This window comes from Streptomyces sp. NPDC027663 (assembly GCF_055566415.1).
Window position 1 is genome coordinate 8,167 of the sequence record NZ_JBVHSK010000008.1, and the last position, 57,671, is coordinate 65,837.

Below are 57,671 nucleotides of genomic sequence, written 5' to 3' on the forward strand. Positions count from 1 at the left end.
CGGCGGACAGGCCGGGCAGCACCCGTCGCTCGGCGGACAGCAGCCCCTGACGCACCCGTCGCTCGGCGGACAGCCGGTACCGCAGCCCTCGCTCGGCGGACAGGCCGGGCAGCACCCGTCGCTCGGCGGACAGCAGCCCCTGACGCACCCGTCGCTCGGCGGACAGCCGGTACCGCAGCCCTCGCTCGCCCCGGGCACCGAGGGGGCCGGGCGCTCGTACGCCATAGGTGCCCCGGAACCCGACGCCGTCGAGGGTCCGGAGCCGCTGGACGGTCCCGGTGGGGCCGTCGAGGTCGCGGACACCCCGCGGCCGCAGCCGCTGGACGACGAGCTGCCGCCGGAGCCCCTGGACAATCCGCGCCGGCTGCTGGTGTGGCCCGCACCGGACATCACCACTCAGCAGGCGCTGAGCGACCGTGGCTACCGGCCTGTCATCGTGCACTCGCGCGAGGAGGTCGACGCACAGATCGCGGCCTTTCCCGCCGCGCTGTTCGTGGACCCGCTGACCGGGCCGATCACGCGGACGGCGCTGCAGTCGCTGCGCCAGGCCGCCGTGGCCGCCGAGGTGCCGGTGCTGGTCACGGCCGGGCTCGGGCAGGCGACGCGCGAGGCCGCGTACGGTGCCGATCCCGCCGTCCTGCTGAAGGCGCTGGCTCCGCGGGACAGCGAGCAGCATCCGCCGAGGGTGCTGCTCATCGAGGAGCACGCGGAGATCGCCCTCGCGCTGACCTCGACGCTGGAGCGGCGCGGGATGCAGGTGGCGCGGGCGGCGAACGACAACGACGCGGTGACGCTGGCGGGTCAGTTCCGGCCGAACCTCGTCGTGATGGACCTGATGCAGGTGCACCGGCGACGGGCCGGGATCGTCGACTGGCTGCGCGCGAACGGGCAGCTCAACCGCACCCCTCTGGTCGTCTACACCGCCGCCGTGGACCAGGCCGACCTGCCCCGGCTGGCCTCGGGCGAGACCGTGCTGTTCCTCGCCGAGCGGTCCACCAGCACCGAGGTGCAGAGCCGCATCGTCGACCTGCTGGCCCGCATCGGCACCAACTGAGGGGTCTCGTCCGCATCAGTCCGGGCCCGCGACGCCCGCCACGGCACCTCGCCGCGTCGGCAGTCCGGGCCCGCGACGCCCACCACGGCACCTCGCCGCGTCGGCAGTCCGGGCCCGCGACGCCCACCACGGCACCTCGCCGCGTCGGCAGTCCAGGCCCCCGACGCCCACCACGGCACCTCTCGCCGCGTCGTCGGATCACCTCCCGAGTACGCCCGGTACTCGGGAGGTCCTCCGCCTCGCGGGGCCCCGCACCGGACGCCGCAGCCTGCTCCGACCTGCTCCGGCCTACTCCGACCTGCTCCGGCCTACTCCGACCTGCTCCGGCCTGCTCCGGCCTGCCCCGGCCGACACTCGCCGGACGCCGACCGGGCGGCCGTACGCACGGCCGCCCGGTGGCGGTGTCGGAGCACGGCGTCCGTCAGATGCGGGTGACTTCCAGCTGGCCGTCCGCGTACTGCCGGCGCAGCACCTTCTTGTCGAACTTGCCCACGCTCGTCTTCGGCACCGACTCGATCACCGTCCAGCGCTCGGGCAGCTGCCACTTGGCGATGCGGCCCTCCTCGGCGAGGAAGGTGCGCAGGGTCTCGAAGTCCGCGGTGGCGCCCTGCCGGAGGACGACCGTGGCCAGCGGGCGCTCGCCCCACTTGTCGTCGGGTACGGCGACCACGGCGGCCTCGGCGACGTCCGGGTGGGACATCAGAGCGTTCTCCAGCTCGACCGAGGAGATCCACTCGCCGCCGGACTTGATGACGTCCTTGGCGCGGTCGGTGAGGGTGAGGTAGCCGTCGGGCGAGATGGTGCCGACGTCGCCGGTCCTCAGCCAGCCGTCCTCGCTGAACTTGTCGGCGGGGCGCAGGGGTTCGGCGTCGGGGCCGTTGTAGTAGGCGCCCGCGATCCAGGGTCCGCGCACCTCCAGCTCGCCCGCCGACTCGCCGTCCCAGGGCAGGCGTTCGCCGCCGGGGCCGGTGAGGCGGCCTTCGACGCCGGCGGGGAAGCGGCCCTGGGTGAGCCGGTAGCCGAACTCCGCCTCGGTGCCGACGGCGTGGGCCGGCGGGCGGGACACCGTGCCGAGCGGGGAGGTCTCCGTCATGCCCCAGGCGTGGCACACCCGCATGCCGAGCTTGTCGAAGGCCTCCATCAGGGAGGGCGGGCAGGCGGAGCCGCCGATCGTGACCTGGGTGAGCGAGGAGACGTTCCGGGGGCGTGCGAGGAGTTCGCCGAGCAGACCCTGCCAGATGGTCGGGACGGCCGCCGCGTGGCTGGGCCGCTCGCGCTCGATCATCTCGGCGAGCGGGGCCGGCTGCAGGAAGCGGTCGGGCATCAGCATGTTGACGCCGGTCATGAAGGTGGCGTGCGGCAGGCCCCAGGCGTTGACGTGGAACTGGGGGACCACGACCAGCGAGGTGTCCTGGTCGGTCAGGCCCATCGACTGGGTCATGTTCACCTGCATGGAGTGCAGGTAGATCGAACGGTGGCTGTAGGTCACGCCCTTGGGGTCCCCGGTCGTGCCGGAGGTGTAGCACATGGCGGCGGCCTGGCGCTCGTCCAGCTCGGGCCAGTCGTAGGCGGTGGGCCGGCCGGCGATCAGCTCTTCGTACTCGTGCACCTGCGCGCTCGCGTCCGCCAGCGGGCCGCGGTCGCCGGGGCCGGCGACGACGATGTGCTCCACCGTGGGCAGCTGGGGCAGCAGCGGCGCGATCAGCGGGACGAGCGAGCCGTTGACGATGATCACGCGGTCGGCGGCGTGCTGGATGATCCAGGCCAGCTGCTCGGCCGGCAGCCGCAGGTTGAGCGTGTGCAGCACCGCGCCCATGGACGGGATCGCGAAGTAGGCCTCGACGTGCTCGGCGTTGTTCCACATGAGTGTGGCCACGCGGTCGTCGGCACTCACTCCGAGTCCGTCCCGCAGGGCATGCGCCAGCTGGGCGCTGCGGGCGCCGACTTCGGCGAAGGTGCGGCGGTGCGGCTCGGCATCGCCGGTCCAGGTGGTCACCCGCGACGATCCGTGGACCCTCGACCCGTGGGTCAGGATCCTCGAGATCAGCAGCGGTACGTCCTGCATGGTGCTCAGCACGGCGTCCTCCCGGGCGACATCGCCAACGCGGTGGGTAGAGGTAGCGCTGATTCTGCGCACATACCGCGCGGTATGTCACTAGCCCAGGATGATCGATCACATGGCGTTCGGCGGAAATCCGCTAACGGGCCAGTACCAGCTCGGGGTCTTCGCGGAGTTTGCCGAGCGCGCGGGACACCGCCGACTTCACCGTGCCCACCGACACGCCGAGCACCTCGGCGGTCTGCGCCTCGCTGAGGTCCTCGTAGTAGCGCAGGACGACCATCGCCCGCTGCCGCGCCGGCAGCTTCAGGACCGCGCGCCACATGGCGTCGTGCAGGGCCTGCCGTTCGGCCGGGTCGTCGTCGCCGCGCACCGGCTCCGGCTCGGGCAGCTCGTCGCAGGCGAACTCGTCCACTCTTCGTTTGCGCCACTGCGAGGTGCGGGTGTTCAGCAGCGCCCGGCGCACATAGCCGTCGAGGGCCCGCTGGTCCTCGATCCGCTCCCAGGCCACGTACGTCTTGGCGAGCGCGGTCTGCAGGAGATCCTCGGCATCGCTCGGGTTCGCGGTCAGTGAGCGCGCGGTGCGCAGCAGGACCGGCTGGCGGGCCCGCACGTACGACGCGAACGACGAGTAGGTGCAGGTCTGCCGCGCTGGTGCGGCGGCGGCCGAGGCGCTGGTGCAGACGGGTGTGGTCATGCCTCCACGCTAGGAGCGGACCCCGCTCGGGCGGATCGGCCGCAGGTCCCGAAGCGGAGTCCCCCTCAGGTTGTAGGGGTGGGGTTCGCCGGACCTCCTGTAGGTGGAGTGCGGCTGTGTCCCGTCTGCGGGTCGGACCCCGAGAACTCAGCCGTCCGCCGTCAGGACCAGCCCCGATGTCGGCACCCCGGTACCGGCCGTCACCAGGGTCCGGGCGGCCCCCGGCAACTGGTTCACGGCCGTGCCGCGCACCTGCCGTACCGCCTCCGCGATGCCGTTCATCCCGTGCAGGTACGCCTCCCCGAGCTGCCCCCCGTGGGTGTTGAGCGGCAGCCGCCGCTCGGCCACGAACTCCGCCGCCTCTCCCCGGCCGCAGAAACCGAACTCCTCCAGCTGCATCAGCACGAACGGGGTGAAGTGGTCGTACAGGATGCCCACGTCGATGTCCGCCGGGCCGAGACCGGAGGTACGCCACAGCTGGCGGGCCACCGCGCCCATCTCCGGCAGTCCGGTCAGGCCGTCCCGGTAGAAGCCGGTCATCTGCTCCTGGGCCCGTCCGGCGCCCTGCGCCGCCGCCGCGACGACGGCGGGCGGATGCCGCAGCTCCCGGGCCCGCTCCACGGACGTGACGACGAGTGCCTGGCCGCCGTCGGTCTCCTGGCAGCAGTCCAGCAGCCGGAGCGGCTCGGCGATCCAGCGGGAGGCGGCATGGTCGGCGAGGGTGATCGGACGGCCGTGGAACCAGGCGGCCGGGTTGGTCGCCGCGTACTCCCGGTCCACGACGGCCACGTGCCCGAACGCCTCCGGCGTCAGACCGTAGGTGTGCAGATAGCGCTGGGCCGCCATGGCCACCCAGGAGGCCGGGGTGAGCAGCCCGAACGGCAGTACCCAGCCCAGCGCCGCGCCCTCCGCCGACGGCTCCCGGTGCTGCACGCCGGCGCCGAACCGGCGGCCCGACCGCTCGTTGAACGCCCGGTAGCAGACCACCACCTCCGCCACCCCGGTCGCCACCGCGAGCGCCGCCTGCTGGACGGTGCCGCAGGCCGCACCGCCGCCGTAGTGCACCCGGGAGAAGAAGGACAGCTCGCCCATCCCGCAGGCCTGGGCCACGGTGATCTCCGGGCTGGTGTCCATCGTGAACGTCACCAGGCCGTCCACGTCCGCCGGTGTCAGCCCCGCGTCGTCGAGTGCGGCGCGCACCGCCTCCACCGCGAGGCGCAGCTCGCTGCGGCCGGAGTCCTTGGAGAACTCGGTGGCGCCGATCCCGGCGACCGCCGCGCGTCCGCCGAGGGTGTCGCGGGTGTGCAGGCTCATCGGGCGGCCTCCGGGACCGTGACGGTCACCGTGCCCGTCACATGGTTGCCGAGGGCGTTGGCGCCGACGACGTGCACGGTGGCGGTGTCGCCGTCCACCGCCTCGATCCTGCCGGTCAGCACCATCGTGTCCCCCGGGTGGTTGGGCGCCCCGAGCCGGACGGCGACCTTGCGGAGCTGTGCCGTGGGCCCGAAGTGGTCGGTGATGTACCGGCCGACCAGGCCGTTCGTCGTCAGGATGTTCATGAAGATGTCCGGCGCACCCTTCTGCCGGGCCAGCTCGGCGTCGTGGTGCACGTCCTGGTAGTCCCGGGACGCGATCGCCCCGGCCACGATGAGGGTGCGGGTCACCGGGACTTCCAGCGGGGGCAGTTCGGCGCCCACGGTCAGTGCGGTCATGGCTCACTCCCCGCCCTCGACGACCCGGAACACGGGCAGGTCGAGCGCGCCGCCCGTGGTCTCGTACCGCCGGAACTCGACCCGTACGGGCAGCCCGATCCGCACCTTGTCGTACGGCACCCCCACCACGTTGCTCACCATCCGCACGCCCTCGGCGAGTTCGATCAGGCCGACCGCGTAGGGGCCCGCCGCGCCGGCGGCAGGATCGGTGAACGCCGGGAAGGACGGGTGGTGCATGACCACGTACGAGAAGACCGTGCCCTCGCCGCCGGCCTCCAGCGTGTCCCAGTCCGGACTTCCGCAGGCGTTGCAGCCCGGCAGCCACGGGTGGCGCAGGGTGCCGCAGTCCGTGCAGCGCTGGACGAGGAGCCGGTGCTCGGCCACGCCCTGCCAGAAGCCGGCGTTGTCCCGGTTGACCACCGGGCGGGGACGGGGCACCGGCGGTCTCCGGTGCGCGGGGGCGTACTTGAGGATGCGGAAGCGGTGGGTGCCCGCCGGCTCGCCGTTCGCCCGTACGTCCGTGCGGGTGGTGACGAAGTACCCGGTGCCCAGCTTCGTCGTCTTGCGGCCGGAGACCGCCTCGATCACCGTGTCGAACGCGATCTCGTCGCCCGGCCGCAGCGGCCGCAGGTATTCCTGCTCGCAGTCGGTGGCCACCACCGCGGTGCAGCCGGCCTCGTCCAGCAGGCCGAGGAGCCGGTCGTACGCGCCCGTGCGGCCCTGGTGTCCGGAGAGGCCGCCCATGGTCCAGGCCTGGAGCATGGTGGGCGGGGCGACGGCACCGGGCCCGGAGTAGGCCGGGTTGGTGTCGCCGAGCGCCTCGCACCAGTGCCGGATCATCGGCGCGTTCACGGGGTCCTTGCCCACGCCGGCGACGGCGGCCGGCTGTCCCTCGAACTCCTTGAGCCGGGCGCCGAGTTCGTCGTACGGCTCCGGCCGTTCCCCGGGTGTGTCCGGCTCCCCGCCCGCCGGACCCACCGCCTGCCCCGGGTCACCGCTCACCGCCACCCCCTTGCTCGTCGCTCCGGAACAGTTTCTGACTGTCCGTCAGATAAAGGAAGGTGTCAAGGCCGGCGCCCCGGCGGACCGTCCGTCCCGGAAAACGCCGGCGCGGCGGCACCGAAGCACCGCCGCGCGGACGTGTGACGACCCCGAAGCACACCCCACGAGCACCTCCTCAGGAAGGCACCCGCCCGAGGCTCACCAGAGGGGGGTGAAGTGGACGGCGACGTTCTCGTTGCCCTGCTGGACGGCCGTGAACGCGGAACCGTTGACCTGCGCGGTATTGCTCTGGTTCGAGGCACCGGTGCCGACCGCGTTCTGGTTCGTGGTGGACGAGTTGCCGTTGTTGTCGAGGCCGACCCCGCTGCCCAGGATGGCCGCCACTCCCGCGTTCGATCCGTCGTTCGCGAGGGCGCCGTTGTCCGCCGCCGCGACACCGGTGAAGAGGGCGGCTGCGAGCGGGAGAGCGGAGACGGCGGCTAGAACGCGAGCGGTACGGATGCGTGCCATGGTGTTCCTCCAGAACGAAGCACTTGGTGGCCGGAAGGCCGAAAGCATGTGACGTAGGGCTTGCGTCAAGGCAGTTGGCCGACCGCCTGGACTGTCGTGGACGACGTCGCGGAATCAGAGTTGCCCACCGCATCCCCGGCGAACCACCCCGGAAGCCGTGATTCGCACGCAAGCGTGATGACAAGTCGATAAACCCCTATTGCCACCTTTAGTGATCTCTCGCCCCGGCAGGGAGCAGCGCGAACTTTCATCCTGCGGGCGACACAAGGGGCGAATCGTTACGCCACTTTTCCGGCCAATCCGCCCCGCACCGGCGTGTCACTCCTGCCCGCCCTTCCCTTTTTCGAACGTACGTACGAACATGGAGTCATGGCCACCACCGACCGGCAGGCCACGACGCTGGCCCTCGCACACGCCCTGTCCGCCGCCGAACGCGGCCTGGCCGTCATCCCCCTGTCCCGCACGAAGCTCCCCGCCTTGCGCTCCCCCCACCACGACGACCCGGACCCGGCGGTACCGCCCTGCCACGGCGGGTGCGGCCGCTTCGGACACGGGGTGTACGACGCCTCCACCGACCCGGTGCGCATCCGCGAGCAGTTCGCCGCCGCACCCTGGGCCACCGGCTACGGCATCGCCTGCGGGCTGCCGCCGTACCACCTGATCGGCGTCGACCTCGACACCAAGTCCGGCACGGACTCCTCGGCCGCCCTGCGCGAGCTGGCCCTGCGCCACCTGTTCACGATCCCCGAGACGGTCGTCGTGCTCACCCCGAGCGGGGGCCGCCACCTGTGGCTGACCGGCCCGGCGGACGTCGTCGTACCGAACTCGGCCGGCCGGCTCGCCCCCGGCATCGACATCCGCGGCGCCGGCGGCTACCTCGTGGGGCCCGGCTCCCGCACCGACCACGGCGTCTACGCCACCGCCCCCGGCACCGCCGACCTCGTCCCCGCCCCCTGCCCCTCGTCCCTGCTGCGCCTCCTGGTGCCCCCGCCGCGCCCCAGCAGCCGTCCGGCACCGCCCGCCCACGGCGACCACGGCCGCGGGCTGGTCCAGTTCGTGCTCGCCGCGCACGAGGGCCAGCGCAACACCCGCCTGTTCTGGGCGGCCTGCCGCGCCTACGAGAACGGCATCGGCGCCGCCCTGGCCGACCCCCTCACCGAGGCGGCCCGCCACACGGGCCTGACGGAACGCGAGGCCCGGGCGACGATCGCCTCGGCGGCCCGCATGACGGGACACCGGCCGTAGTACGCATGGGCGCGAAAACCCCTGAAGGGGCGCCTCCTTCGGAGACGCCCCTTCAAGGACCAGCGGTGGGTGTGGGATTTGAACCCACGGTGACTCGCGCCACGACGGTTTTCAAGACCGTTCCCTTAGGCCGCTCGGGCAACCCACCTCGGCCCCGTCCCACCTGGGGCGGAGCGGCTACAGCCTACCGGCCGCGAGCGCCACGCGGGGGCCGTGGTCCACACGGGGTCCACCGGATCCGTCTCTTCGCCCATGGCACCGTTCCGCTCAGTACCCGAACGTTGCCGGCGTTCACGCCGGCCTGCCGACCGGGTCAGTTGTCGCCGACCCTCGAACCCAGCGTCAGTGTCACCGCGTGCTCCGCGCCGCCGCGCTTGTAGGTGATCGCCACCTTGTCACCCGGCTTGTGGGTCCAGATCTCGCCGATCAGGGTCGGGCCGCTGTCGATCACGTGGTCGTCGAGCTTGATGATGACGTCACCGGGCTTGAGGCCGGCCTTGGCCGCCGGGCCGCCCGACTCGACCGCGGCGGAGCCGCTCGCGCCCTGTTCGGTGATCTTGGCGCCGTCGGTGGAGTCCTCCAGGGAGACCGAGGCGCCGATGCGCGCGTACACCGGCTTGCCGGTCTTGATCAGCTGCTGGGCGACGTACTTGGCCTGGTTGATCGGGATGGCGAAGCCCAGGCCGATCGAGCCGGACTGGCCGGTGCCGAAGCCGCCGCTGCTGCTGGACTGGATCGCCGAGTTGATGCCGATGACCGCACCGGAGGCGTCCAGCAGCGGACCGCCGGAGTTGCCCGGGTTGATGGACGCGTCGGTCTGCAGGGCGCTCATGTACGACGGCTTGCTCGCGGAGCTGCCGTCGCTGGAGGCCACCGGGCGGTTCTTGGCGCTGATGATGCCGGTCGTCACCGTGTTGGACAGGCCGAAGGGCGCGCCGATGGCGATGGTCTCGTCACCGACGGCCACCTTGTCCGAGTCGCCGAGGGCGAGCGGCTTCAGGTCCGAGGGGGCGTTCTTGAGCTTGATGACCGCGACGTCGTAGCCCTGCGCGTGGCCGACGATCTCGGCGTCGTACTTCTTGCCGTTCGGGAAGGTCGCCGAGAGCTTGCCGCCGTCCACGGCCTCCGCCACCACGTGGTTGTTGGTGACGATGTGACCCTGCTTGTCGAAGACGAAGCCGGTGCCGGTGCCGCCCTCGCCGTTGTTGCTCTCCGCCTCGATGGTCACCGTGCTGGGCAGTGCCCGGGAGGCCACGTTGGCGATCGTGCCAGGCGCGCGCTTGACCTGGGAGGCGCTGCCGTCGGACGCCGAGACGGTGGTCGAACCCTGGTCGTCCCGGTCCTTGGCCAGGGTGTAGCCGAGGCCGCCGCCCAGGCCGCCCGCGACGAGCGCGGCCCCCAGGACCGCCGCCACGAGTCCGCCGCGCCCGCTGCGCGGCTTGGGGGCGGGCTGCTGGTACGCGGCGCCCCAGCCGGCCCCCGGGCCGCCGGCTCCGCCGTCGCCGTACGCCGGGGACGGGGGTGCCCCCTGCTCGAACGGAGTCGAGGGGTGGGGGGACGGCGGCGGGGGCGGCCAGGTGCCGTCGGGGGCCGGTCCGGGCTGATACGCCGGGACCTGGCCGGGCGCGGGAGCGGCCGCCGCCGAGGGTTCCTGGGGCACGGGCGGGAACTGCGCCGTCGGCTCGTTCCCCGCGGGCGCGGGGCCCTGCGGAGAAGCCGCGGGAGAGGCCACCGGCACGGGGGGTGCGGACGGGGCCGGAGGTACCACGTTGCCCTCGTTCTCGGTGCTCACAGGTCTTCTCCTCGATCCACGCCTGCTGTCGTCGGTCGCGCTGGTCTGCGGTCAGCTTTTCCCACGGGCCGTCAGAGCACCATAAGCGGTGGCTGTGGGTCCGGCGGTCCTCTTTATATAGGACCTTCAACGCAAAAGTTACATAAATGATCAGGGTGTACGCCCCTGTTCGTCACAGGGACGCATACGCGCCGCCACATGTACCCGGCGACGGTGGCACCATGACGCGGTGACCCACGCACCACAGCACTCCATCCAGGTCGTCGCCCACCGAGGCGCCTCCGAGGACGCTCCCGAACACACCCTGGCCGCCTACCGGAAGGCGATCGAGGACGGCGCGGACGCCCTGGAGTGTGACGTACGGCTGACCGCGGACGGCCACCTGGTCTGCGTCCACGACCGACGGGTGAACCGTACCTCCAACGGCCGCGGCGCGGTCTCCGCGCTGGAACTGGCCGATCTGGCCGCTCTCGACTTCGGCTCGTGGAAGACCCGCGAGGCCTGGCGCGGACGCGACGAGGAGCCCGACTGGGTGCACCGGCCGGAGGACCGCGAGGAGACCTCCGTCCTCACCCTGGAGCGGCTGCTGGAGCTGGTCGCGGACGCCGGGCGGCGGGTGGAGCTGGCCATCGAGACCAAGCACCCCACGCGCTGGGCGGGCCAGGTCGAGGAGCGGCTGCTGACCCTGCTGAAGCGTTTCGGCCTGGACGCGCCGGCCTCGGCAGCCGAGTCCCCGGTGCGCATCATGAGCTTCTCGGCGCGCTCGCTGCACCGGGTGCGTGCCGCGGCGCCGACGCTGCCGACGGTCTACCTGGTCCAGTTCCTCTCGCCACGGCTGCGCGAGGGGCGGCTGCCCGCGGGCGTGCACATCGCGGGCCCCTCGATCCGCATCGTGCGCAACCACCCCGGCTACGTGGAGCGGCTGAAGCGGGCCGGCCACCAGGTCCACGTGTGGACCGTGAACGAGCCCGAGGACGTGGACCTCTGTGTGGAGATGGGCATCGACGCCATCATCACCAACCGCCCGCGCGCGGTGCTGACGCAGTTGGGCCGCTGAACTCGTCGCGGACCCGCTGCCGGGAACTCGTTGGCCGACCCGCTGCCGGGAACTCGTGGCCGATCCGCTGCCGGGAATCCGACGCCGGCCACTGACCGGGAACTGGTCGCCGGCCCTTGGTGAACCGGTCGCCGATGGACCGCCTGTACGACGAGCGGGCCGCCTGTACGACGAGCGGGCCGCCGGTACGAACGGTCGATTCCGGCCAGGAACGAGCAGCCTCAGTACAGGCTCCATCACAGGGAGTGCTCCGGCGCGTTCGCTGTGTGCACGGCCGTTCCGAATGCGTCAGCGGAAGTGGATTGGCCGGTTTCCGGTTCAGGCCAATGGGGCATCCACACCGTGGCGTGGGGCAAAGGAGGTCTCGGGGGTGGCGTTGGTGGTGGCACAGGAGGTGCCGACGTCGTCGAGCATGGCCGTACCCCACGGCCCTGCGGGCGTGGGCAAGGCGCGGCACCGGATGCGGGCGCAGCTGCGCAGCGGTGGTGTGTCGGAATCGGTCATCGACGATGCCGTACTGATCCTTTCGGAACTGTTGAGCAATGCCTGCAAACACGGCCGGCCACTGGGCGACGCGCCGGCGGGGGACGGTGACGTCCGCGCCGCGTGGCAGGTGGACACGCGCGGGCGGCTCGTCGTGGAGGTCACGGACGGCGGCGGTCCCACCCGCCCGGCGCCGGCCACCCCGTCGGTCACCGCGCACGGCGGCCGCGGGCTGAACATCATCACGGCGCTCGCCGACGACTGGGGCGTCCGGGACGACGTCCGGGGCGAGGTGACGGTCTGGGTGCTCGTCCACGAGAACGTTCATGATCCCGACGCCGGGTGCCACCGCGACGCTTTCGCTACGCGCGTCACGCATTCCGCACTGCCGGACATGACCCTCACCGACCTCACGCCTGCGGACGTGTCGCTGCCCGATCTGAGCCGTCCCGATCTGGGCCGTCCCGGTCTGGGCCGTCCGGACGTGTCGCTGCCCGATCTGAGCCGTCCCGATCTGGGCCGTCCGGGTCTGGGCCGTCCGGACGTGTCGCTGCCCGGCATGACCGTGCCCGGTATGACCGTGCCGGACCTGTCCGGCCTGGACTTCCCGGACGCGTTCGAGGACTTCGACTGAGCCGCGGCGGCATCGGGCCGCTGTCCACACGTTCACACCTCCGGCGTCGAGCGCGCGTGCGTTGTCCACAGGTTCCCGTCGGTCATGGCTCGAACGGCTAGGCTCCCGCCGTACCAGAAGAGCCGTAACCGGGAGACCCCACCATGGCCAAGAAGCGCCCCCAGACGAAGGCCAAGCCGCAGCTGATCGACGGGGAGATCCCGGTTGTCGGCGCCCGCGAACCCTGCCCCTGCGGCAGCGGCCGGCGCTACAAGGCCTGCCACGGCCGGGCCGCCGCGCACGCCGTGACCGAGCTGGTGCAGCGCCCGTTCGAGGGTCTGCCGAGCGAGTGCGACTGGGTCGCGCTGCGCGAGCTGGTCCCGGCCGCGACGGTCGAGCTGGCCCTCGAGAACGGCCTGCCCGAGGGCGTCCCGTCGGTCACCCTGGCCACCGTGCTGCCGATGGCCTGGCCCGCACTGCGCCGCGACGACGGCTCGGTCCTGCTCGGCCTGCAGAACGACACGGCGTCCGGCGACATCAGCCGCGACCTCGCCGACACGCTGCTGCGCGCCCTGGAGGCCGAGCCCGGCACCCCGGTGCAGGGCCGCCGCGCCCCCGCCGACGGACCGCGGCTGCAGGACCTGCTGGATCCGCAGGGTGCTTTCGAGCCGGTCGTGCACAGCGGCTTCGAATTCTGGGTGCCGGACGCGGAGAACGCCACGCCCGAGGTGACCGCCTCCCTGGAGCGGGCCAACGCCGCCGCCATCCCGACCGTGAAGCTGTCCGGGGTGGACGCCGCGTACTGGTGCGAGACCCCGGAGAAGAACCACCTGCGCTGGGTCATGCCGCACCCGGAGGAGCAGCTTCTGGACGCTCTCGCGCGGCTGCACGCGGCGGGCGGCTCCAGCCTCGGCGAGGGCACCCGGCTCGTCGGCTCCTTCCGTGCTCACGGGCTCACGGTGCCGGTCTGGGACCTGCCGAGCGGGGTCACGGCCGAGGACGTGGAGAAGCCGGCCGGCGAGTTCGCCGAGCGCCTCTCCGTGGCCCTCGCGGCCACCGAGCCGCTCACCGCGGACGAGCGCCGGGCGCGCGGGGGGCTGACCAACCGGCAGGTCACGCTCAGCTGACACTCGGACGCGTGTCTCACGGCTGAACGGTCGGTCAGCCGTGAAGCCGGTCCGCACAACAGGTGACTCCTGTCACAACTCCCGGCTTCGTCTGGGAAATCGGTGTCCGAATAGGCAAGACCGAATTTGCGAACCGCCGATCTCTTGTTACCGTTCCAGTAGCCCGGTTGCTGGTGCATCCCCCGTCGCCAGCAACCGGGTCTTTCCATGTCCGCGCGCGGTGTACAGCGCGCCGCCGGACGTCAATGTCCCGGGACGCCGCAGGAGTTGCCGCCTAGGAGTTGCTGCCGGAACGGAGCAGCAGCGCCCCTTGTGCGCCGCGGGCCGCGAACTCGCTGACCGCCGTGTAGGCGTCCGGTCCGCCCAGACTGTGCTCGCGGGGCGTCTCGCAGGTGGCGGGCTCGTCGTCGGCCCCGGTGACACAGCGCATCTGCACGGCCCGGCCGCCCGGCCCCATCAGGCTCAGCACGGAGTCCAGCGACTCGCCGGTGACGTTGCGGTAGTAGGTGCGCGCCCAGGTGTCCTCGCCCTGTGTCAGCACGCAGGTCTGGGCCTCGATGCCGTCGGGTGAGGTGAGTTCCGGTCCGCAGCGGGCCGCGGTGGCGAGCCCGATGCCGAGCAGGAAGGGGGAACGGCCGGCGCTCTTCGGCCGGGGCTTGGCGTCGCCACGGGGAGCGGCCGGTGCGACGGCCCGCCGGCCGTCGCCCACCTGCCCCGCGGACGCCACGGCCAGCGGCAGCGCGGCCACGGCCACCACGACGCCCACCAGGGCGAGCAGACGAAGCCTTCGGGTGTCCCCTCCGCCGCGGTGCGGCTGTGGGGCGCGGTGTCCCCCGGAATGACGCAGCATGTGCGGAAGATAACGAGCGAGCGGGACGCGCCCGGCCCCGTCGCGCCCGACACCCTTACAACTCGGGCGCGCTCACACCCGTACGAGTGAGGGCGTCGACCACGGCGTCCACCACGGCCTCCACGTCGGGCACCCACGGCGAGGCCGAGCCGGGCAGCGGGGCACGCTCCCAGCGCACGGCGCCCTGACCGGTCTCGGACGGGGGCAGGGCGAGGTAGCCGCCCTCGCCGTGGAAGCGCAGCGAGCCGGGGACGAAGTCCTTGGCGTAGAGCAGTTCGCCGAGCTGCTCCATGGAGTAGGGCTTCACGAGCAGCGCCCAGCGGCTCGGCGAGGCGATCACCGGGCCGAGCCGCATGCCGCGCCGGTCGAGCAGGGCGAGGGCGCGGGCGGCGGCCGGCGCCGGCAGGCTGACCGCGCAGGGTGCCGTGCCGCCGGTGGCGAGGACGATCGGCGCACCGGGCCGGTTGGTCCACCACCAGCGCACCATGCGCGGGTCGGTGGTGGCCGCGAGCAGACCGGGGTCGAAGGGGTGGGCACCGGGCACCGTGCACTCCGGGTCGGGGCAGGCGCAGCGGGCCCGCCCCTGCGGGTCCGGGGCCACACCCGGGAGTACCGGCCACTGCCATTCCGCCGCGAAGGTCAGGGCCGCGCTGATCAGCTCAGGCCTCCCGTCGTTCCGCCTGGACAGGAGCCTGCGTCGCCTTCCGAGGATCTCGCGCATGAGCGCTCGTTCCTTTCCGTTGCACCGCTGGCAACACCGTGGACCACATCACACCATGTGTCGATCACTTCACTGTGCGTACCTATTGGCGCATCACGCCCCCGCGCACGGCATGGGGAACCCCAGGGGGTCGAGCGTTGGCCGCGTCCGCGTCCGTAGTGCGTCTATCAAAAGCACGGTTGCGGCGTGGGGTGGCGAAGTCTGGCGTTTTGCCGTCGCGCGTATTTCTCTCCGCCTCCGCCACGGGAGGATGGGGCTCGGCCGTCGGTGGCTATGACGCCCGGGTCCGTCGCCAGGTTCCGGGCGGTCCCCAACCACCCCTGGCCTTCTCCGAGTACGTACCCATCACGACCGCTGTGACGCTCCGTGGAGCAGGGCCAGTCGACCGCAATGAACCGCTACCTAAGGCAGTTTTGAGCCAACTTTCCAGTAACACAAGGGCTTACGGCGAAAACCCGCGCCCGCCTCATGGACACCAGGAATCCCCGCAGGACAATGCTGGACATCCCCTCACGAGTGCGTGTACATGTGGAGACACTGCTAGCGGCGCAGAATGACATGGGGGTTTGCGATGCTTCTGAGCAATACGCACCGGTCTGAAGGCCGGACGCCATGAACGCCCCGCACCCTCCGAAAGTGGCTGGAATCGATCCAGCGGTTCCCACTCCCGCACACACTGTCGCGCCCGCCCCTCCCGCCCCCGGCGCCGGTCCCGCCCCGGACAGCGCCCCGGTCCCCGCCCCTGACGCCCCCGCTCCCGGCACCCTCCTCCAGGACCGGCTGGCCGGCTGGGTCTCGGACCTCACGACGCTCCACGAGCTCACCGAGCGCCTCTCCCGCACCAGCGCCCTGGGCCCCGCCCTGCAGGAGCTGCTGCGTGCCGGAGCCGCCCTCGTCGGCGCCCGCCGCGGGATGGTCGTCCTGGAGCCCGGCGACGGACTCGGTCCGCGCACCACCCTCGGCCTCGGACTCGGCCACGCCGATCTCGGACACATGGAGACCGTGCCGCCCGGCGCCCTGCCGTACGACACGGGCGGCACCGCCGAGATCGTCCACCCCGACCTGTTCGCCGAGCACGACCTCGACCCCCGGCACCGCGAGGTGGCCGCCCGCCTCGGCTACGCCGCCAGCTACGCGATCCCGCTCGCCTCCGACTCCGCCGGCCGCCTCGGCGCCGCCGTCTGGTTCTACGACGAACCGGCCGAACCACACGAGCGCCGGCGCCATCTCACCCGCCTCTACGCCCGGCACGCCGGCGAGCACCTCGCCCGGCTGGTGGAGGTGGAGCGCACGCGCGCGTGCATGGCGACCATCACCGAGGAACTGCTGCCCTCGCGGCTGCCCCGCGTGGCCGGCGTGCAGATCGCCGCCCGGCACCGCACCGGTCCGCACGGCGGCGGCGACTGGTACGACGCGCTGCCGCTGCCGGACGCCGCCCTCGGCCTCTGCGTCGGCTCGGTCACCGGCTCCGGCCCCAGCGCGGTCGCCGCCATGGGCCGGCTGCGCGCCTCCCTGCGCGCCTACGCCGTGATGGAGGGCGAGGACCCGGTCGCCGTCCTGTCGGACCTGGAGCTGCTGCTCCGGCTGACCGAGCCCGCACGCTCGGCCACCGCCCTGTTCGCCTACTGCGAGCCCGCCCTGCGCAAGGTCACCCTGGCCGGTGCCGGGCACAGCCCGCCGCTGCTGATCGGCGAGCGGCGCACCGAGTTCGCCGAGACCTCCGTCTCCGCCCCGCTCGGCATGCTCGCCTGCTGGGAGGCGCCGAGCGTGGAGATCCAGGCGGAGGCCGGGGAGACGGTGCTGCTCTACACCGACGGGCTGCTGCACCGTACGGGCGACCCGATGGACCGCGCCTTCGCCCGGCTGCACGCGGCCGCCGCCGGCGTCCCGCGCGCGGCGCGCCACGACCCGGGCGCCGTCGCCGACCACGTCCTGCGCACCGTCCTGCCGGACGGCCCGGACGTGGGGGCGCCTCCCGGTCGAGCGCACGCGGGAGCGGGGGACGCCGGCGAGGAGGACGTGGTCCTGCTGGCGGCCCGCTTCGACTGAGACCTGCGCCGCGGCGGCTGGCATGACCGGGCATAGCAGGTCATCCGGCCCCCGCCCGTTCCCGGTGCGACCGTACGATGATGGAGGTCCCCGCTCGGCCACAAGCAGGAGCGTCGCGGGCCCCGGGGGAGATCACAAGGCGTATCGAGGAGGATCACGTGTCCGACGAGCTCAACCCGGCCGTGCCCGATTCCGCTACCGCGGAGGGCCCGGAGACCGAGTCCGAGGAGACCGTCAAGCAGCGGAAGAACGGCCTGTACCCGGGTGTCTCCGACGAGCTGGCCGAGAACATGAGGTCCGGCTGGGCCGACACGGAGCTGCGTGACCTGAAGCCGGTCGAGCAGGCCGGGCACACCGCGCGCCGCCGTGCCGCGCTCTCCGCCCGCTTCCCGGGCGAGCGGCTGGTCGTCCCCGCGGGCAACCTCAAGACGCGCTCGAACGACACCGAGTACCCCTTCCGCGCGTCCGTCGAGTACGCCTACCTCACCGGCAACCAGACCGAGGACGGCGTCCTGGTCCTGGAGCCCACCGAGGACGGGCACAAGGAGACGATCTACCTCCTGCCGCGCTCCGACCGCGAGAACGGCGAGTTCTGGCTCTCCGGCCAGGGCGAGCTGTGGGTCGGCCGCCGCCACTCCCTCACCGAGTCCGAGGCGCTGTACGGCATCCCGGCCGCCGACGTGCGCGAGCTGGCCGGCAAGCTGCGCGAGGCCACCGGCCCGGTGCGCGTGGTCCGCGGCTACGACGCGGGCATCGAGGCGGCCCTGACCGACAAGGTCACCGCCGAGCGCGACGAGGAGCTGCGCGTCTTCCTCTCCGAGGCCCGCCTGGTCAAGGACGATTTCGAGATCGGCGAGCTGCAGAAGGCCGTCGACTCGACGGTCCGCGGCTTCGAGGACGTCGTGAAGGTCCTCGACAAGGCCGAGGCGACCTCCGAGCGCTACATCGAGGGCACGTTCTTCCTCCGCGCGCGCGTGGAGGGCAACGACATCGGCTACGGCTCCATCTGCGCGGCCGGCCCGCACGCCTGCACCCTGCACTGGGTCCGCAACGACGGCCCCGTCCGCTCCGGCGACCTGCTCCTGCTCGACGCCGGTGTGGAGACGCACACGCTGTACACCGCGGACGTCACGCGCACGCTGCCGGTCAACGGCACGTACAGCGAGATCCAGAAGAAGATCTACGACGCCGTGTACGAGGCCCAGGAGGCCGGCATCGAGGCCGTCAAGCCGGGCGCCAAGTACCGCGACTTCCACGACGCCGCGCAGCGCGTGCTCGCCGAGAAGCTCGTCGAGTGGGGCCTGGTCGAGGGGCCGGTCGAGCGGGTCCTGGAGCTGGGCCTGCAGCGCCGCTGGACCCTGCACGGCACCGGACACATGCTCGGCATGGACGTCCACGACTGCGCCGCCGCGCGCACCGAGACGTACGTGGAGGGCGTCCTGGAGCCGGGAATGGTGCTGACGGTCGAGCCGGGCCTGTACTTCCAGGCCGACGACCTGACCGTGCCGGAGGAGTACCGGGGCATCGGCGTCCGGATCGAGGACGACATCCTGGTCACGGAGGACGGCAACCGGAACCTGAGCGCTGGGCTGCCTCGGCGCTCGGACGAGGTCGAGGCGTGGATGGCCTCCTTGAAGGGCTGACCTGAGTTTCGATGGCCGGGTACCGGGAAGGTGCCCGGCCATTCGTCCACGGGGCGGGCCGTGGCCGGTCCCGCCCACGCGGCGGAGCCGCACATCGGCACGGCGCCGCGCCCCTTCGGGGGTGCGGCGCACTCACGGGGGTGCGGCGCACTCACGGGGGTGGAAACGTGGACGACTTCTGGTCAGGTGTGGGTGTCGACCTGCATCTCGAGCCCGACGCGGCGGACGGGCGCCGCACCGGGCTCGAACGCGCCCTCAGGGATGCCGTACGGGACGGGCGGCTCGCTCCCGGTACCCGGCTGCCGGCCACCCGGCGGCTCGCGGCCGAACTCGGCATCGCACGCGGCACCGCGAAGGCGGCGTACGACCAGCTCGTCGCCGAGGGCTATCTGACGGCCCGGCAGGGCTCCGGCACCCGGGTCGCCGAACTGCCGGCCGTCCAGGCGGAGGAGCCGGAAACGTCCGCACACGCGCGTGCGCCGCGTTTCGATCTGCGCCCCGGCAGCCCGGACGTGGGCGCGTTCCCCGCCGCGGCCTGGCTGCGCGCCGTACGCCGCGCCATGGCCACGGCCCCCTCGCCGGCGTACGACTACGGCGACCCGCGCGGCCGGATCGAACTGCGCACCGCGCTCTCCGGCTACCTCGGCCGGGCACGCGGCGTGCTGGCGCCGCCGGAGCGGATCGTCGTCACCTCCGGGTACGTCCAGGGTCTCGCGCTGCTCACGCGCGTGCTGGACGGTGCCGCCGTCGCCATGGAGGACCCGGGGCTGCCCTTCCACCGGGAGGTGGTGCGGCACAACGGCGGCACGGTGCTGCCGGTACCGGTCGACGCGCGCGGGGCACGGCCCGAGGAGCTGGGGGAGGCGGCGGCCGTGGTGGTCACACCGGCCCACCAGTACCCGACCGGGGTGACCCTGCACCCCGAGCGGCGGCGGGCGCTCACCGACTGGGCACGCGCGCGGGGCGGTCTGATCGTCGAGGACGACTACGACGGCGAGTTCCGCTACGACCGGCAGCCGGTCGGCGCCCTGCAGGGCATGGCTCCCGGCCAGGTGGTCTATCTCGGCACCGCCTCCAAGACGCTCGGGCCCGCGCTACGGCTCGGCTGGATGGTGCTGCCGCCGCACCTGGCCGACGCGGTCGCCGAGGCCAAGCTGTACAGCGACCACCACACCGAGACGATCGGCCAGCTCGCGCTCGCCGAGCTGATCGACAGCCATGCCTACGACCGGCACGTACGGGCGTGCCGGCTGCGCTACCGGCGGCGCCGCGACCAGCTGCTGGCCCGGCTGGGCGCGCGCCGGAGCGTGCGCGGGATCGCGGCCGGGCTGCATGCGCTGATCGACGTGCCGGACGAGTCCGCGGTGCTCGCCCGCGCGGAGGCGGAGGGCCTGGCCCTCGGTGCCCTCGGCCCCCACTGGCACACCCCGGGCACCGACCGGCCCCAGGGCCTCGTCGTCGGCTACGGAACGCCCCGGGAGCGGGCCTACCCGGAGGCGCTGGAGGTACTGGCGAAGGTGCTGGAGGCACGCGGCTGAGCCGGCCGCACGAGACGCTCCCTCATCCGGCCGGATCCTCGTCGTGCAGGATCCGCTGGAAGAGCCGGCAGTCCCGCCAGGCGCCGTCGATGTGCAGGTACTTCGCGGCCTCGCCGATCTGTTCGAACCCGCACTTGCGCAGCACGCGCTGTGATCCGGTGTTGTCGACCAGGGTGGACGCCTCGATCCGGTGCAGCCCTGCCGCGTCCCGCCCGATCGTGCACATCCGCGCCACGGCGGCGCCGGCCAGGCCGCGGTTCTGCTGGTCGGCGGCGACCCAGTAGCCGAGGTGGGAGCTGCAGAAGGGGCCCCGGACGATGCCCGTCAGGGTGATGGTGCCGATGATCCGGCCGTCCGTCGCCTGCAGCACGCAGGGCACCGCCGTCCCCGCCGTGAACTGGCTCAGCAGCCCGGTGATCCGCGTCCGCTGCCCCTCGACGGTGAAGAAGGAATCCGGCCGCCGCGGCTCCCACGGTGCGAGATGCCCGCGGTTCGCGGTGTAGGCCACGGCCAGTGCTTCGGCGTCCGAGCGCCCGAGGAGCCGCAGCATCACCCCGGCCGCTATGTCCCCGCTCTCGATCTGCATGCGCTCACTATGCCGTCCGCACGAACGTGTCACGCCGTGAGCAGGGAAGGATCCTTCTTCCACTTGAGGATCTTGTCGAAGCTGACCACCGTCCCGGTCCGGCCCGGCTTGGCCCCGATGTGGACGTGGTCGGCGAGTTCCCGGATCAGGCAGAGGCCGCGGCCGTGCTCGGCGTCCGGGCGGGCGGGCCGCAGCTCCTGGGTGCGGGCGAAGCCCGGTCCGGAATCGGCCACCTCGATACGGCACTTCTCGCCGTCGAGGTACGCGGTCACCCGGTACGCCTCCGAGGTGCCGGGCCCGGTGTTCCCCCCGTGCTCCACGGCGTTCGCGCAGGCCTCGCTCAGGGCGACCGACAGGTCGTACGAGATCTCGGGGTCGACGCCCGCCGTCTCCATGGTGCCGATCAGCAGCCGCCGGGCGAGCGGCACGCTCGCGGCCTCGCGCCGCAGATGGAGTGACCACCAGATGCTCATGCTCCAGCCTCCTGGCTGCGGCTCGACATACCGTTACCTATTGCCGCCCGTAGGCGGACGTAAGCACTCCGTTGACGTGACTCCGCCCATACGGCCGATGCGCCGGGGGAGGAATCGGTGTATGAGGGATGGCTCAGGCGACCTGACGCGGGCGGCGGGCAGGAGCAGTGCGATGATGAGGCCGCCATGACTGCCCCCCACCCGCGCACGGCGCGTCCCGGAGCCGGACTCCGGATCCTGCGGGCCGCGGTGTTCGCCGCGGTCTGCGTCGCGCTGGCCGCGTGCGGGCACGCCCTGGCCTCCTGCACGGGCGTGCCGTGGTGGGCGCTCGGCGCGGGCTTCGTCGGCTCCCTGCTGCTCGTGGCACCGCTCGCCGGGCGGGCCCGCTCGATGCCGGGCATCGCCGCGCTCCTCGCCCTCGGCCAGACCGCGCTGCACACGGTGTTCGGGCTGGGCCAGCAGGCCGCGATGGCCTCCGGCGGGACGTCGATGCCGATGGGAGCGTCCGACGGCGGGGCGCTGAGTGGCAGTGCGCTGGTCGAGCGGGCCACCCGGCTCGTGTGCGGTTCGACGCCGGCGTCCCTCACCCCGGGGCACGCCTTCCGGCTGCTGCTCGACGCGCGCCTCATCGACCGCTCGGGCCGGCCGACGGCCGCGCTGGGCACTCTGGAGCACGCGCACGACGCCACCGGCGCCTCGGCCGGCCTGCTGCCCTCGGTGCCGATGCTGCTCGGGCATGTGCTCGCGGCCGTCGCCGCCGGCTGGCTGCTGCGCCGCGGGGACCTGGCCGTGCTGCGGCTGATCGAGCTGTCGGCGCACGGAGTCACGGAGGGGGCGCTCGTACGGTCCCTGCGCGCGGCGCTCGCGCTGACGCGCGCCCTGTGCGCCGGACTGCTCCCCGCCGCCGGACCCGGCCCGCGTTCCCGGCACACCGACCGGGACGAGACACCCGCCCCGCGCACCGCCGTACTCCAGCACACGGTGATCCGGCGCGGCCCGCCCGCCGCCGCCTTCCTTCTCGCCGCCTGAGGCGACCACCGCTCCACGGACCCGGTGGGCCGCCGACGTGCGGCACACGCGCGTGCGCGTTTTTCCGCGGTACGGCCAACACGCCGGCACCCCGCGCGCGTATCCCTCTTCACCACCGGATCTCACTCAGAGTGGAGCTTCCTTCCATGAAGGCTTCTCGCATCGCCGCCGCCGCTGCCGTCGCGGGCTCGGCCGTCCTCGTCCTGTCCGCCCCCGCCTTCGCGCACGTCAGCGTGCAGCCCGAGGGCTCGGCGGCCAAGGGCGGCTACGCGGTCGTCGACTTCAAGGTCCCCAACGAGCGCGACAACGCCTCCACCACCAAGATCGAGGTGAACCTCCCGGCGGACCATCCGATCGCCTCCGTGATGCCGCAGCCGGTCCCCGGCTGGAAGGTCGCGGTCACCAAGTCCAAGCTCGACAAGCCGCTGACGATGCACGGCGAGAAGATCGACGAGGCCGTCACCAAGGTCACCTGGACCGCCGACGGCAAGGGCATCGAGCCCGGCTACTTCCAGAAGTTCCCGCTCTCCCTCGGCGCCCTGCCCGAGGACACCGACCAGCTGGTCTTCAAGGCGATCCAGACGTACTCCAACAAGGAGGTAGTGCGCTGGATCGAGGTGCCGCAGGAGGGCCAGGAGGAGCCGGAGAACCCGGCCCCGGTGCTGGAGCTGTCGGCCGCGACCGGCGACCACCACGGCTCCGCGGGCGCCGAGGACGCCGATGACGCCGACGAGAAGTCCGGCAAGACCGAGAAGGCCGCCGCCGCGGACTCCGGCTCCGACGGCGGCAGTGACACCACCGCGCGCGTGCTCGGCGTGGTCGGCATCGTCGTCGGTGCCGCGGGCGTGGCCTACGGCGTCCTGGCGGGCCGCCGCCGGGCCGCCTGAGCCCTTCCTTCCGCAGCGCGTACCGGGCGTCGTGGGACGCTTCGCACGACCCCGGTGCGCGCCGGATTTCACACATCTGGGACATTTTTCTATGCGTAAGAAGACGTTCGCCGCGGCCGTGCTGCTCGCCGCCGCCACCCTGACCCTGTCCGCCTGCGGCAACGGGGACGACGGCGATGCGCCCGTCGCCGTGGTCTCCGGAGGGTCCGACGCCGGCAAGGCCGCCACCGTCCTCGACCAGCCGTTCACCAAGCCGGACCTGGTCCTCACCGACACGCACGGCAAGAAGTACGACCTCCGCAAGGAGACCGAAGGCCACCCGACCCTCGTCTACTTCGGCTACACGCACTGCCCCGACATCTGTCCGACGACGATGAGCAACATCGCCGTCGCGAAGAAGGCGCTGCCCAAGGCCCAGCAGGACGACCTGCGGGTCGTGTTCGTCACCACCGACCCCGGCCGCGACACCCCCGCCGAGCTGGGCAAGTGGCTCAAGGGCATCGACCCCGGGTTCATCGGCCTGACCGGCGACTTCAGCACGGTCCAGGCCGGCGCCCGGGCGCTCCACATCGCCGTGGAGCCGACGACGAAGGACAAGAACGGCAAGCTCGTCTCGATGCACGGCACCCAGGTCGTCGCCTTCTCCCCGAAGACGAACGCGGGTTACGTGCTCTACGGCGAGAGGGCCACGGTCGACGACTACACCAAGGACCTGCCCAAGCTCGTCGAGGGAGCCAAGCCGTGAGGCGGTGTGCCGCCCTGAGCGCGGGCGCGCTGGCCGGCGCCCTGGCCCTCACCGGGTGCTCCGGTTCCGGTTCCGGGTCCGCGTCCGGCAAGGCCGAGCTGTCCGTCAACTCCCCCTACATGCCCCAGCCGGTCTCCGCCGACATGGCGGCCGGCTTCCTCACGATCGACAACAAGGGCGGGGCCGGGGACGAGCTGACCTCGGTCAGCAGTGACGTCGCCGGGCAGGTCACCATGCACAGCACGGTCGGCGGGTCCATGGCGGAGAAGTCCTCCTTCGCCATACCGGCCCACGGCCGGCTCGTGTTCCGAAGCGGTGGCAACCATCTGATGTTCGAGGAACTGAAGCGCGCGCCGAAGCAGGGCCAGAAGGTCACCGTGAAGCTGACGTTCGCCAAGTCCGGGCCCGTCACCGTCGAGATGCCGGTGGAGTCCGCGACGTACCACCCGTCGACCGGACACTGAGGGAGGGACCACCGTGACCCGGACCATCACCCCCCGCCTGCGGACCCTGGTGCTGCTGTTCCTGGCCGTCACCGGCGCACTGCTGGCCGGCGCCGGACCGGCCTCCGCGCACGCGGCACTGACCGGCAGCGACCCCGCACAGGGGGTGGTGGCCGACAAGGCGCCCACCCAGGTGTCGCTCACCTTCTCCGAGAAGGTGGCGATGAACGACGACTCCCTGCGCGTCCTCGACCCCAAGGGCAAGCCGGTCCAGACGGGCGGCCCCGCCAACGTGAGCGGCACGACGTACGCCGTGAAACTCAAGAGCGGCCTGGCCAAGGGCACCTACACGGTCACCTACCAGGTCGTCTCGGCGGACAGCCATCCCGTCGCCGGCGCCTACACCTTCTCCGTCGGAGCGCCCTCGCAGACCGTCGTCACCGGCGCCGGACCGGAGGCGGGCGGCGGAGTCGTGGGCGGGCTCTACGGGTTCGGGCGGTACGTGTCGTACGCCGGCTTCATCGTGCTCGCGGGCGGTGCGACCTTCGTGCTCGCCTGCTGGCAGCGCGGCGCCGGGGTCAGGGCCCTGCAGCGGCTGGTCGTCGGCGGCTGGGTCGCGCTGACCGCGGCCACGCTGTGGCTGCTGCTCCTGCGCGGCTCCTACACCACCTCGGGCAAGCTCGCCGACGTCCTCGACCTCGATCTGCTCGGCCAGGTGCTGCAGACCAAGACCGGTGCCGCGCTGGTCTCCCGGCTGCTACTGCTCGCCGCCGCCGCGCTGTTCGTCGCCGTCCTCTTCGGCGCCTGGACCCGGCGCGCGCAGGGCCCGGAGAAGCGCGACCTCACCTTCGGGCTCGCCGTCGGCGGGGTGGTCGTCGCGGCCGGACTCGCGAGCAGCTGGGCCATGGCCGAGCACGCCTCCACCGGGCTCCAGCCGGGCCTCGCCATGCCGGTCGACGTGGTCCATCTGCTGGCCGTCGCCGCCTGGCTGGGCGGCCTGACCGCCCTGCTGGTCGCCCTGTACCGGGCGCCCGCCGACACCCCGCTCGAGGCCGCCGCCGTCCGCCGTTTCTCCCGGGCGGCCTTCGGCGCCGTCCTCGCGCTCGTCGCCACCGGCGTCTACCAGTCCTGGCGGCAGCTGGGCTCCTGGTCGGCGTTCACCGAGACCCGCTACGGGCAGCTGCTGCTGGCCAAGATCGGGCTGGTGTCGGTGCTGGTCGGCATCGCGGCGGTCTCCCGGCGGTGGACGGCCCGGCTCACGGATCCGGTCGCTCGCGGCGGGAAGGCCAGGAAGAACCAGAAGAGCCGGCTGGGGCAGAGCGACCAGAAGGCCCAGAAGGAGCAGGTCCCCGCGTCGAGGACGGCCGGTAAGGGCACCGCCGGCGGTACGGCGGCCGGAAAGGCTGCCGGTGACGGTACGGCGTCCGTTGAGGGGGCCGGAGACGACACGGCGGCCGGAAAGGGTACCGGTGACCGTACGGCGGCCGGAGGCGGCAAGACGGCCGGCAGTGGCAAGGCGGCCGGCGGTGGCAAGGGCGCCGGCGACGGTGACTCCCGGCGGGCCGCCCAGCTCGCCCGGCAGCGTGCGGCCGTCGACGCCGCCCGGAGAAAACGGCTGCGGGACGCCGACCCGAACCGCTTCGGCCTGCGCCGCTCGGTGCTCGCCGAGGCCGGCGTCGCCGTCGTGCTGCTCGCCGTCACCACCGCGCTGACCCAGACCGAGCCGGGCCGCACCGAGCAGGAGGCCAAGGCGGCCACCTCATCCTCGTCCGGTTCCGGCACCTCGTCCGCGTCCGGCGCGCTCACCCTGGACATGCCCTTCGACACCGGCGGCACCGACGGCAAGGGCGTCGTCAGTATCGACCTCGACCCCGCGCGTGTGGGGGGCAACGAGATGCACGTATACGTCCAGCGGCCCAACGGCCGGGCCTTCGACGTCCCGGAGGTGAAGGTCTCCTTCACCCTCGAAGCGAAGAAGATCGGTCCGCTCCCCGTGAACCCCGACCACATCACCACCGGCCACTGGTCGGCGAACGCGGTGCAGATCCCCATGGCCGGCGACTGGAAGATCGCCGTTTCGGTCCGCACCTCCGACATCGACCAGGTGACCGTCTCCAAGAACGCGCAGATCGGCTGAACCACACCATGCCCGACCAGTCCATTCCTCAGGCCCGTACGCCCGACGCCCCGGTGGCGGAGCCCGTGCCCGGGGCGCAGGGCATCTCCCGGCGGGCTCTGCTGGGTACCGCCGGTGCCACCGGCCTCGCGCTCGGCGCGGCCGGCGGGGCCGTGGGCTACGCGGCCGCGCCCGCCCGGGCCACCGCGCTGTCCTCGGTCGGAGCCGACCGGGTGATGTTTCACGGGAAACATCAGCCCGGCATCACCGAGGGCCTGCAGGCGCGCGGCCACCTCGTCGCCTTCGACCTGGCGGCGGGCGCGGGCCGCAAGGAGGCGGCGGCCCTGCTGCGCCGCTGGTCGGCGACGGCCGAGCGGCTGATGGCGGGCGAGGCCGCCCCGCACGACGACACCGATGTGGCCCGGGACGCGGGACCGTCCTCGCTGACCGTCACCTTCGGCTTCGGACACAGCTTCTTCGGCAGGACCGGCCTGGAGAAGCAGCGGCCCGGCGCCCTCGATCCGCTGCCGGACTTCTCCTCCGACCGGCTCGACAAGGCCCGCAGCGACGGCGATCTGTGGGTGCAGATCGGCGCGAACGACGCCCTGGTCGCCTTCCACGCCCTGCGCGCCATCCAGAAGGACGCGGGCTCGGCCGCGCGGGTGCGCTGGCAGATGAACGGCTTCAACCGCAGCCCGGGCGCCACCGCCCACCCCATGACGGCCCGCAACCTCATGGGCCAGATCGACGGCACACGCAACCCGAAGCCGGCCGACGCCGACTTCGACCAGCGGATCTTCGTGCCCGCGGCGGGCGAGCCCGCCTGGATGGCGAACGGCTCCTACGCGGTCGTACGCCGGATCCGCATGCTCCTGGACGACTGGGAGAAGCTGTCGACCTCCGCCCAGGAGCAGGTCATCGGGCGCCGCAAGGCCGACGGGGCACCGCTGTCCGGCGGCGACGAGACGACCCCGATGGACCTGGACAAGGCCGACGCCCAGGGCGGGTACGCCGTCCCGCTGAATGCGCACGCCCGGATCACCCGGCCCGACCGCAACGGCGGAGCGGCCATGCTGCGGCGCCCCTTCTCCTTCCACGACGGCATCGACGCGGACGGCACCCCCGACGCCGGCCTGCTCTTCATCTGCTGGCAGGCGGATCCGCTGCGCGGCTTCGTGCCGGTGCAGCGCAAGCTCGACCGGGGCGACGCGCTGTCGAAGTTCATCCGACACGAGTCCAGCGGACTGTTCGCGGTGCCGGGCGGCGCGGCGAAGGGCGAATACGTGGGACAGCGGCTGCTGGAGGGCTGAACGGGGTTCAAACCACACGGTCGAGTGGCATTCCTGAGACGCAGACGACGGGTCCCTCCGCGGCCATTAGGGTGAGGGACATGCCAGCGAGCTATGCCTATCTCGGCCCGGAGGGCACCTTCACCGAGGTCGCCCTGCGCACGCTTCCGGAGGCGGCCACGCGGGAGCTGATCCCGTACGTGTCGGTGCAGTCCGCGCTGGACGCGGTGCGGGCCGGCGAGGCCGAAGCCGCGTTCGTGCCGATCGAGAACTCCGTCGAGGGCGGCATCACCACCACCCTGGACGAGCTGGTCGCGGGTGAACCGCTGATGATCTACCGCGAGGTGCTGCTGTCCATCACCTTCGCGCTGCTGGTCCGCCCCGGCACGAAGCTCACGGACATCAAGACCGTCTCCGCCCACCCCGCGGCCCAGCCGCAGGTGCGCAACTGGCTGCGCACGAACCTCCCGGACGTCACCTGGGAGTCCGCCGCCTCCAACGCGGACGCCGCCCGTCTGGTCCAGGAGGGCCGTTACGACGCCGCCTTCGCGGGCGAGTTCGCCGCCGCCCGGTACGGTCTCCAGGCCCTGGAGACCGGGATCCACGACGCGGAGAACGCTCAGACCCGGTTCGTGCTGGTCGGCCGTCCGGCCCGGCCCGCCGCGCCCACCGGTGCCGACAAGACCTCGGTGGTGCTGTGGCAACGGGACGACCACCCCGGCGCCCTGCGCGATCTGCTCGGCGAGTTCGCCTCGCGCGGCATCAACCTCATGTTGTTGCAGTCCCGGCCGACCGGCGCCGGTATCGGGAATTACTGCTTCTGCATCGACGCCGAGGGGCACATCGCCGACCGGCGGATGGCGGAGGCGCTGACGGGACTGAAGCGGATCTGTCTCCAGGTGCGCTTTCTCGGTTCGTATCCGCGCGCGGGCATCGTGCCGGGAGACGCCCGGCCGACGCTGCCGGGAACCTCGGACGGAGAGTTCATGGCGGCGGCAGACTGGGTGACGCGCTGCCAGGACGGCCGGTTCTGACCGGTCGTACCTGCATACGAACGTTATCCACAGAAGTTATCCACAGGCGCTCTTCTCGACCTGGGGACAAGTCGACAGTGGGGCGTCATCTGGTCGACAAATCGCCCTACAGCCCTCAGGAGGGGCCGTCGGAGCGCGGGTCACCCTTCGTCCATCCGTTTCCTTTGGTTCATCTTTTGGGGCGACCGTTTTCCACCCGAAAGTGGGTGTCGACGGGCTTTGACCCGGGAATTCTTTCGTCGGCGCGAGCTTTCCGGAGTGATCAATTCCGACATCCACAGCTCTTCCACACAGCCTGTGGATAACTTTTGGGAGGGTGTGGATCTCTGTGGACAACCGGGCCGCCAAATCCCTTCCCCCCCAAGGGAATCCGGTCAACCAGGCGCCCGGGACCTGCCCCGTCCCAGGGAGTGAGACACTTTTCCTTGACACGCTCGGCAATTACCGCATAACGGACCGTAAGCCGCGAATCCGAACACCCGGGAATAGGGATTCGTGAGCGGCGACCCCGCACCGGTAGCCTTGGCCACGTGATTGACCTTCGCCTGCTCCGTGAGGACCCCGACCGTGTGCGCGCGTCCCAGCGCGCCCGTGGAGAGGACGTCGCGCTCGTCGACTCCCTCCTGTCTGCCGACGAGCGGCGCAGGTCCTCCGGCGTCCGCTTCGACGAGCTGCGTGCCGAGCAGAAGCAGCTCGGCAAGCTGATCCCCAAGGCCACCGCTGACGAGAAGGCCGAGCTGCTGGGGCGTGCCGAGCAGCTGAAGGCCGACGTCAAGGCCGCCGACGCGGAGCGCGACGCGGCCGACGCCGAGACCCAGGAACTGCTCCTCCGGCTCGGCAACCTCGTCCACCCCGACGTGCCCGTCGGCGGCGAGGAGGACTTCACCACGCTGGAGACGCACGGCACGATCCGCGACTTCGGCGCCGAGGGCTTCGAGCCCAGGGACCACCTGGAGCTGGGCCAGATCCTCGGCGCGATCGACGTCGAGCGCGGCGCCAAGGTCTCCGGTTCCCGCTTCTACTTCCTCACCGGTGTCGGCGCCCTGCTGGAGCTGGCCCTGGTGAACGCGGCGATGGCGCAGGCCACCGCGGCCGGCTTCACGCCGATGCTCACCCCGGCGCTGGTCCGCCCGCAGTCCATGGCGGGCACCGGCTTCCTCGGCCAGGCCGCCCAGGACGTCTACCACCTCGACAAGGACGACCTGTATCTGGTCGGCACCTCCGAGGTCCCGCTGGCCGCCTACCACATGGACGAGATCCTCGACGCCGACAAACTGCCGCTGCGCTACGCGGGCTTCTCGCCCTGCTTCCGCCGCGAGGCCGGCTCGCACGGCAAGGACACGCGGGGCATCTTCCGCGTGCACCAGTTCGACAAGGTCGAGATGTTCTCGTACGTCGCTCCCGGGGACTCCCAGGCCGAGCACCAGCGCCTGCTGGAGTGGGAGAAGCAGTGGCTGACCTCGCTGGAGCTGCCGTTCCGCGTCATCGACGTCGCCTCCGGTGACCTCGGCGCCTCGGCCGCCCGCAAGTTCGACTGCGAGGCGTGGATCCCGACCCAGGGCAAGTACCGCGAGCTGACCTCCACCTCGGACTGCACCGAGTTCCAGTCCCGCCGGCTGTCCATCCGGGTCCGCGACGGCAAGCAGGTCAAGCCGCTGGCCACCCTCAACGGCACGCTGTGCGCCGTACCGCGCACGATCGTGGCGATCCTGGAGAACCACCAGCAGGCCGACGGCTCCGTCCGGGTCCCCGAGGTGCTGCGCCCGTACCTGGGCGGCCGAGAGGTCCTGGAGCCGGTCGCCAAGTGACCGGTCTCCCCTACCGGCTGATCGCCACCGACCTCGACGGAACGCTGCTGCGCTCCGACGAGTCGGTCTCGCAGCGCACCCGTGACGCGCTCGCCGCGGCCACCGCGGCGGGCGCGGCCCACATCGTCGTCACCGGCCGCGCGGTCCCCTGGACCCGGCACATCCTGGACGACCTCGGCTACGACGGCCTCGCCGTCTGCGGTCAGGGCGCCCAGGTGTACGACGCCGGCGCGCACCGCCTGCTGACCTCGGTCACCCTGGACCGGCAGCTGGCGGGCGTGGCCCTGGCCAAGATCGAGGCCGAGGTGGGTCCGCTGTACCTGGCGGCCGGCCGGGACGGACTCGACGGCGAGGTACTGGTGGGCCCGGGTTACGCGGTCACGGGCACGCTGCCCGCCACCCCGTTCACGGACGCGGCCGACCTGTGGAGCGCCCCGCTGAACAAGATCTACATTCAGCATCCGACGCTGAGCGACGACGAGCTGGCGGACGCCGCCCGGCAGGCGGCGGGGGGCTTCGTCACGGTGGTGCTGGCGGGCGCGGGCATCGTGGAACTCCTCCCGCTCGGCCTGTCCAAGGCCACGGGCCTGTCCCTGGCGGCCCGCCGCCTGGGCCTGAAGGCCGCCGACACGATCGCCTTCGGTGACATGCCCAACGACATCCCGATGTTCGCCTGGGCCTCCCACGGCGTGGCCATGGCCAACGCCCACGAGGAACTGAAGGCGGTGGCCGACGAGGTCACGTCCTCCCACGAGGAGGACGGCATCGCGGTGGTCCTGGAGCGGTTGCTGGGCTGACGGCGGCCCTCGGACGATGGCCGGACCGACGGCGGCGGCCCTCCGGGCGAAGGCCGGTCCGACGGGCCCTGGGCGGCTGCAGGGCTGGGCGCCGCGGTGGTCGGAGCGATTGCTACATTCGGCAGCCATGCGATCACGAGAGTACGACCTCGACTTCCGCGACCGCTCCGCCCGGATACGTGCCTGGGGCATCGGCCTGCTGGCCGTGGCGGGGCTGCTGTGGACCTGGGTCGCCGTACTGCTGCTCACGCCGTACGAGGTGGAGCGCGAGCCGGGCGACCAGTACCCCGACAAGTGCGAGTCCCGCCTGTTCACGGACCGCGGCACCGCCAACGAGGGCCTCTACGAGGGCGACTACTGCGCCGACGAACGCGACTGGCCGGAAGCCCTGGTCATCCTGGGCCTGTCCGTCCCGGTCTCCCTCGCCGGCGCCGTCCTCTTCACCACGGGCTCGGTGAACCGCACGATGAGCGCCCACGCGGAGGCGATGCGAGAGCTGGACAAGATCGCGGACGCGCGGGGCGCCTGACTGCGGCCCGAGGCCGCCTGGCAACGTCGTGCGGAGGATGCACGGATCGAACGTGCGCGGGCCTTTCGGACCCGACCACGGTTTAGCAAACCGGTGCCTTACCACTCGGCCAATCCTCCGGGTGGGCGGCCCACGCGAGAGCGACATCGCGTGCTCGAAGCGGCCGCCCCGGGCAGCTCCCCGTGCGGGGCGGGCCTCACGGAGGGGTAGCGATCACCCCGGAGCCCCCCCGCCGGCTGCCCTGTCGGGAGCTGGGCGTACTGCCGTGCATGGACATCGCCCACCTCCACTCCCTGTGCATGGCGCCGGGACACTCCCGGCGGACGGGGCACAACCACTCTGCCCCGCCGCCGAGTTGGCCGCCACCGAATAAAGGTCCGAACGGCAGGGCCACTGCTGGTGCCGGCGCCGCTTCCTCCGCCGGGGGCGGAGCGGGGAGCGTCGGCGGCCTACTCCTCGCCCGCCAGCGTCAGCGCCCGCAGCTTCTGGCCGGCGAACCAGGTGGCGAGCACGGTGACCGCCACCAGCAGCACGGTGGCTGTCGTCAGGCCCACCTCCGAGGTGACCAGGTCGCCGCCGGCGAGCTTGTGGGCGACGGCCAGCGACCACTGCTGGACGCTCAGCGTGCGGGCGCCGGGCACCAGGGAGCCGAACAGCGCCTCCCAGACCAGGGCGTAGACGAGCCCGAAGACGACCGCATGCCGGGAGACCGTCCCCAGCAGCAGGAACAGCGCCGAGTAGGCGATGGAGGAGACCAGCGCGGCGACCGTGTAGGCGACGGCGATCTGCTGGCCGTTGCCGTTCAGGATCAGGCCCGCGATCAGCGTGGGCACCGCCGAGAAGACCATGGTCACGGCGATGGCGACGATGAGCTTGGTGAAGATGATCGTGGGCCGCTTGATCGGCTTGGACAGCAGGTAGACGACGGAGCCGTCGTCGATCTCCGGGCCGATCGCGCCCGTACCGGCGATGACACCGATGATCGGCACCATCGTGGCCAGCGCGAAGCCGCCCAGGACGTCGGCGGCCGTCTGGTCGTCGGCTCCGGTCAGGCCGCGCACGGCCACGGAGATCACGATCAGCAGCAGCGGCAACGCGCCGAGAATGAGGGCCCGGCGGCGGCCGAGCAGGGCCCGGTAGGTGAGCCGGGCGACGGTGGGGTCGTACATCTTTTCGGCCTCCTACGCCGCGACCAGGTACGAGAAGACGGACTCCAGGGACTCGTCGGACGGCGAGACCGTGAGGAGCCGGATGCCGTGGTCGCGGGCGACCTTGGGCAGCAGGGCGGTGAAGCGGCCGAAGTCCACGGCCTGGATGCGCAGCGCGCCCTCGGTCACGTCGACCTCGATGCCGGACGTGGACGGGTCGGCGATCAGCGCGGCCGCGAGGACGCGGTCGTCGCTGGAGCGCACCAGGTAGCGGTGCGGGCGGTCGGTCATCAGACGGCGGATCCTGCGGAAGTCGCCGCTGGCCGCGTGCCGTCCGGCGACGACGACCTCGATGTGCCGGGCGAGCTGCTCGACCTCTTCGAGGATGTGCGAGGAGAACAGCACGGTGCGGCCCTCGTCGCCCATTTTCCGCAGCAGGTCCATCAACTGCATGCGCTGGCGCGGGTCCATGCCGTTGAACGGCTCGTCCAGCAGGAGCAGCGACGGGTCGTGGACGAGGGCGCTCGCCATCTTCACGCGCTGCCGCATGCCCTTGGAGTACGTGGAGATCTTGCGGTCCTGCGCGTACTCCATCTCGACCGTGGCCAGCGCGCGCTGGGCGGCCTTGTCACCGAGGCCGTGCAACTCGGCGTTGGCGACGACGAATTCGCGTCCGGTGAGGAAGTCGTACATCGCCTCCCGCTCGGGGACGATGCCGATGTGCCGGTAGATCTTCTCGTTGCGCCACACCGGCTGCCCGTCGAGGGTGACCGTGCCGGTGGACGGGGCGAGGAAGCCGCCCATCATGTTGATGAGGGTGGACTTTCCGGCGCCGTTCGGGCCGAGCAGACCGGTGACACCGGGACCGATGGTCATGGTGATGTCGTTGACGGCGACGACGTTGCCGAACCAGCGGGAAACGTGGTCGATGGAAAGAGTGCTCATGGGCGCAGCCCATTCCTTGGAAGGGTCGTGGTGGGCGACGGGTGGGCGGTCACAGTCCCACCTTCTGGTAGCGGCGGATCAGGAGGCCGTAGCAGGCGGCGATCAGCCCGAGGGCGCACAGGACGTAGACCGCGCCCTCGCCGTTGGACGGGCCGACCCCGCCCGGGAAGGCGGAGCTGCCGCCGAGGAAGGCGGACTGCACGCCGTCGATGAGCGTGATCGGCGAGAACAGGCCGATCCACGGGATGGCACTGTTGCTGTCCTGGGTGAAGGCGATGGCCTGGAGGGTGGAGACCGCGCCGTAGGAGATGGTCATCACGGCGATCACGGCGGCGATGCCGAAGCCGCGGCGCGGGGTGACGGCGGCGACGACCAGGCCGATGCCGGCGAAGAGCAGTGAGAGCAGGGCCACGGAGACCAGTCCCTGAGCGAATTCCTTGGTCTGGTGGGCGAAGCCCATCTTGGACAGCAGCGCGCCCGCGTACATCACGAGCAGGGGGGCCGCGGTGAGGACGAAGAGCGCCGAGGCGAGCGCCGCGAACTTGGCGCGGACGTAGTCGGCGGTCTCGATGGGCCGCGAGAAGTACAGCGGCACGGTCTTGAAGCGCAGGTCGCGGGAGACGGCCTGGGGTGCCTGCGAGGCGACGTACAGGCTGATCACGGCCTGCATGATGATCGCGTACCGGGTGTAGGACACCGGCAGTTCGTGTGCCTTCGTGGCGACGGCCACGGCCACCATGATGGCGGCGGGGATGCACATCACCGCGAAGAGCAGCATGGGCAGCACCTTGGACTTCACCGAGCGGCCGAGGCCGTAGGCGCCGCGCAGGGACTGCGAGTACAGCGAGCGGCGGGCGTAGGAGCGGCCGAGGCGGGGGCCGTCGTAGCCGCGGTAGCCGATGTCGTGGATGCGGCTCTGGTCGCCGGCGGGCATTGCCGGGGGGTGCTCAACCGCCATGGCCGACGGCCTCCTTCCGCTGTTCGTCGCTGCTGGTGAACACCTCGGAGATGTGGTGCCGGCGCTGTTCCATGCGCACCAGTCCGAGCCCGAGATCGACGACCACGTCCCGCACGAGGTCGTACGTCTCGTCGCCGGTGGCGGTCAGCAGCAGGATGTGTCCGGCGCCGGGCAGCCCGCCGGCCTCCGCGTGCGTCTCCAGCCCGCGCACGTGCAGCGCCTCGCGGACCGCGCGGGTGCCGTCGGGGTGGGCGTCGCTGTCGGTGACCTCGATCGCGAGGGTGGTCGTGGTCTGGGTGAAGTCGGTGGTGGAGCTGGAGCGCAGGAGCTTGCCACCGTCGATGACGACGACGTGGTCGCAGGTGCGCTCCAGTTCGCCCAGCAGGTGGGAGGTGACCAGGACCGAGATGCCGAAGTCGGTGTGGATACGGCGGATCAGGCCGAGCATCTCGTCGCGGCCGACCGGGTCGAGGCCGTTGGTCGGCTCGTCGAGGAAGACCAGCTGCGGGTCGTGCACCAGCGCCTGGGCGAGCTTCACGCGCTGCTTCATGCCGGTCGAGTAGCCGCCGATGGGGCGGTACCGCTCCTCGTACAGACCCACATGGCGCAGGGTGTCCGCGGTGCGCTCGCGGGCGGCGGTGGGCGGCAGGCCGGACATACGGGCCATGTGGACGACGAACTCGGTGGCCGAGACGTCGGGCGGCAGGCAGTCGTGCTCCGGCATGTAGCCCACGCGTTCGCGGATGGCGGCGCCCTTGGCGGCGACGTCGAGGCCGAGCACCTCGGCGCGGCCCTCCGTGGCGGGGGACAGACCCAGCAGGATCTTGATCAGGGTGGACTTGCCGGCGCCGTTGGCTCCGACGAGTCCGGTCACACCGGGTCCGATGTCCACGGACAGCCGGTCGAGCGCGGTCACCCGGGGGAACCGCTTGCTCAGGCTTTCGGTCACGATCACAGTCACGTCCTCGACGGTAGTGATCCGGACCACGCCGGTCGTCAGACCTCAGAGCCGTTTCCTCGTCCGTCCCAGGTATTACGGGACCCTGAGGGATCCCCATCCGAGGGTGGTCCGCAGCTGCGGGCCGGGCGTCGTCCACAGCCCTTGATCCCGCCTATTGACGCCGCCTCTAACAACTGTCACATTCACCAGTGGCAAGTTACGGACGCGTACCGCGGTCGACGGTTCGGAGGAACGGCGAACGGTCGGCGGAAAAAGGGGCTCCGGGACGGCGGACGAGTCGGCGGAACGGGTCTCCGGGACGGCGGACGGGTCGTCAGGACTACGGGACGGGGCGGCATGACGACGGCAGTGAGCAGCGGAACCTCCGTGGAGCTGCGGGGGTTCAGGCACGTGCAGCGCCTCGCCTACGAGTGCGCGGAGGCGGTCGCGGCGCGCCTCGAACCGGGCGTGACCGAGCGTGCGGCGGCGCGGATGCAGCGGGAGTGGCTGCGCGAGCGCGGGGTGCGGGACTGGTTCCATCTCCCCTTCGCCTGGTTCGGGGACCGCACGGCGTTCGTGAACTTCCGCATCCCCCTGCAGTTCTTCCCGACCGACCGCGCGCTGGAGCCCGGGATGCCGTTCATCCTGGACATGGCCCCGGTGTACGAGGGGTACACGGCGGACATCGGATACTCCGGCTCACTGGGCCCGAACCCGGTGCAGGACCGGCTGATAGCGGACCTGGAGGCGCACCGGGAACTGATCCTGCGCGAGGTGCGCGAGGGGCGCCCGCTGCGCGAGATCTACGAGGATGTGGACCGGCTCATGGTCCGCCAGGGCTACGCCAACCGGCACCGCGCCTACCCCTTCGGCGTGATCGCCCACAAGGTGGACCGGGTGAAGCAGCGCCGCTGGTCGCCCCACCTGTTCGGGTTCGGTACGCAGTCGCTGAAGGGCCTGGTCGCCGACGCGCTGCACGGCCACCGCGAGGGCTGGTCCCCGCTGTGGTCCCCGTACCGCTTCTCGGACCATCCGCCGCAGCCGGGCCTGTGGGCGGTCGAACCCCACCTCGGGTTCCGCGGGACCGGGGCGAAGTTCGAGGAGATCCTGGTGGTCACCGACTCCCGGGACCCCGCGGAGAGCGCGTTCTGGCTGGACGACGATCTGCCGCACGTGCGGCGCTGGGCGGAGGAGAAGTGACACTGAAGGGCGCGCGTGAGCGCTGGGTGCGGACCGGCGGGGTCGAGCTGTGCGTGGCCGAGCTGGGTGACCCGGAACAGCCGACGGTGGTGCTGGTGCACGGCTACCCGGACAGCAAGGAGGTCTGGTCCGAGGTGGCCGTACGCCTTGCCGACCGCTTCCACGTGGTGCTGTACGACGTGCGGGGCCACGGCCGCTCCACGGCTCCGCGGCCGCTGCGCGGCGGCTTCACCCTGGCCAAGCTCACGGACGACTTCCTCGCCGTGGTGGACGAGGTCAGCCCGGACCGCCCGGTGCACCTCGTCGGCCACGACTGGGGCTCGGTGCAGGCCTGGGAGTTCGCGACGGTGGGCCGCACCGAGGGCCGTATCGCCTCCTTCACCTCGATGTCCGGGCCGTCCCTGGACCACTTCGGGCACTGGATCAACGCACGCGTGCAGCGCCCGACGCCCCGCCGGGTGGGCCAGCTCCTCGGCCAGGGCGCCAAGTCCTGGTACGTCTACCTGCTGCACACGCCGGTCCTGCCGGAGCTGGCCTGGCGCGGCCCGCTCGGCAAGCGCTGGCCGAGGATCCTGCAGCGGGTCGAGCGGGTCCCCGGCGGCGACTACCCGACCGGTTCCCTCCCCACCGACGCGGCACACGGTGCCTGGCTGTACCGGGACAACGTCCGCGCCCGGCTGCGCAGGCCGCGCCCGGACGCGTACGCACACGCGCCCGTGCAGCTCATCACACCCGAGCAGGACGTGTTCCTCTCGGAGCGGCTGTACGACGACCTGGACCGGTGGGTGCCGCAGCTGACCCGCCGCACCCTCCCGGCCAAGCACTGGATCCCACGCACCCGGCCCGGCCAAGTCGCAGCCTGGATCGAGGAATTCATCGTGTCCGTCGACGGCGGCCGACCCGCCCCGCAGCCCACCGGCCGCCATGCCGACCGGTTCGCGGGGCAGTTGGTGCTGGTCACCGGCGCGGGCAGCGGAATCGGCCGGGCGACGGCGTTCGCGTTCGCGGAGGCGGGCGCCCGCGTGATCGCCGTGGACCGTGACGCGGAGGCCGCGGCCCGAACCGCCGAGCTGTCCCGGCTGGCCGGTGCGCCCGAGGCCTGGGCCGAGCCGGCAGACGTCTCCGACGAGCAGGTCATGGAGAAGCTCGCGGAGAAGGTCCACCGCGAGCACGGCGTACTGGACGTCCTGGTCAACAACGCGGGCATCGGCCTGTCGGGCTCCTTCTTCGCCACGACGACCGACGACTGGCGCAAGGTCCTCGACGTGAACCTGTGGGGCGTGATCCACGGCTGCCGGCTCTTCGGAGCACGCATGGCCGAGCGGGACCAGGGCGGCCACATCGTCAACATCGCGTCGGCAGCGGCCTACCAGCCTTCACGTGTCCTGCCCGCCTACAGCACCTCCAAAGCGGCGGTCCTCATGCTCTCCGAGTGCCTGCGCGCCGAACTGGCCGGCCAGGGCATCGGAGTGAGCGCGATCTGCCCCGGCATCGTGAACACCGGCATCACCTCCACGGCCCGCTTCGCCGGCGTCGACGAGGCGGAGGAACGCCGCCGGCAGAAGAACTCCGCCCGGCTGTACGGGCTGCGCAACTACCCGCCGGAGAAGGTGGCCGGTGCCGTCCTGGACGCCGTGGCTCACAACAGGGCGGTGGTACCGGTGACGCCGGAGGCGCGCGGGGCGCATCTGCTGTCACGCTTCGCGCCCGGGCTGTTGAGGAGGGTGGCGCGGGTGGAGCCGCGGCTGTGAGACGGCGGGGACCGTCCACCCCGCCCCACCCCCGTCCGGTACCGGCCGAGGAACCCGAGGATGCCGGACCCCCGGACCACCCGCCCTGCCGCACCTACCGCATCGAAGACCTCGCGCACCACACCGACACCACGGTCAGGACCATCCGTGCCTACCAGGAACGCGGCCTCCTCCCCCGCCCCGAACGCCGAGGCCGCGCCAACCTCTACTCGGACACCCACGTCACCCGCCTCCACCAGATAGCCCACCTCCTCGACCGCGGCTACACCCTGGCCTCGATCAAGGAACTCCTGGACGCCTGGGACTCCGGCCGCGGCCTGGGCGGAGTCCTCGGTCTGGTCACCGAGGTGGAGGGCCCGTGGACGGACGAACAGCCCGCCCGCATCACCCGTACCGAACTGGACGCCCGTTTCGGCGGAGCACCCGACGACGACGCCGTGGCCGAGGCGGTCGATCTGGGCGTGCTGGAGCCGGTGGACGGTGATCCCGGCACGTTCCTGGTGCCGAGCCCCCAAGAGCTGGCGGTGGCAGCCGAGTTGCACGCCGCCGGAGTACCGCTGTCCGCGATCGCCGGTCACCTGAGGGAGTTGAGGGCTCAGGTCGAGCACATGGCGGTTCGTTTCCTGGAGTTCACCGCCGAGCACGTCTTCTCCCGCTACCTGGACGATCCCGCCCACCGCACGGACGCACACGCGGCCGAGGCCGCCTCCCTCGTCCGCCGGCTGCGGCCCCTGGCACAGCACACGGTGGACGCGGAACTGGCCCGCGCCATGCGCGCGTCGGCCACCAGGCACCTGCGCAGCCGCCTCGGCGCGGACAAGCCCACGGCATCGCTCGCCGGTACCCGGTCCGTGCCCCTGCCGGCGGACACGGTCGGCGCCGTCGAAGGGCTCGTTGGGCCGGAGCGCGCCCCCGAGTTCATCGCGCTCGCGGCCGAACGGGAGGTGCGCGCACGCGCGTTGGACGGCCTGATCCCATCTCCCCCTGACGGCGACGTCGTTCACGAACCATCGTGAGAGATCCGATACTTGTCCACAACATCGCCAATCAGCCTGTGGATAAACGCAGTTGGCTGTGGATCAAACCTGCGAGCAAAAAAATAGACTGCGTGATCCACGTCTCTCCCACACCCTGGACGCATGGACGAACAACGCACTGTGAAGGTGTCGAAGTACCTTTCCAGACACTTGCGACACCAGCCCGAGCGCATCGGGCTCGCACCGGACCCGGGCGGCTGGGTGGAGATCGACGCGCTGATCGCCGCGGCCACGGCCCACGGCTTCCCGTTCACGCGTGAAGAACTGGACCACGTGGTCGCCACGAACGACAAACAGCGCTTCGTGATCGAGGGCACCAGAATCCGCGCCAGCCAGGGCCACAGCATCGAGGTCGACCTCGGCCTGCCCCCGGCGACCCCACCGCCGTACCTCTACCACGGGACGGTCGCCCGCCACCTGGACGCGATCCGCGCGGAGGGCCTGCGGCCCATGAACCGGCACGATGTCCACCTCTCCGCCGACCGGGAGACCGCCACCCGCGTGGGCGCCCGCCGGGGCCGCCCCGTCGTCCTCACCGTCGACTCCGGCGCCATGCACCGCGACGGCCACGTCTTCCAGGTCAGCGCCAACGGAGTCTGGCTGACGGCCTCCGTCCCCCCGCGCTACCTGCGCTTTCCCGGCCCCCACCGAGCAGGAGCGGATACCGGTGCCGGCGCCTGACCGGCAAACCTCCGTACCCGCGCGCTACCTGCGCTTTCCCGGGCCCCCACCGCACGGGCGCTGGCAACGGGGGCCTGTGCCTGACCGGCAAACCTCCGTATCCCCGCCCTACCTGCGCCTTCCCGGGCCCCACCGCACGGATGCGGGCAGCGGGACCCCGCACCTGACCGGCAACACCGCGTGTCCGGCGACACCGACCACTCCTCAGGGCATCTGCCGGCGACCGATGCCCGCCGCCATGCCCCCTGCGTGGCCGACCGGCGGCGTACGGTGACCGTTTCCTTCGCTGCCGGCCGGGCCCCTTACTCTCGAACGCATGAGTCTGCGTCTGAGCACCGTGATCCTGCCCTACCGCCGCTGGAGCGAGGGCGGCCGCTCGGCCTGGATCCGGGCGGAACAGCTCGGCTTCCACACGGCGTACACCTACGACCACCTGTCCTGGCGCAGCTTCCGTGACGGCCCCTGGTTCGGCGCGATACCGACCCTGACCGCGGCCGCGGCGGCCACCGACCGGCTGCGTCTCGGCACACTGGTCACCTCCCCGAACTTCCGCCACCCGGTGACCCTCGCCAAGGAGCTGATCTCCCTGGACGACATCTCCGGGGGCCGGATCACCCTCGGCATCGGCGCCGGCGGCACCGGTTTCGACGCGACCGCACTCGGCCAGGAGCCGTGGACCCCGCGCGAGCGCGCCGACCGGCTCGCCGAGTTCGTGCCCCTGCTGGACCGGCTGCTCACCGGGGACACGGTGTCGTCCGAGGGCCGCTTCTACTCGGCGCACGAGGCCCGGAACATACCGGGCTGTGTGCAGCGCCCCCGGCTGCCGTTCGCGGTCGCGGCCACCGGCCCCCGCGGCCTGCGGCTCGCCGCGCGGCACGGGCAGGCGTGGGTGACCACCGGCGACCCGAAGCTCTACGAGACCGGCACCCCGGAGCAGTCGGTCGAAGCCCTGCGCGGGCAGGCCGCCAAGCTGGCCGAGGCGTGCGAGGCCGCCGGGCGGGACGTGGCCGAACTGGACAAGATCCTGCTCACCGGCTTCACCCCGGACCGGGGCCGGCCGCTGGAATCCCTGGATGCCTTCGTCGACTTCGCGGGCCGCCACCAGGAGCTGGGCTTCACCGAGATCGTGATCCACTGGCCCGTCCCGGACTCCCTCTTCGCCGCGGACGAGAAGGTCTTCGAGCGGATCGCCATGGAGGCCCTCGCCCAGCTGGCCTGACCGGCGCCCGGGTCGCAGGGGTCCCGGACCACGGACGAGTGCGCCGGCGGGGGGCCCTCATAGGGCACATGGGCTCGCACACGAGGCGTCGGCTGCGTCTCCCAGCAGGCAGGCCCTGGCACGGACACACCGGCACGCACCCGAGGCGTCAGCTGCGTCTCGACGGGCGGGCTCCCTGCCCAGGCACACCGGCTCGCACACGCAAGGCATCGGCTGTCCTCCAGTAGGCAGGCCCCGGCACAGGCACGCCGGCTCACACGCGCGGCGTCGGCTGTCTCTCGACCAGGGCGGCCCCTGCACGGCCGTGCAGGCCTCTGGGCGAGAATGGCCCGGTGACTTCAGCGACCAGACAGCCCGGGACCCCTGCCGCCGCCCTGCCCGCGCGGCTGATCGCCACCGACCTCGACGGCACTTTGCTGCGCGACGACAAGTCGGTCTCCCCGCGGACGGTCGCCGCGCTGGCCGCCGCCGAGGAGGCCGGCATCGAGGTCTTCTTCGTCACCGGCCGGCCGGCCCGCTGGATGGACGTGGTCAGCGACCACGTCCACGGCCACGGCCTGGCGATCTGCGGCAACGGCGCCGCCGTGGTCGACCTGCACGGCGGCCCCGGCGCGCACCGGTTCGTGAAGGTGCGCGAACTGGCCCGGGACAACGCCCTGGCCGCCGTACGACTGCTGCGCGAGGCGGCGCCCGGCACGGTGTTCGCGGTCGAGCAGACGTACGGTTTCCACCAGGAGCCGGACTATCCCAAGCTGCACATGGAGATACCGGACAACCTGCTGCCCGCCGAGGAACTGCTCGCGCCCGACGGTCCGGACGCCGACCAGCCCGTTCTCAAGATCCTCGCCTACCACCCCTCCCTCGACCCCGACGCCTTCCTGACCCTGGCCCGCCTCGCCGTCGGCGACCACGCCAATGTCACCCGCTCCAGCCCCAGCGCCCTGCTGGAACTCAGCGGCCCCGGCGTCTCCAAGGCCAGCACCCTCGCCCTGTGCTGCGCCGAGCGCGGCATCTCGCACGAGGAGGTCGTGGCCTTCGGGGACATGCCCAACGACGTCGAGATGCTGACCTGGGCCGGACAGTCGTACGCGATGGGCAACGCCCACCCGGATGTCATCGCCGCCGCGTCGGGCCGTACGGTCGCCAACAACGACGACGGCGTGGCCGTCGTGATCGAGCAACTGCTCGCAAACCGACCCCGGTAGCCCCCCCCGCCTCCCGGCGCTCGTCACCGCGCTTCCCTGGCGCTCGCCCCCCGGCGCTCGTCACCGCGCCTCCCAGTGCTCGTCACCGCGCTCCCACCACGGCTCCCACGCCCACCAAGGACTTCGCCTCCGCCTCCGACTCCGCCTCCCGTCGAGCCATCTCCCGCAGCGGCCCGTCCTCGGTGATCAGCTGCTCGTACGGCCCGCGTTGGACCACCCGGCCCGCATCGAGCACGAGCACCTCGTCCACCGCGTCGAGCCCAGCCAGCCGGTGGGTGATCATCAGTGTCGTGCGGCCCTCCGTGGCGGCCAACAGATCGGCGGTCAGCGCGTCGGCCGTCGGGAGGTCCAGGTGCTCGGCGGGTTCGTCGAGCACCAGGACCGGGAAGTCGGCCAGCAGTGCCCGGGCCAGCGCCAGCCGCTGCCGCTGCCCACCGGACAGCCGCGCCCCGTGCTCGCCGACCAGCGTGTCCAGGCCGTCGGGCAGCGAGTCAGCCCAGTCCAGCAGCCGGACCCGGGCCAGCGCCCCGCGCAGGTCCGCTTCGGTGGCATCCTTCCTGGCCAGCAGCAGGTTCTCGCGCACCGAACTGTCGAAGAGATGCGCGTCCTGTGCGCACAGCCCGACGAGGCGCCGTACGTCGTCACCGTCCAGCGCGTATGCGTCCGTGCCGGCGAGCGTGTACGAGCCGGCCTCCGGATCGAGGAACCGCAGCAGCACCTGGGCGAGGGTCGTCTTGCCGGAACCGGACGCCCCGACCACGGCGACCCGGCGTCCCTGCTCCAGCGTCAGGTCCAGCCCGGCGAGCGCCTCTCGCCGCTGCCCCGCGTACCGTGCGGCCAGCCCCTCGACGACCACCGGGAACGGTGACGCCGGCGCCTGCCGGGGCCGCTCGGGCTCGTGTACGGGCTCGGGAGCGTCCAGCACTTCGTACACGCGCTCCGCGCTACGCCGCACCCGCTGCCGGTACCGCACCGCGAGCGGCAGGCCGAGTACGGCCTCGAAGGCGGCCAGGGGAGTGAGGACGACCACGGCCATCGCCACGCCGTCGAGCCGTCCGGCCGCCACCGCCTGGGCCCCGAGGAGCGCGGTGGCCGTGACGGTCAGCCCGGAGATCAATGCGGTCAGCCCGTCGCCGAGCCCGGTGACGGCGGCGGCGCGGGCGGCGATCCGGGTGAGGGTTCCGTCGGCCCGCCGGGCCTCGTTCCTCCGGGCGGGCAGCGCACCGGCGACGGTCAGTTCGGCGGTGCCGGTGAGGAGGTCGGTCACGCGGGTCGCGAGCACGCCCCGGGCGGGGGCGAGCCGCCGCTCGGTCCGCCGGGCCGCGGTCGCGGTCAGCAGGGGGACACCGACACCGGCCGCCAGCAGTCCCGCCGCCAGGACCGCCCCGGCCTCGGGCAGCAGCCAGGCCGCGAAGCCGACGGAGGCGGCGGAGACGGCGAGTGCGACTCCGGCGGGCAACAGCCAGCGCAGCCAGTAGTCCTGGAACGCGTCCACGTCGGCGACCAGCCGGGTGAGCAGATCACCGCGCCGGGTGCTGCGCAGCCCCGCGGGGGCGAGGCGCTCCAGCCGCCGGAACACCGCGACCCGGGTGTCGGCCAGCATCCGCAGGACGGCGTCGTGCGACACGAGCCGCTCGGCGTACCGGAAGACGGCCCGCCCGATCCCGAAGGCCCGGGTAGCGGTCACGGCCACCATCAGATACAGCACCGGCGGCTGCTGCGAGGCTCGCGAGATGAGCCAGCCGGAGGTCGCCATCAGCCCGACGGCACTCCCGACCGCCAGGCTGCCGAGCAACCACCCCAGCCCAAGGCGCCCCCGCCAGGCCCCACCACCCCGACGAACCCGCCGAAGCACCCCCCCGAGACGCCCCTTCCCCGGACCATCCCTCCCACCGATCAGCCCCCCTCCCGGCTCACCTTCCACCCCACCGATCAGGCCCTCCGGCCCGCCGAACTCGGCCCCGACCGACTCACCTTCCTTGCCCTCCGCCCGCCCGAGCCCCGCCCCGACCGACTCACGTGCCGGCCAACCGAGCCCAGCCTCATCCGGTCGGCTCTCCAGCCCCCCGAGGCGGTCCCACTCCGGCTCAACCTCCAGCCCCCCGAGGCGATCCCACTCCGCCCCGCCTTCCACCCCACCGAGGCGACCCTTCCCCGGCTCATCTTCCACCCCACCGAGCCGATCCCACTCCGCCCCGCCTTCCAGCCCCTCGAGGCGATCCTTCCCCGGCTCACCTTCCAGCCCACCGAGCCGATCCCACTCCGCCTCGCCTTTCACCCGGCCGAGGCGATCCCACTTCGGCTCACCCTCCAGCCCACCGAGTCGGGTGGCGGGTGGGCGAGGTCGGGGGTCCAGGGGGCGGAGCCCCCTGGTCGGCCCGCTGCACACCGGGTGCCCCACCAGCCCGGCACCTCCCAGCCCGGCAGCTCCCAGCCCCGCACCTCCCAGCCGTACCACCCTGTCGGCCACCCCCAACAACGCAGGCCGATGCACCACGACCAACACCGTGCGCCCCACCGCAAGCCTCCGCACCGCCGCGACGACGTCCCCCTCCGTCCCCCCGTCCAACGCAGCCGTCGGCTCATCCAGCAACAGCACAGGCCGGTCCGCAAGAAACGCCCGAGCCAACGCGAGCCGCTGCCGCTGTCCCGCCGACAATCCGGCCCCGTCCTCCCCGAGCACGGTGTCGAGACCCTCGGGCAGTGCCTCCACGAATTCCCACGCCCCCGCGTCCCGCAGAGCATGACGTACCGCCGCGTCATCCGCGTCAGGCCGGGCCAACCGCACGTTCTCCGCAACGGTCCCGGCGAACAGGTGCGGCCGCTGCGGCACCCACGCGATCCGGGACCGCCACTCCTCCAGATCGAGCCCGGCAAGATCGGCTCCCCCGACCCGCACCCGCCCCTCCGTCGGCCGCACGAACCCCAGCAGCACACTCAGCAGCGTCGACTTGCCCACCCCGCTCGGCCCGACCAGCGCTACGGTCTCCCCGGGCTCGACGGTGAAGGACACACCGGTCACCGCATCCGCCGACCGCCCCGGATAGCGGACGCCGACCCCGTCGAAGGTCACCGCTCCCGAGGGCACCGCGCCGGCACCGGACACCGGCACCGGCGTCTCCAGCACGGCGAAGATCTCCTCCGCGGCGGCCAGCCCCTCCGCCGCCGCGTGATACTGCGCCCCGACCTGCCGCAACGGCAGGTACGCCTCGGGTGCCAGCACCAGGATGACCAGCCCGATGTACAGATCCATGTCCCCGTGGACGAGCCGCATCCCGATCGTCACGGCGACCAGCGCGACGGACAACGTGGCCAGCAGCTCCAGTGCGAACGAGGAGAGAAAGGCGATCCTCAGGGTCCGCAGAGTGGCCTGCCGGTACTCCCCGGTGATCCGCCGGATCGACGCGGCCTGCGCCTTGGCCCGGCCGAACACCTTCAGCGTGGGCAGCCCCGCGACCACATCCAGGAAGTGCCCGGACAAGCGGGACAGCAGCTGCCACTGACGGTCCATCCGGGACTGCGTCGCCCAGCCGATCAGCATCATGAAGAGCGGAATCAGCGGCAGGGTGCCGACGATGATCACCGCCGACAGCCAGTCCTCGCTGACGATCCGCGCCAGCACCGCCACCGGCACGACCACGGCAAGCCCCAACTGCGGGAGGTAGCGCGAGAAATAGTCGTCCAGGGCGTCGACCCCGCGCGTGGCCAGGGTGACCAGCGACCCCGTCCGCTGACCGCTCAGCCACCCGGGCCCGAGCGCCACCGCCCGGTCGAGGAGCCGCCCCCGCAGTTCCGACTTCACGGCAGCACTCGCGCGGTGCGCCGCGAGTTCGGTGAGCCACGCGACCACCGATCGCCCGACGGCCACGGCGGCCAACAGCAGCAGGGGAGTGGCAAGTCCAGCGGCCGACTGTCCGTGCTGAAACGCCCCGACGACGATCTCGGCGACGAGCATCGCCTGGGCGATGACCAGCCCGGCACCGACGACGCCCAGACCGATGACCGCCACGAGGAAGAACCGCGTGGCGCGGGCGTACCGCAGAAGGCGAGGATCGATGGGTTTCACGTGAAACATGCCCTTCGGCCCAGAGGGTGTGTTTCACGTGAAACACACCCTCGGCGGACTCAGTGCGCGGTGCCGGCCGCAGCGTCGGGAGCGATGTGCTGTGTGCCGATCCGCTTGCGGAACACCCAGTAGGTCCAACCCTGGTAGAGCACCACGAGGGGAGTCGCGATGGCCGCCAGCCAGGTCATGATCTTCAGGGTGTACGGGCTCGACGATGCGTTGGTGACCGTCAGGCTCCAGTCCCCGTTGAGGGTGGACGGCATGACGTTCGGGAACAGCGACAGGAAGAGCATCGCCACGGCGGCCACGATGGTGACACCGGACAGCGCGAACGCCCATCCCTCGCGCCCGGCCTGGTTGGCGACCAGGGCGGCCACCAGAGCGGCCACCGCCACGATCAGGGCCACCAGGCTCTTGCCGTCACCGCTGTCGGTCTGCGTCCACAACAGGAACGCGAGCGCCACGACCGCGGCGACGACACCGACCCACCTCGCCAGCTTTCGCGCCCGCACCCGGATGTCCCCGACGGTCTTGAGCGCGGTGAACACCGCCCCGTGGAAGGTGAACAGTGTGAGCGTCACCAGACCGCCGAGCAGGGCGTAGGGGTTGAGCAGGTCCCCGACGCTGCCGACATACTCGAAGTGCTGGTCGATCTTCACGCCCCGCACGATGTTCCCGAAGGCCACGCCCCACAGGAACGCCGGGAGCAGCGAGCACCAGAAGATCGCCGTCTCCCAGTTGCGCTGCCAGTTCTCCTCGGGCCGCTTGACGCGGTACTCGAAGGCGACACCCCGGACGATCAGGCAGACCAGGATGAGCAGCAGGGGCAGGTAGAAGCCGGAGAAGAGGGTGGCGTACCACTCCGGGAAGGCCGCGAAGGTCGCACCGCCCGCGGTGAGCAGCCACACCTCGTTGCCGTCCCAGACCGGACCGATGGTGTTGATCAGTACCCGGCGCTCGGGACGGTTGCGCGCCAGCAGCTTGGTGAGGATGCCGACCCCGAAGTCGAAGCCCTCCAGGAAGAAGTAGCCGGTCCACAGGACGGCGATCAGGACGAACCAGACGTCGTGAAGTTCCATGACTGTCCCCTCGGCCTAGTACGAGAAGGCCATCGGCTTGTCGGCGTCACGGGTGTCGCCGCCGATCTTCGTGGGCGGGTTGAGGTCGGCCTCGGTCAGCTCGGGCGGGCCGGCCTTGACGTACTTCGCGAGCAGCTTCACCTCGACCACGGCGAGGACGGCGTACAGCGTGGTGAAGACGATCATCGAGGTGAGGACCTCGCCCTGGGAGACACCGGGGGAGACCGCGTCCCGGGTCTGCAGGACGCCGTAGACGACCCACGGCTGGCGGCCCATCTCGGTGAAGATCCAGCCCCAGGAGTTGGCGATCAGCGGGAAGGCCATGGTCCAGGTCGCGATCCGCCAGAACCAGGGCGTGAGCTCGGGGTTCAGCGCCTTGTTCCTGAACAGCACCAGGTGCGGCACCTCGTCGTCGCCGACCCGCAGCGCCTGCGGCAGCATGAACTTCTTCCGGGTCAGCCACAGTCCGGCCAGCCCGATCGCAAAGGAGGCCATGCCGAAGCCGATCATCCAGCGGAAGCCCCAGAAGGCGACCGGGATGTTGGGCCGGTAGTCACCGGGGCCGAACTTTTCCTGCTCGGCCTTGTTGACGTCGTTGATGCCGGGGACGTACGAGGTGAAGTTGTCGTCGGCGAGGAAGGACAACAGGCCAGGTATCTCGATGGCCACGGTGTTGTGGCCCTTCTCGACGTCGCCGTAGGCGAAGATCGAGAACGGTGCCGGCTTCTGGCCGTCCCACAGGGCCTCGGCGGCGGCCATCTTCATCGGCTGCTGCTTGAACATGACCTTGCCGAGGGTGTCGCCGCTGACCGCGGTGAGCAGACCGGCGATGACCACGGTGACCAGGCCGAGCCGCAGCGAGGTCTTCATCTCGCGGATGTGCCTCTTGCGGGCCAGGTGGTAGGCGGAGATGCCCACCATGAAGGCACCGCCGGTGAGGAAGGCTGCGGACAGGGTGTGGAAGGCCTGGCTGAGCGCGGTGTTCTGGGTCAGCACGGCCCAGAAGTCGGTCAGCTCGGCCCGCCCCTTCACCTTGTCGATCTTGTAGCCGACCGGGTGCTGCATCCAGGAGTTGGCCGCGAGGATGAAGTACGCCGACAGGATCGTGCCGATGGAGACCATCCAGATGCAGGCCAGATGGATCTTCTTGGGCAGCTTGTCCCAGCCGAAGATCCACAGCCCGATGAAGGTGGACTCGAAGAAGAACGCGATCAGCGCCTCGAAGGCGAGCGGAGCACCGAAGATGTCACCGACGAACCGCGAGTAGTCCGACCAGTTCATACCGAACTGGAACTCCTGCACGATGCCGGTGACCACGCCCATCGCGATGTTGATCAGGAAGAGCTTGCCCCAGAACTTCGTGGCCCTGAGGTACTTCTCCTTCTCCGTGCGCACCCAGGCCGTCTGCAGCCCGGCCGTGAGGGCGGCCAGGGAGATCGTGAGGGGGACGAACAGGAAGTGGTAGACGGTGGTGATGCCGAACTGCCAGCGCGCCAGTGTCTCCGGCGCCAAAGCCAGGTCCACGTCATCACTCTCCTTACTACGCCGAGGTACAGCGGCGGTTTGCCCCGCCTGTCCCGGACATACGAGGCAAACGGGACGCGCTTGTGAACGCGTTCACATTCACAAGCCATTATGACGTACTGATTTTCGGCAATCCAAGGGGGGTCCCCCTTCGCCGCCACGTCAAGACCTTGGCAGCGACTTCAACATCTTGTTGAATTGCGCGCCATGCAGATACGCATTTCCTGGCCCGCGGGCCACACCACCGCGACCCTCGACGCAAGCACAGCGACCACACAGGCGCTCGCCAAGGCGCTACCCCTGGCTTCGACCGCGCGCACATGGGGTGAGGAGGTGTATTTCGACACAGGCGTCTCGGTTTCACGTGAAACGGACGCCCGGCAGGTCGTGGAACCGGGCACGGTGGCCTTCTGGACCGACGGCGACGCACTCGCCCTGCCGTACGGCCCCACTCCGATCTCGCGAGGCGGAGAGTGCCGCCTCGCGAGTCCGTGCAACGTCCTCGGCAGCCTGGACGGGGACGCCGGCCTCCTGGCGACCGTGCGAGACGGCGATCCCATCCGTGTGGAGCTGATCGAGGAGTAGAGCTGCCGCTGGACTACAGCTCCTTGCGGTACGCCTCCGCGACCTTCAGGAAGATGTCGTTCGCCTCGGCCTCACCGACCGTCACCCGCACACCCTCGCCCGGGAACGGCCGGATCACCACACCGTGATCCTCACAGGCCTGTGCGAACGCAACCGTGCGCTCCCCCAGCCGCAGCCAGACGAAGTTGGCCTGGGTCTCCGGCACCGTCCAGCCCTGGGCCCGCAGCGCGTCGACCACGCGCGTGCGCTCGCACACCAGCGAGCCGACGCGGCCCAGCAGCTCGTCCTCCGCCCGCAGCGACGCGATCGCCGCTTCCTGCGCGAGCTGGCTCACTCCGAACGGCACCGCGGTCTTGCGCAGCGCGGCCGCCACCGGCTCGTGGGCGATCGCGAAGCCGACACGCAGACCCGCCAGCCCGTACGCCTTGGAGAAGGTCCGCAGGACACAGACGTTGGGCCGCTCCCGGTACAGCTCGACACCGTCGGGCACCTCGGGGTCGCGGATGAACTCCCGGTAGGCCTCGTCCAGCACCACGAGCACATCGCCGGGCACCCGGTCGAGGAACCGCTCCAGCTCAGCCCGCCGCACCACCGTGCCGGTCGGATTGTTGGGATTGCAGACGAAAATCAGCCGCGTCCGGTCGGTGATCGCGTCCGCCATTGCGTCCAGGTCGTGCACATCGCCGGGCGTGAGCGGCACCTGCACCGACCGAGCGCCACTGATCTGCGTGACGATCGGGTACGCCTCGAACGACCGCCAGGCGTAGATGACCTCGTCCCCGGGTCCGCTGGTGGCTTGGACCAGCTGCTGCGCGATACCCACCGAGCCGGTACCGGTGGCCAGATCGGCGACCGGCACACCGAAGCGGTCCGCCAGCTCGGTGACCAGCCCGGTGCAGGCCAGGTCCGGGTAGCGGTTGAAGTTGCCGGCCGCCGCCGTCACGGTCTCCAGCACACCGGGCAGCGGCGGGTAGGGGTTCTCGTTCGAGGACAGCTTGTAGGCGACCGGTCCGCCGGCCGCGGCGGGCTTGCCCGGCTTGTAGGTGGGAATCCCCTCCAGCTCGGCGCGCAGCTTGGGGCTCGTCTCGCTCACCGCAGTCCTCCTCGCGACCACCGGCGGCCCGTCGACACCGCCGGCTTCCAATACTCCTCACCTTATGAGGATTCGGCGCCGCTGCGTACAGGTGCGGGACGGCGGGCCTCCGGGACCCGGTCCCCTGAGCAGCCGGGCCGCGTCCCGCCCCACCGGCATCAGGGGCATCACTGTACGAAGGCGTACGTTTCCGGGGGCGCGCTGTACATATATCTATGCGCCGGTGGCTTGCGCCGTGGCGCGCATCCCCCGTGAAGGTGAGTTGAGACCTCTTCGAGACATCGAGCACTTGGCAGGTCCATACGCGTCGACAAGACACGTCCTATCTTTTGAGTCGTCAACAGCCTTGCTTTCAAAGGGAGTTGACGGCCAATGACCATGCAGAAACGTGCCTGTCAACGCGTGCATATGCGTCCGCACTACCCCACCGCATGAGCCCTACTATCGGCTCGCCATGACAGCAGCAGGGAAGCACCAGGTGAGCCGCGCGGAAACCTCACGTCGAGGAAGTCGGCCGGGCCGGGCGGGCATCAGAGATGTCGCCGCCGCAGCCGGGGTCTCCATCACGACCGTCTCCGACGCCCTCAACGGCAAGGGCCGGCTCCCGGATGCCACCCGGCGCCACGTCCGCGAGGTCGCCGACCGGCTGGGATACCGCCCTTCGGCCGCCGCCCGCACCCTCCGTACCGGCAAGTCGGGTCTGATCGGCCTGACAGTGACGACGTACGGGGATGAACCTTTCACCTTCACCGAGTTCGCCTACTTCGCCGAGATGGCCCGGGCCGCCACCTCGGCCGCGCTCGCCCGCGGCTACGCCCTGGTCATCCTGCCCGCGACCTCCCGCCACGACGTCTGGTCCAACGTCGCCCTGGACGGCACGATCGTCATCGACCCCTCCGACGAGGACCCCGTGGTCAGCGAACTGGTCCGGCAGGGTCTGCCGGTCGTCTCCGACGGCCGCCCGGCCGGGGCGCTGCCCGTCACCGCCTGGGTCGACAACGACCACGAAGCCGCGGTGCTCGACATCCTCGACCACCTCGCCGCTGCCGGCGCCCGCCGGATCGGCCTGCTCACGGGCACCTCGACCGACACCTACACCCACCTGTCGACCTCCGCGTACCTGCACTGGTGCGAGCGGATCGGCCAGGACCCGGTCTACGAGGCGTACCCGGCACACGACCCGTGCGCCGGCGCCGTCGCCGCCGACCGGCTGCTCGCCCGCCCCGACCGGCCCGACGCCGTGTACGGACTGTTCGACCCCAACGGCACGGACCTGCTCGCCGCCGCCCGCCGCTACGGACTCCGCGTACCCGACGACCTGCTGGTCGTGTGCTGCAGCGAGTCGACGGTGTACGCCAGCACCGAGCCGCCCATCACCACGCTCTCCCTGAAGCCCCGCCGCATCGGCACCGCCGTCGTCCAGCTCCTCATCGACGCCATCGAGGGCGTCGATGCGGATCAGCCGGTCGAGCAGGTGATACCGACCGAGCTGATCGTGCGTACCTCCTCGCAGCGACGCCTGCCGCGCACGACGGTCAGCCCGCCCCGGACACCGGACGAGAAGTAGCTCCGGGGCAACGACGGCGGGCGCCCGAGGGGACGGGGAGCCCGGGGCGTCCGGCCGGGGCGGGCGCAGTGTGCCCGCCCCCCACGCACCCACCGGCCGACGCAGGGCCCGGCCGGTGGGTGCGGGGCGGTCAGCTCGGTGAAGGAACGGTTCGGCGCGACGCAGGAACAGGTCGTCCGGTCGGTGACCGACGGGCCGGGACGTCGGTCGAACAAGGATCCAGTCGGCCGCCAGCCGGCCGAACACCTGCCCAAACGGGGCGAAAGCCGCGGTGAACCGGAGTCTTGTTCCGATTCACCACCCCTGGGTCATCACACGGCGCGACGCTCATTCCTATGATGGGCCCACGACACCGCGGACCGCTGCGACCAGGCAGTCCGAAGCGGTGCAGATGCGGCGCAATGGTGGAGGGGTCTGATGACTCAGGGGGCCGGTCAGGGACCCGAGGTGGAGCGGACGGCAACGCTGCGCGACTTCCGGGTACCCGCGTACGTCCACGAGACCGGTCCGTACGTTCGCAGCATCCACCCGGGCGACGCCGTACCGCCCGCCGACGAGGCGTACCCCGAGGGCTACACCCCCACCCAGCGCGACCTGCCCGTCATCAACCGCGGCGACACCGTCCAGGTCCCCGTCGAGGCCGCCCCCGCCGCTGCGGCCCCGGCCCCGCAGCCCGCGGCCGGCCCCGGACCGCTCTACGTCGTCGGTGACGTCCACGGCTACCTGGACGAACTGGTGGCCGCCCTGCAGGAGCAGGGTCTGATCGACGCCTCCGGCCAGTGGTGCGCCGGCACCACCCGGCTGTGGTTCCTCGGCGACTTCACCGACCGGGGCCCGGACGGCATCGGCGTCATCGACCTGGTCATGCGGCTGTCTGCCGAGGCCGCCGCGGCAGGCGGCTACTGCAAGGCCCTCATGGGCAACCACGAGCTGCTCCTGCTCGGCGCCAAGCGGTTCGGCGACACCCCCGTCAACTCCGGTGCGGGCACCGCCACCTTCCAGGCGGCCTGGCTGCTCAACGGCGGCCAGAAGACCGACATGGACCGTCTCCAGGACCACCACCTGCAGTGGATGGCCCGCCTGGACGCCGTCGAGGAGGTCGACGGCTACCTGCTGATCCACTCCGACACCACCGCCTACCTCGACTACGGCGACTCGATCGAGGCGGTCAACGACACCGTCCGCGAGACCATCACCCGCAACGACGCCGACGAGGTCTGGGACCTCTTCCGCAAGTTCACCAAGCGCTTCTCCTTCCGCGACGAGGGCGGCTCCGACGCCGTGCGCTCCCTCCTCGATACGTACGGCGGCACCCGGGTCGTTCACGGGCACAGCCCCATTCCGTACCTCCTCGGCGAGGTCGGTTCCGAGGAGGGCGAAGAGGGCACCGGCCCGGCCGTCGAGGGACCGCACGTCTACGCCGGCGGGCTCGCCATCGCCATGGACGGCGGAGTGACCATGGCCGGAAAGCTGCTGGTCCAGCAACTTCCCCTGGATAGCTGAGCGTTATCCGGGCAGGCGTTCCCCGGCTGCGTACGCGCAGGCCGGAGCGCAATTTCCGGCAATCCCCTGTCACCGTGCGCCGTCACGGCTCTACCATCGGCTTATCCGTAGCAGGCTCCCCTCCGTTTCTGCCCGACGGCTCGCCGGCGTGCGAGCCCCAAGCCCTACGGAGCACCGGGGGATGCACATGAACAGCGTTCCGCAGCACCTGCAGAACGAGGACCGCCAGGAATTCGAGCGGCTCCTCGATGAGGCGCTGCGCTCCGCACCACACCGACCGGAACTGGCCGCAGTCGGACAGCGGCTCAACCCCGAACAGCTGCGCACCATGGCGCTCAGCGCCAGCGCCCTGATCACGGAAGCCGCGGCGGCCGAGTACCAGCACTACGTCAGGATCCGCGACGAACTGCGCCACCCGGCACTGGACGTCCCGCCGGTCATCGACACCTCCTCTGCCATGGAGCCCGGTTCGCCGCCCACGGCACTGACCACACCCCTCGACGAGGCCGCCGAGAACACCGGCGCGGGCGCCGTCGCGGTCGTCGCGGTTCTGGCTCCCCTCCTTTCCGGAACCGCCGCAGTCCTGTTCCTGCTCGTCGGCTACATCCTGAAGATGCTGGACCCGGGCCAGACCTTCGCCCGGACCATGCTCACCACCGGCTGGGCGTTCGGTGGCCTGACCGCAGTGGCGATCCTCGTCGCCGCCGTCGGGCTGCTGCTCACCGCGCTGCGCAACAGCACCTCGGCGGACGCCCGCGCCCGGGACACCGCGCACGAGGAACTGGCCAGGGCCAGAGAAGCCTGGCGGGAGGCCCTGATGGAGCGCGGCATCCTGCCGTTCCTGCGCGAGGCACTCGCCGAGCCGGGCCAGGCCGCCGTGCGCCACACGGCACCGCCCGCCCAGACCGGCCGCATGCCCCGCCTCGGCTACGGCCGCCCGGGCTTCAGCAGCCCCGAGGACGGCACCGGATCCGGCCGTCCGAGCTTCACCAGTCCCGACTACACGAGCCCGGACTTCGGCGGCCCGGAGCACCAGCCCGAGTAGCGCCGCCCGCAGGAGTCCCGTCTCGCGCCCACGCACGGCGTGAGCCCGCCGCACCAGCCGCCCGACGACGGACCGGCCGGAGCGGCGAGTTCACCGTGCGTGTGTTCACCGTGTGGGTGTCACTCGGCGATCGGCAGATACACGCGGTTGCCCGCAGCCGCGAACTCCTGTGACTTCTGGGCCATGCCCTCCTCGATCTCGGCCCGGCTGCCACCGTGCTCGCGCCGGATGTCCTGCGAGAGCTTCATGCTGCAGAACTTCGGCCCGCACATGGAGCAGAAGTGGGCCGTCTTGGCGGGCTCCGCCGGCAGGGTCTCGTCGTGGAACTCCCGAGCCGTGTCGGGGTCCAGAGCGAGATTGAACTGGTCCTCCCAGCGGAACTCGAAGCGCGCGTCCGACAGCGCGTCGTCCCACTCCTGAGCGCCCGGGTGTCCCTTGGCCAGGTCGGCCGCATGTGCGGCGATCTTGTAGGTGATGACGCCGGTCTTGACGTCGTCCCGGTTGGGCAGGCCCAGGTGCTCTTTCGGCGTGACGTAGCACAGCATCGCCGTGCCCCACCAGGCGATCATCGCGGCACCGATGCCGGAGGTGATGTGGTCGTACGCCGGCGCGATGTCCGTGGTCAGCGGGCCGAGCGTATAGAACGGAGCTTCCTCACAGATCTCCTGCTGAAGGTCGATGTTCTCCTTGATCTTGTGCATCGGGACGTGACCAGGGCCCTCGATCATCGTCTGCACATGGAAACGCTTGGCGATCCGGTTGAGTTCCCCGAGCGTCCTCAACTCGGCGAACTGCGCCTCGTCGTTGGCGTCCGCGATCGAACCGGGCCGCAGACCGTCGCCCAGTGAGTACGTGACGTCGTAGGCGGCGAGGATCTCGCACAGTTCTTCGAAGTTCTCGTACAGGAACGATTCCTTGTGGTGCGCCAGGCACCACGCTGCCATGATCGAGCCGCCGCGCGAGACGATGCCGGTCTTGCGGTTGGCCGTGAGCGGGACGTACGGCAGCCGGACGCCCGCGTGGACGGTCATGTAGTCCACGCCCTGCTCGGCCTGCTCGATGACGGTGTCCTTGTAGATCTCCCAGGTCAGCTCCTCGGCCCTGCCGTCGACCTTTTCCAGTGCCTGGTAGAGCGGGACCGTGCCGATGGGAACGGGGGAGTTGCGCAGCACCCACTCGCGGGTGGTGTGGATGTTGCGGCCGGTGGAGAGGTCCATGACCGTGTCGGCGCCCCAGCGGGTCGCCCAGGTCATCTTCTCGACCTCCTCCTCGATGGAGGACGTCACCGCGGAGTTGCCGATGTTGGCGTTCACCTTCACCAGGAACCGCTTGCCGATGATCATCGGCTCGATCTCCGGGTGGTTGACGTTGGCCGGCAGCACCGCCCGGCCCGCCGCGATCTCCTCGCGGACCACCTCGGGAGAAACGTTCTCCCGGACGGCCACGTACTCCATCTCCGGCGTGATCTCGCCCCGGCGGGCGTACGCGAGCTGCGTGACCGCCTGGCCGCTCCGGCCCCGCCGCGGCTGCCGCGGACGTCCGGGGAAGACCGCGTCGAGGTTGCGCAGTCCCCCACGCGGCGAGGTGTGCTTGATCCCGTCGTCCTCGGGGCGGACGGGACGGCCTGCGTACTCCTCGGTGTCGCCACGGGCGATGATCCAGTTCTCCCGCAGCGGCGGCAGGCCCCTGCGGACGTCCGTATCGACGAGTGGATCGGTGTACGGGCCCGAGGTGTCGTACAGCGTGACCGACTGCCCGTTGGTGAGGTGCACCTGACGGACCGGCACCCGCATGTCGGGGCGCGAACCCTCGACGTACGCCTTGTGCCAGCCGATGGACTTCCCGGCCTCCTGGGACTTGTCGTCCTGAACGGAGGCAGGCGTGCGTGCGTCCTTGTTGGTCATGAGACCTACTCCCTACGCCGGCATTACCCGGTAACAGGTTCGGCGGTCGACGCAGCGGATTCCGTCTGTCGACATCTCCTGTGGAACACCGCTTGTTCCACGTGAAACATCGCTTCTACGGAGGTCAGCGCCCTCTCAGCCCGGTGCTCCGAGCTCCCGCGTGTGCAAAGGTGCCTCCACGCTAGCGTCATGTGTGGCGCGCTGAACAGTGGGCCCCCCACCGTTCTTGCGATGATCGGGCGGTGACCAGGATGGAGCAGTACTCCCACCAGCCGCCCGAGCCGCACCGTCGAGCGGGCACGGGGCAGGGCACCAGGCATGACCACGGAGCCG

The 57,671-nt window shown here is 71.6% G+C and carries 48 protein-coding genes, 2 tRNA genes and 1 pseudogene (1 of these 51 running past the window's edge); 29 read left to right on the forward strand and 22 right to left on the reverse strand.

The genetic code is table 11. From position 1 onward, the window contains the following. On the forward strand, positions 1-1,054 hold a 1,054-nt coding region (locus tag ACZ4SF_RS21750; RefSeq protein ID WP_468386852.1), incomplete at its 5' end, for a response regulator. Positions 1,055-1,475: 421 nt separating this feature from the next. Here ACZ4SF_RS21750 and ACZ4SF_RS21755 read toward each other — a convergent pair. From ACZ4SF_RS21755 to ACZ4SF_RS21780, 6 genes are all read right to left on the reverse strand, one after another. After that, the gene (locus ACZ4SF_RS21755; protein ID WP_468386854.1) at positions 1,476-3,131 is read right to left on the reverse strand and encodes a long-chain fatty acid--CoA ligase; all 1,656 of its coding nucleotides are present in this window, start codon (positions 3,129-3,131) and stop codon (positions 1,476-1,478) included. A gap of 121 nt (positions 3,132-3,252) precedes the next feature. Continuing rightward, positions 3,253-3,810 (reverse strand): SigE family RNA polymerase sigma factor, encoded by a 558-nt coding sequence (locus ACZ4SF_RS21760; RefSeq protein ID WP_468386857.1) that lies wholly within the window; start codon positions 3,808-3,810, stop codon positions 3,253-3,255. A 147-nt stretch (positions 3,811-3,957) separates the two neighbouring features. Further along, the gene (locus ACZ4SF_RS21765) at positions 3,958-5,124 is read right to left on the reverse strand and encodes a lipid-transfer protein (RefSeq protein WP_468386859.1); all 1,167 of its coding nucleotides are present in this window, start codon (positions 5,122-5,124) and stop codon (positions 3,958-3,960) included. After that, positions 5,121-5,513 carry a MaoC/PaaZ C-terminal domain-containing protein gene (locus ACZ4SF_RS21770; protein ID WP_468387579.1) on the reverse strand — a complete coding sequence of 131 codons (393 nt, stop codon included), beginning with the start codon at positions 5,511-5,513 and terminating at the stop codon, positions 5,121-5,123. The genes ACZ4SF_RS21765 and ACZ4SF_RS21770 overlap by 4 nt, the downstream gene beginning before the upstream one ends. A 12-nt stretch (positions 5,514-5,525) precedes the next feature. Next, positions 5,526-6,500: a bifunctional MaoC family dehydratase N-terminal/OB-fold nucleic acid binding domain-containing protein gene (locus ACZ4SF_RS21775; protein WP_468387581.1), complete on the reverse strand. Its 975-nt coding sequence runs from the start codon at positions 6,498-6,500 to the stop codon at positions 5,526-5,528. A 222-nt stretch (positions 6,501-6,722) separates the two neighbouring features. Next, positions 6,723-7,034, reverse strand: a complete 312-nt coding sequence (locus tag ACZ4SF_RS21780; RefSeq protein WP_468386862.1) for a hypothetical protein — start codon at positions 7,032-7,034, stop codon at positions 6,723-6,725. Between the two features lie 369 nt (positions 7,035-7,403). Here ACZ4SF_RS21780 and ACZ4SF_RS21785 point away from each other — a divergent pair, with 369 nt between their 5' ends. After that, complete coding sequence (locus ACZ4SF_RS21785) at positions 7,404-8,279, forward strand: bifunctional DNA primase/polymerase (RefSeq protein ID WP_468386865.1); 876 nt, start codon at positions 7,404-7,406, stop codon at positions 8,277-8,279. A 63-nt stretch (positions 8,280-8,342) separates the two neighbouring features. Here ACZ4SF_RS21785 and ACZ4SF_RS21790 read toward each other — a convergent pair. Next, a tRNA-Ser gene (locus tag ACZ4SF_RS21790) sits at positions 8,343-8,427 on the reverse strand. Positions 8,428-8,592: 165 nt separating this feature from the next. Further along, entirely contained in the window at positions 8,593-10,071 is a 1,479-nt protein-coding gene (locus ACZ4SF_RS21795; protein WP_468386868.1) for a S1C family serine protease, read from the reverse strand. 229 nt (positions 10,072-10,300) lie between these two features. Between ACZ4SF_RS21795 and ACZ4SF_RS21800 the strand changes: the two genes are divergently transcribed. The 3 genes and pseudogenes from ACZ4SF_RS21800 (at position 10,301) to ACZ4SF_RS21810 (ending at position 13,351) form a co-directional block, all read left to right on the forward strand. Continuing rightward, entirely contained in the window at positions 10,301-11,128 is an 828-nt protein-coding gene (locus ACZ4SF_RS21800) for a glycerophosphodiester phosphodiesterase (protein WP_468386871.1), read from the forward strand. A gap of 283 nt (positions 11,129-11,411) precedes the next feature. Next, positions 11,412-12,032, forward strand: a pseudogene (locus ACZ4SF_RS21805) (ATP-binding protein); the annotation flags it as partial. A 356-nt stretch (positions 12,033-12,388) separates the two neighbouring features. After that, entirely contained in the window at positions 12,389-13,351 is a 963-nt protein-coding gene (locus tag ACZ4SF_RS21810) for a DUF5926 family protein (RefSeq protein ID WP_468386874.1), read from the forward strand. A gap of 274 nt (positions 13,352-13,625) precedes the next feature. On the opposite strand, the gene ACZ4SF_RS21815 is transcribed toward ACZ4SF_RS21810, so the two are convergent. After that, positions 13,626-14,201 carry a hypothetical protein gene (locus ACZ4SF_RS21815; protein WP_468386876.1) on the reverse strand — a complete coding sequence of 192 codons (576 nt, stop codon included), beginning with the start codon at positions 14,199-14,201 and terminating at the stop codon, positions 13,626-13,628. Positions 14,202-14,256: 55 nt separating this feature from the next. Beyond that, positions 14,257-14,922 carry a bifunctional DNA primase/polymerase gene (locus ACZ4SF_RS21820; RefSeq protein WP_468386878.1) on the reverse strand — a complete coding sequence of 222 codons (666 nt, stop codon included), beginning with the start codon at positions 14,920-14,922 and terminating at the stop codon, positions 14,257-14,259. Between the two features lie 612 nt (positions 14,923-15,534). Between ACZ4SF_RS21820 and ACZ4SF_RS21825 the strand changes: the two genes are divergently transcribed. From ACZ4SF_RS21825 to pdxR, 3 genes are all read left to right on the forward strand, one after another. Further along, positions 15,535-16,971: a PP2C family protein-serine/threonine phosphatase gene (locus tag ACZ4SF_RS21825; protein ID WP_468386880.1), complete on the forward strand. Its 1,437-nt coding sequence runs from the start codon at positions 15,535-15,537 to the stop codon at positions 16,969-16,971. A gap of 158 nt (positions 16,972-17,129) precedes the next feature. Beyond that, positions 17,130-18,614, forward strand: a complete 1,485-nt coding sequence (locus tag ACZ4SF_RS21830) for an aminopeptidase P family protein (RefSeq protein WP_468386883.1) — start codon at positions 17,130-17,132, stop codon at positions 18,612-18,614. A gap of 167 nt (positions 18,615-18,781) precedes the next feature. Further along, entirely contained in the window at positions 18,782-20,152 is a 1,371-nt protein-coding gene (pdxR, locus tag ACZ4SF_RS21835; RefSeq protein ID WP_468386886.1) for a MocR-like pyridoxine biosynthesis transcription factor PdxR, read from the forward strand. A gap of 22 nt (positions 20,153-20,174) precedes the next feature. Here the strand turns inward: pdxR and ACZ4SF_RS21840 are convergent, their stop codons facing one another. Both ACZ4SF_RS21840 and ACZ4SF_RS21845 read right to left on the reverse strand, forming a co-directional pair. Beyond that, complete coding sequence (locus ACZ4SF_RS21840) at positions 20,175-20,738, reverse strand: GNAT family N-acetyltransferase (protein ID WP_468386888.1); 564 nt, start codon at positions 20,736-20,738, stop codon at positions 20,175-20,177. Positions 20,739-20,767: 29 nt separating this feature from the next. Next, positions 20,768-21,211 carry an ATP-binding protein gene (locus ACZ4SF_RS21845; protein WP_468386891.1) on the reverse strand — a complete coding sequence of 148 codons (444 nt, stop codon included), beginning with the start codon at positions 21,209-21,211 and terminating at the stop codon, positions 20,768-20,770. 186 nt (positions 21,212-21,397) lie between these two features. On the opposite strand from ACZ4SF_RS21845, the gene ACZ4SF_RS21850 reads away from it, so the two are divergent. The 10 genes from ACZ4SF_RS21850 to ACZ4SF_RS21895 all read left to right on the forward strand — a co-directional run bounded on the left by ACZ4SF_RS21850 (position 21,398) and on the right by ACZ4SF_RS21895 (position 31,888). After that, a complete protein-coding gene (locus tag ACZ4SF_RS21850; protein WP_468386893.1) occupies positions 21,398-22,240 on the forward strand; it encodes a hypothetical protein in 843 nt (280 codons plus the stop codon). Positions 22,241-22,386: 146 nt separating this feature from the next. Next, complete coding sequence (locus tag ACZ4SF_RS21855) at positions 22,387-23,127, forward strand: YcnI family copper-binding membrane protein (RefSeq protein WP_468386895.1); 741 nt, start codon at positions 22,387-22,389, stop codon at positions 23,125-23,127. A gap of 91 nt (positions 23,128-23,218) precedes the next feature. After that, positions 23,219-23,872 carry an SCO family protein gene (locus ACZ4SF_RS21860; RefSeq protein WP_468386898.1) on the forward strand — a complete coding sequence of 218 codons (654 nt, stop codon included), beginning with the start codon at positions 23,219-23,221 and terminating at the stop codon, positions 23,870-23,872. Further along, positions 23,869-24,336: a copper chaperone PCu(A)C gene (locus tag ACZ4SF_RS21865; protein WP_468386901.1), complete on the forward strand. Its 468-nt coding sequence runs from the start codon at positions 23,869-23,871 to the stop codon at positions 24,334-24,336. Before ACZ4SF_RS21860 ends, ACZ4SF_RS21865 begins: the two co-directional genes overlap by 4 nt. Positions 24,337-24,349: 13 nt before the next feature. Then, a complete protein-coding gene (locus tag ACZ4SF_RS21870) occupies positions 24,350-26,452 on the forward strand; it encodes a copper resistance CopC/CopD family protein (protein WP_468386904.1) in 2,103 nt (700 codons plus the stop codon). Between the two features lie 8 nt (positions 26,453-26,460). Next, positions 26,461-27,741 (forward strand): iron uptake transporter deferrochelatase/peroxidase subunit, encoded by a 1,281-nt coding sequence (efeB, locus tag ACZ4SF_RS21875; RefSeq protein WP_468386906.1) that lies wholly within the window; start codon positions 26,461-26,463, stop codon positions 27,739-27,741. An 80-nt stretch (positions 27,742-27,821) separates the two neighbouring features. Then, entirely contained in the window at positions 27,822-28,754 is a 933-nt protein-coding gene (gene pheA / locus ACZ4SF_RS21880; protein WP_468386909.1) for a prephenate dehydratase, read from the forward strand. A 530-nt stretch (positions 28,755-29,284) separates the two neighbouring features. Continuing rightward, positions 29,285-30,562, forward strand: a complete 1,278-nt coding sequence (gene serS / locus ACZ4SF_RS21885) for a serine--tRNA ligase (protein ID WP_468386912.1) — start codon at positions 29,285-29,287, stop codon at positions 30,560-30,562. Continuing rightward, a complete protein-coding gene (locus tag ACZ4SF_RS21890; RefSeq protein ID WP_468386915.1) occupies positions 30,559-31,359 on the forward strand; it encodes an HAD family hydrolase in 801 nt (266 codons plus the stop codon). The genes serS and ACZ4SF_RS21890 overlap by 4 nt, the downstream gene beginning before the upstream one ends. Positions 31,360-31,486: 127 nt before the next feature. Then, positions 31,487-31,888: a hypothetical protein gene (locus tag ACZ4SF_RS21895; protein WP_468386918.1), complete on the forward strand. Its 402-nt coding sequence runs from the start codon at positions 31,487-31,489 to the stop codon at positions 31,886-31,888. Positions 31,889-31,919: 31 nt separating this feature from the next. Here the strand turns inward: ACZ4SF_RS21895 and ACZ4SF_RS21900 are convergent. The 5 genes from ACZ4SF_RS21900 to ACZ4SF_RS21920 form a co-directional block, all read right to left on the reverse strand. After that, positions 31,920-32,007 (reverse strand) — tRNA-Ser (locus tag ACZ4SF_RS21900). A 330-nt stretch (positions 32,008-32,337) separates the two neighbouring features. Continuing rightward, positions 32,338-33,057 (reverse strand): ABC transporter permease subunit, encoded by a 720-nt coding sequence (locus ACZ4SF_RS21905; RefSeq protein WP_468386920.1) that lies wholly within the window; start codon positions 33,055-33,057, stop codon positions 32,338-32,340. Between the two features lie 12 nt (positions 33,058-33,069). Then, on the reverse strand, positions 33,070-33,981 hold the full coding sequence (locus ACZ4SF_RS21910; RefSeq protein WP_468386923.1) for an ABC transporter ATP-binding protein: 912 nt from the start codon (positions 33,979-33,981) through the stop codon (positions 33,070-33,072). Between the two features lie 49 nt (positions 33,982-34,030). Further along, positions 34,031-34,939, reverse strand: coding sequence for an ABC transporter permease subunit (locus ACZ4SF_RS21915; RefSeq protein WP_468386926.1), 909 nt, complete (start codon positions 34,937-34,939; stop codon positions 34,031-34,033). After that, positions 34,929-35,894 (reverse strand): ABC transporter ATP-binding protein, encoded by a 966-nt coding sequence (locus ACZ4SF_RS21920; protein WP_468387583.1) that lies wholly within the window; start codon positions 35,892-35,894, stop codon positions 34,929-34,931. The genes ACZ4SF_RS21915 and ACZ4SF_RS21920 overlap by 11 nt, the downstream gene beginning before the upstream one ends. A gap of 342 nt (positions 35,895-36,236) precedes the next feature. On the opposite strand from ACZ4SF_RS21920, the gene ACZ4SF_RS21925 reads away from it, so the two are divergent. The 6 genes from ACZ4SF_RS21925 (at position 36,237) to ACZ4SF_RS21950 (ending at position 42,972) form a co-directional block, all read left to right on the forward strand. Then, complete coding sequence (locus ACZ4SF_RS21925) at positions 36,237-37,079, forward strand: M24 family metallopeptidase (protein ID WP_468386929.1); 843 nt, start codon at positions 36,237-36,239, stop codon at positions 37,077-37,079. After that, positions 37,076-38,830 carry an SDR family oxidoreductase gene (locus ACZ4SF_RS21930; protein ID WP_468386931.1) on the forward strand — a complete coding sequence of 585 codons (1,755 nt, stop codon included), beginning with the start codon at positions 37,076-37,078 and terminating at the stop codon, positions 38,828-38,830. The genes ACZ4SF_RS21925 and ACZ4SF_RS21930 overlap by 4 nt, the downstream gene beginning before the upstream one ends. Before the next feature lie 101 nt (positions 38,831-38,931). Then, a complete protein-coding gene (locus tag ACZ4SF_RS21935; protein ID WP_468387585.1) occupies positions 38,932-39,846 on the forward strand; it encodes a MerR family transcriptional regulator in 915 nt (304 codons plus the stop codon). A 123-nt stretch (positions 39,847-39,969) separates the two neighbouring features. Continuing rightward, positions 39,970-40,548, forward strand: a complete 579-nt coding sequence (locus ACZ4SF_RS21940) for an RNA 2'-phosphotransferase (protein ID WP_468386934.1) — start codon at positions 39,970-39,972, stop codon at positions 40,546-40,548. Between the two features lie 316 nt (positions 40,549-40,864). Continuing rightward, complete coding sequence (locus tag ACZ4SF_RS21945; RefSeq protein ID WP_468386936.1) at positions 40,865-41,767, forward strand: LLM class flavin-dependent oxidoreductase; 903 nt, start codon at positions 40,865-40,867, stop codon at positions 41,765-41,767. A gap of 332 nt (positions 41,768-42,099) precedes the next feature. Continuing rightward, positions 42,100-42,972 (forward strand): Cof-type HAD-IIB family hydrolase, encoded by an 873-nt coding sequence (locus ACZ4SF_RS21950; RefSeq protein ID WP_468386939.1) that lies wholly within the window; start codon positions 42,100-42,102, stop codon positions 42,970-42,972. Between the two features lie 82 nt (positions 42,973-43,054). Here ACZ4SF_RS21950 and cydD read toward each other — a convergent pair whose 3' ends face one another. The 3 genes from cydD to ACZ4SF_RS21965 are packed head-to-tail and all read right to left on the reverse strand — an operon-like array spanning position 43,055 to position 49,641. Continuing rightward, positions 43,055-47,038 (reverse strand): thiol reductant ABC exporter subunit CydD, encoded by a 3,984-nt coding sequence (gene cydD / locus ACZ4SF_RS21955; protein WP_468386942.1) that lies wholly within the window; start codon positions 47,036-47,038, stop codon positions 43,055-43,057. A gap of 59 nt (positions 47,039-47,097) precedes the next feature. Beyond that, positions 47,098-48,117 carry a cytochrome d ubiquinol oxidase subunit II gene (gene cydB, locus ACZ4SF_RS21960; RefSeq protein WP_468386944.1) on the reverse strand — a complete coding sequence of 340 codons (1,020 nt, stop codon included), beginning with the start codon at positions 48,115-48,117 and terminating at the stop codon, positions 47,098-47,100. A gap of 15 nt (positions 48,118-48,132) precedes the next feature. Continuing rightward, a complete protein-coding gene (locus ACZ4SF_RS21965) occupies positions 48,133-49,641 on the reverse strand; it encodes a cytochrome ubiquinol oxidase subunit I (protein WP_468386947.1) in 1,509 nt (502 codons plus the stop codon). Positions 49,642-49,848: 207 nt separating this feature from the next. On the opposite strand from ACZ4SF_RS21965, the gene ACZ4SF_RS21970 reads away from it, so the two are divergent. After that, positions 49,849-50,226: a cyclophilin-like fold protein gene (locus tag ACZ4SF_RS21970; protein WP_468386950.1), complete on the forward strand. Its 378-nt coding sequence runs from the start codon at positions 49,849-49,851 to the stop codon at positions 50,224-50,226. Between the two features lie 13 nt (positions 50,227-50,239). On the opposite strand, the gene hisC is transcribed toward ACZ4SF_RS21970, so the two are convergent. Continuing rightward, positions 50,240-51,319, reverse strand: coding sequence for a histidinol-phosphate transaminase (hisC, locus tag ACZ4SF_RS21975; protein WP_468386952.1), 1,080 nt, complete (start codon positions 51,317-51,319; stop codon positions 50,240-50,242). Positions 51,320-51,773: 454 nt separating this feature from the next. Here hisC and ACZ4SF_RS21980 point away from each other — a divergent pair, with 454 nt between their 5' ends. The 3 genes from ACZ4SF_RS21980 to ACZ4SF_RS21990 all read left to right on the forward strand — a co-directional run bounded on the left by ACZ4SF_RS21980 (position 51,774) and on the right by ACZ4SF_RS21990 (position 55,434). Continuing rightward, entirely contained in the window at positions 51,774-52,886 is a 1,113-nt protein-coding gene (locus ACZ4SF_RS21980; RefSeq protein ID WP_468386955.1) for a LacI family DNA-binding transcriptional regulator, read from the forward strand. A gap of 417 nt (positions 52,887-53,303) precedes the next feature. Then, a complete protein-coding gene (locus tag ACZ4SF_RS21985) occupies positions 53,304-54,389 on the forward strand; it encodes a metallophosphoesterase (protein WP_468386958.1) in 1,086 nt (361 codons plus the stop codon). A 181-nt stretch (positions 54,390-54,570) separates the two neighbouring features. Beyond that, positions 54,571-55,434 (forward strand): hypothetical protein, encoded by an 864-nt coding sequence (locus ACZ4SF_RS21990; protein WP_468386960.1) that lies wholly within the window; start codon positions 54,571-54,573, stop codon positions 55,432-55,434. A 119-nt stretch (positions 55,435-55,553) separates the two neighbouring features. Here the strand turns inward: ACZ4SF_RS21990 and thiC are convergent, their stop codons facing one another. Further along, the gene (gene thiC, locus ACZ4SF_RS21995) at positions 55,554-57,338 is read right to left on the reverse strand and encodes a phosphomethylpyrimidine synthase ThiC (protein WP_468386962.1); all 1,785 of its coding nucleotides are present in this window, start codon (positions 57,336-57,338) and stop codon (positions 55,554-55,556) included. 251 nt (positions 57,339-57,589) lie between these two features. Between thiC and ACZ4SF_RS22000 the strand changes: the two genes are divergently transcribed. Next, positions 57,590-57,671: the beginning of a YibE/F family protein gene (locus ACZ4SF_RS22000; RefSeq protein WP_468387587.1), read on the forward strand. 1,307 nt of this gene lie beyond the right edge of the window; 82 of the gene's 1,389 nt are visible here — the first part of the coding sequence; it begins with the start codon at positions 57,590-57,592; its stop codon lies off the right edge, out of view.

Bases quoted from the DNA above. Each gene is read 5' to 3' on its own strand.
- ACZ4SF_RS21760 (WP_468386857.1), bottom strand. From the start codon at position 3,810: ATGACCACACCCGTCTGCACCAGCGCCTCGGCCGCCGCCGCACCAGCG.
- ACZ4SF_RS21765 (WP_468386859.1), bottom strand. From the start codon at position 5,124: ATGAGCCTGCACACCCGCGACACCCTCGGCGGACGCGCGGCGGTCGCC.
- ACZ4SF_RS21780 (WP_468386862.1), bottom strand. From the start codon at position 7,034: ATGGCACGCATCCGTACCGCTCGCGTTCTAGCCGCCGTCTCCGCTCTC.
- ACZ4SF_RS21785 (WP_468386865.1), top strand. From the start codon at position 7,404: ATGGCCACCACCGACCGGCAGGCCACGACGCTGGCCCTCGCACACGCC.
- ACZ4SF_RS21810 (WP_468386874.1), top strand. From the start codon at position 12,389: ATGGCCAAGAAGCGCCCCCAGACGAAGGCCAAGCCGCAGCTGATCGAC.
- ACZ4SF_RS21815 (WP_468386876.1), bottom strand. From the start codon at position 14,201: ATGCTGCGTCATTCCGGGGGACACCGCGCCCCACAGCCGCACCGCGGC.
- ACZ4SF_RS21820 (WP_468386878.1), bottom strand. From the start codon at position 14,922: ATGCGCGAGATCCTCGGAAGGCGACGCAGGCTCCTGTCCAGGCGGAAC.
- ACZ4SF_RS21825 (WP_468386880.1), top strand. From the start codon at position 15,535: ATGAACGCCCCGCACCCTCCGAAAGTGGCTGGAATCGATCCAGCGGTT.
- ACZ4SF_RS21840 (WP_468386888.1), bottom strand. From the start codon at position 20,738: ATGCAGATCGAGAGCGGGGACATAGCGGCCGGGGTGATGCTGCGGCTC.
- ACZ4SF_RS21845 (WP_468386891.1), bottom strand. From the start codon at position 21,211: ATGAGCATCTGGTGGTCACTCCATCTGCGGCGCGAGGCCGCGAGCGTG.
- ACZ4SF_RS21850 (WP_468386893.1), top strand. From the start codon at position 21,398: ATGACTGCCCCCCACCCGCGCACGGCGCGTCCCGGAGCCGGACTCCGG.
- ACZ4SF_RS21855 (WP_468386895.1), top strand. From the start codon at position 22,387: ATGAAGGCTTCTCGCATCGCCGCCGCCGCTGCCGTCGCGGGCTCGGCC.
- ACZ4SF_RS21860 (WP_468386898.1), top strand. From the start codon at position 23,219: ATGCGTAAGAAGACGTTCGCCGCGGCCGTGCTGCTCGCCGCCGCCACC.
- efeB (WP_468386906.1), top strand. From the start codon at position 26,461: ATGCCCGACCAGTCCATTCCTCAGGCCCGTACGCCCGACGCCCCGGTG.
- pheA (WP_468386909.1), top strand. From the start codon at position 27,822: ATGCCAGCGAGCTATGCCTATCTCGGCCCGGAGGGCACCTTCACCGAG.
- ACZ4SF_RS21895 (WP_468386918.1), top strand. From the start codon at position 31,487: ATGCGATCACGAGAGTACGACCTCGACTTCCGCGACCGCTCCGCCCGG.
- ACZ4SF_RS21905 (WP_468386920.1), bottom strand. From the start codon at position 33,057: ATGTACGACCCCACCGTCGCCCGGCTCACCTACCGGGCCCTGCTCGGC.
- ACZ4SF_RS21910 (WP_468386923.1), bottom strand. From the start codon at position 33,981: ATGAGCACTCTTTCCATCGACCACGTTTCCCGCTGGTTCGGCAACGTC.
- ACZ4SF_RS21915 (WP_468386926.1), bottom strand. From the start codon at position 34,939: ATGGCGGTTGAGCACCCCCCGGCAATGCCCGCCGGCGACCAGAGCCGC.
- ACZ4SF_RS21925 (WP_468386929.1), top strand. From the start codon at position 36,237: ATGACGACGGCAGTGAGCAGCGGAACCTCCGTGGAGCTGCGGGGGTTC.
- ACZ4SF_RS21940 (WP_468386934.1), top strand. From the start codon at position 39,970: ATGGACGAACAACGCACTGTGAAGGTGTCGAAGTACCTTTCCAGACAC.
- ACZ4SF_RS21945 (WP_468386936.1), top strand. From the start codon at position 40,865: ATGAGTCTGCGTCTGAGCACCGTGATCCTGCCCTACCGCCGCTGGAGC.
- cydB (WP_468386944.1), bottom strand. From the start codon at position 48,117: ATGGAACTTCACGACGTCTGGTTCGTCCTGATCGCCGTCCTGTGGACC.
- ACZ4SF_RS21970 (WP_468386950.1), top strand. From the start codon at position 49,849: ATGCAGATACGCATTTCCTGGCCCGCGGGCCACACCACCGCGACCCTC.
- ACZ4SF_RS21980 (WP_468386955.1), top strand. From the start codon at position 51,774: ATGACAGCAGCAGGGAAGCACCAGGTGAGCCGCGCGGAAACCTCACGT.
- ACZ4SF_RS21985 (WP_468386958.1), top strand. From the start codon at position 53,304: ATGACTCAGGGGGCCGGTCAGGGACCCGAGGTGGAGCGGACGGCAACG.
- ACZ4SF_RS21990 (WP_468386960.1), top strand. From the start codon at position 54,571: ATGCACATGAACAGCGTTCCGCAGCACCTGCAGAACGAGGACCGCCAG.
- thiC (WP_468386962.1), bottom strand. From the start codon at position 57,338: ATGACCAACAAGGACGCACGCACGCCTGCCTCCGTTCAGGACGACAAG.